We start from the raw sequence: 57,671 nt of genomic DNA, 5'->3' as shown, positions 1-57,671 counted from the left end.
TTTCTTAGGAAATAATTTTATTAATAATATAAAAAATATATCAAAAACAGAACTAAATAATGTTTCTATAAACATACCTAATAAACTCATATATGATGAAAATGGATTTTTAAGTTTTAGTATAATAAGCACTTCAAAAGAAAAAAAATACATTAAGCAAATACAAGGTAGTGTGAAAATAAAGAATCCTTTTTATAATAGAGTTACTAAAAACAAATCAGAGGGTAATACAGAAATTATTAATGAAATTAATGAAGAAGCAAATCTTCAAAATACTAAGGCAAATATAGATTACAAAAAATTAGTTATAGTACAGGATTATAAGGAGATATAAAATATGAAAAGAGAAGGAATGTGACATTAGTTGAAGTAGTTATAGCAATAAGTATAATGATTTTAATAGCTACATTATGTTTTCCTAAAGATAATATAGAAAAATATCAAATAAACTCATTTGCAAAACAACTATGTTCTGATATAAGATATGTTAGAAAAAGTAATATGTTAGGAAGCAGTGATACATATATATACTATAAAAAACAAGGAAATGTAAAAAGTTACATTTTAAGAGAAAACTCAAAAGATACAAAAGAAATTGTTTTACCTCAAAATGTTGAACTATATTATGCAAGAGAAAAAATACAATTTAGGCAAGATGGATCTCCAGAACCAGCAGGGAGTACCATTACAATAATGAATAAAAAAGTTAAAAAAGAAATAACAATAGTTCCTATTAGTGGAAGAGTTTTGCTTAAGGAAGGTAAATATGAAACATAGAAAAGGTTATTTACTGGTAGAAAGCATAATAACATTATCTTTGATAGTTGTATTAGCATCTATTTTGTACTATATGTTATTTTTTAGTATAAATTTAAAAAGTACAATAGAAGACAAAATAGAATTACAGCAACAGAGTATAGAAATAACTAAACAAATAGAAAAAGTTATAGGAGAATCAAAAGGTATAATAAATATTACTTCAACTAACTCAATTCCTGTAACGTCAATAAAGTGTAAATATATGGATAGAGATATAAAAAATAGTAGTATAAAAGATAAAGAGCTTAGCCTAAAAACAGATAAAAGTAAATTGTTTATAAATACATTAAATATATATGGGAATAGTGAAACAGGTGGATATGAAATAGGAGACTATATAGATAGTATGTATATTTCTTTAGATGAGGGCGGAAGATTAGCTAATATAAAGCTGAAACTATCTAAAAATATGCAAAAATATGAAACTAATTTTAGTGTATACATAAGAAACTTTGAGGGAGACAATATATGAGAATGATAATGATAGGTTTTATGGGAGTAGGAAAGACTACTATAGGAAAGAGTATAGCAAAAAAGTTAAATATAAACTTTATAGACATGGATGATGAAATTGAAAAAAAAGAAAAATGTACTATTTCAGAAATTTTTGATAAAAATGGAGAAAAATATTTTAGAACATTGGAAGCTAAATTACTAAGTGAATTAATAAAAAAAGATGATTTAATTATATCAACTGGAGGTGGAATAATAACTACAGAAGAAAATTGTAAAATTTTGAAAAGAGAAGAAAAGGTAGTTTTTTTAGATGCAAAACCAGAAACTATAATTAATCATGTTTCAAATGAAATTAATCAAAGACCTTTACTTAAAAATAGTTTGAACTTAAATAGGACAATAAGTGATCTCTTAGAACAAAGAAGAGATAAGTATGAAGAAGTGAGTGATATAACAATAGATGTAAATAATAAAAATATAGAAGAAGTAATTAGTCAAATACTTGTTTATATTAGATAACATATGATATTATTATATTTGTAGAAGTTTGTAATCTAAGATGAGGGGTGCTTATGAAAATAATAGTAATTAATGGTCCCAACTTAAATATGTTAGGTAAGAGAGAACCGGGTATTTATGGAAAAGAAACTTTAGAGGATTTGATAGACTATATAAAGCAAAAATTTGGTGACGATATTGTAAAATTAGAATTTTTCCAAAGCAACCATGAAGGATATATAATTGACAAAATTCATGAAGCTAATGAAAAATTTGATGGAATAGTTATAAACCCAGGTGCTTTTACTCATTACAGCTATGCTATTTCTGATGCTATAAAATCAGTATCGATTAAAACAGTAGAAGTACACATATCTAATATTCATCAAAGGGAAGAGTTTAGACACAAAAGTGTTACAGCAAATGCTTGTTTAGGTCAAATATCTGGGTTTGGATTTGATAGCTATATTTTAGGAATAAATGCTCTAATAAACTTGACAAGATTACAATAGCATATATAATTTAAATTGGATACGGTGATAAAGAGATACATATAGGTAAATTGCAAAAATACAAGAAGGATTTGCCTAAGATTAAAATTGAAGTTTTGATTATAATAATAATAGAAGTACTTTAATCATGAGTATCAAAAAAATAAATAAATTATTTTTAGATGGAGGGACAAAAATGGTATCAGCAAGTGATTTTAGAAAAGGTGTAACATTCGAAAAAGATGGACACCCATGTTTAATAGTTGATTTCCAACACGTTAAGCCAGGAAAAGGTGCGGCGTTCGTAAGAACTAAATACAGAAATTTAAAGACAGGTGCTATAAGAGAAGAAGCTTTTAACCCAGGAGATAAATTCCCTAAGGCTCATATAGACACTAGACAAATGCAATATTTATACAATGAAGGTGATTTATACTATTTCATGGATGAAGAGACATACGATCAAATACCTTTAAACTATGAGCAAGTTGAAGATGCTATAAAATTCTTAAAAGAAAATGAAGTAGCTACAATAAGATTCTACCAAGGACAAGCTTTCCAAGTTGAGGCTGCAAACTTTGCAGAATTAGAAGTTGTAGAAACTGAGCCAGGAATAAAAGGAGATACTGCAAGTAACGTAACTAAAGCAGCTACAGTTGAAACTGGAGCAGTTGTTCAAGTTCCTTTATTCATAAATCAAGGTGACAAAATAAAAGTAGATACTAGAAATGGTGAATATTTATCAAGAGTTTAATTTTTATGTATAAAAAGCTTGTATATCTTCATAATAAAGATGTACGGGCTTTTAATTTATTATAAAAAGAAAGAGAGGGGTACACATGAAATACTTATATGAAGAAGTAGCGTATCTAAAAGGATTAGCTGAGGGATTAGAAATAAGCAAGGAAACTAAAGAAGGTAAAATAATACATAAAATAGTAGAGGCGTTAGAAAGCTTTGCAGATGCAATAGTAGAGCTAGACGAAGAACAAGAAGAGCTTGTAGAATATGTAGAATCTATAGATGAAGATTTATCAGATGTAGAAGATGATCTTTATGAAGATGACGACATAGAAGATGATGAACTTAGTTTTATAGAAATGGAATGCCCAAACTGTGGTGATTTAGTAGAAATAGATGAAGAATTACTATATGATGATGAAGTAGATGTAGTTTGCCCAAACTGCCAAGCGATTATATTATCAGCAGATGATGAAGATGATTGTATGTGCATAGATTGTTGCGAAGACGAAGAATAAAGAAATATATAGAAAAACCTATGAGATTTTTTAATCTCATAGGTTTTTCTGTATATTGCACATACTAAGAAAAAGTGAATTTTTTATTTTGCAATACTTCTAGAAAAATAGTAAACTATAATCTAGAGAGAATTAACTCGGAGGTAGTAATATGAAATTAAATAAAAAAATACTATATAATATAGATAAATTTGAACAGATTGTAGACTACAAGTTTAATAATAAAGAATACATATTAGAGGCTCTTACTCATAGTTCTTATTCTAATGAAAATAAAAGCTACGACTTCAATGAGAGATTAGAATTTTTAGGAGATTCAGTACTTAGTATCGTAATAAGTGATTATTTGTTCAACAATGAAAGTAATTTACCTGAAGGAGAGCTAACTAAACTTAGAGCTAATATAGTTTGTGAGGAATCTTTAAGTGAAATAGCAACTGAAATAAAACTAGGCGAGCATATGTTGTTAGGTAAAGGAGAAGAAGCAACTGGAGGAAGAGAACGAATATCTATACTTGCAGATGCTTTTGAAGCTGTTATAGCTGCTATTTATTTAGATGGAGGATTAGAAAACGCTAGAAAATTCATACTAAATTATATGAAAGAGATAATATTTAACTCTAGACAAGGAAAAATATTTAGAGACTATAAAACTCATCTACAAGAAGTGCTGCAAAGTAGAGGAGAAAGTAATATATGGTATAAATTGATGAATGAAAAAGGACCGGACCATAATAAGAGATTTATTATGCAAGTAGGAATAAATGAAAGTGTGCTAGGAGTAGGCGAAGGTAAAACTAAGAAAGAAGCAGAGCAACTAGCTGCTAAAAAGGCATTAAAAAATATTATGTAGACATTTGATTAAGATAAAGGATGATGTATTATGAAAAAAAGAATAATCCCTGTATTTGTTCCACATAGAGGATGCCCTCATGATTGTATATTTTGTAATCAGAAAAAAATAACAGGAGTAAGTACAGATATAACTAGTGACGATGTAAGAAATATTATAGAAGAATGTTTACCTACTATAGATAAGGATGCAAGTATAGAAGTTGCATTTTTTGGAGGAAGCTTTACAGCTATAGAAATAGACGTACAAAAAAGTTTACTAGCTGTAGCTAAAGAATATGTAGATAAAGGTTTAATAAAAGACATTAGAATGTCAACAAGACCGGATTGTATAAATGAAGAAATACTTAAAATGTTAAAAGAATACAAAGTTAGCATAATTGAATTAGGTGTACAATCTTTAGATGAAGATGTATTAAAAGAAAGTATTAGAGGGCATAGTGCTGAAGATGTATTTAAAAGTTCTAAATTAATAAAAGAATACAATATAGATTTAGGTCTTCAAATGATGGTTGGATTACCAACAGATAATGAAGATAAATGTATAGCTACAGCTAAGAAGTTTATAGAAATGAAACCTGATTGTGTAAGGATATATCCAACTTTAGTAGTAAAAGAAACTGGACTAGAAAACTTACTTAATAATAAAAAGTATAATGCATTTACATTAGATGAAAGTATTCAAATAGTAAAAAAACTTTTAACTTTATTTTACGTTAATAATATAAATGTTATAAGGGTAGGACTTCAAGCTACAGATGATATACAAATAGGAAAAGCTATTGTTGATGGACCTTACCATCCGGCTTTTAGAGAATTAGTACAAAGTGAAATGATTAAAGATTATTTAAAATATATTGTTGTAGAAAATAAGGTTAAAAGTAACATAACTATAAAATGTAATAAGAAAAATGTATCTAAGATAATTGGTAATAAAAAAAGTAATATCGTTTATATGAAAAATGAGCTAGGAGTGATTTTAAAAACTCAAGAAGATAATTTGAGTGTAAATGAACTAGAAATTATACTAGATGATAATGTAATGGTAGAAACTAATATGAAAGATATATATATAAGCTTATATAAAAATTATAACCTTTAGTTTTCGCATTGAAGGGAGAGAAAGAATTGTATTTAAAAAGATTAGAATTAAAAGGATTTAAGTCCTTTCCTACAAAAACAGATATAATTTTCAAAGAAGGTATAACAGCAATAGTAGGTCCTAACGGTAGTGGTAAAAGTAATATTTCAGATGCTGTTAGATGGGTTCTAGGGGAGCAAAGTGTAAAAAGTCTTAGAGGAGATAAACTAGAAGACGTAATATTTGCAGGAACAGACACTAAAAAACAGATGAATTATTGTGAGGTTGCTCTTACAATAGATAACTGTGATAGTAAACTAGAATTAGACTTTAGTGAAATAACTATAAAAAGAAGAGCATATAGAAATGGGGAAAGTGAATTTTTCCTAAATAATAAAGGTTGTAGACTAAAGGATATAAAAGAAATACTTTTAGATACGGGAATCGGAAAAGACGGATATTCTATAATAGAGCAAGGTAAAGTTGACGAAATACTTAGCAACAATCCGGCTAATAGAAGAAAAGTATTTGATGAAGCTTGTGGAATATCTAAGTTTAGATATAAAAAGCATGAAGCAGAAAGAAGTTTAAGAAACACAAAAGAAAATTTAGATAGAATAAATGATATATATGTAGAAATAGAAAATCAGCTTAAGCCACTTTTTAATCAACAACAAAAAGCCAAGAAGTATTTAGAAGTAAGTGAAAAACTTAAAACTATAGAAGTTAATAGCTATATAAGAGAAGTTGAATCTTTAGAAAAAGAACTAGAAGAGGTAAATAAGCATAATCAATTGCTAGAAAAACAATCAGAGGAAATAGAAAATCAAAAATCTTCTGTAGAAAAAAGTTTTAATGAGATTAATTTAGAATTAGAAGGAATAGACTCAAGTATTAATAAAGCACAAGAGTATATAAATACTATTAAGTCTGTAATATCCCAAAAAGAATCTCAAGTGAATCTTATAAATGAAAGAATAAAAAACTGTAAAAATGATATAGATAGAAAATATAAAGAAATAAGTGAAATAAAAGAAAAGCTGAGTAATGACAAATTAGCTATTCAAGAGTTATGCAATAAAAAAGTAGAATCAGAAGAAAATATTAAGAATATAGAAGACGATGTAAAAGATATAGAGAAAAAAAATAAAGCTAAAAAAGATAATATAGAAGAAACAAATAACAAGGTTGAAGATTTAAAGGATGAGATAATAAAACTTTTAAATCAAAAACAAGAATCTAGTAATAAATTATCTACGTTAACTGCTAACTCAGAAAATATAAACTATAGAACTGAGAGTATAGATTTAGATATAAATGAAATAAACAATCATATAAATGAAAAAAATAATATATTAGACAATACTAAAAATAATTTTGAAGCTAAAAAAGAAGAGTTAGATACTTCAAAACTGAAAGAAGAGCAAACTAATAAAAATCTAAGAAATTTATTAAATGAAAATAATGATTTAGAAAAGAAAATACAAACTAATAGATATAGCTTAAATGATTATAATTCAAAGCTTAATATTTATATGGATATGGAAAATCATTACGAAGGATTTAATAAGGGAGTAAAAGAAGTTTTAAAGAATAAGAATCTTCAAGGTATAGATGGAGCTTTAGGACAAGTTATAAATGTTCCTTTAGAATACGAAAAATCTATAGAAGCTGCCCTAGGTGCTTATATGCAAAATATCATCACTAAGGATGAAATTTGTGCTAAATTTGCTATAAATTATCTTAAGAAGAACAATTTAGGTAGGGTAACCTTCTTGCCTATAAATATAATAAAGTCTAATAAAATAGATATTAGAAATATAAGAACAAATACAAAGTTTATAGGTGTAGCCAGTGATTTAATATCTTATGACGATAAATATAGAAACATAATTGAAAATATATTAGGTAGAACTATTATTATAGACAATATAGATAATGGTATTAAATTTGCAAAAGAAAATGGGCATAAATTTAAAGTTGTAACTTTAGATGGAGAAATATTAAATCCAGGAGGTTCTTTAACAGGAGGAAGCTTAAGAACTAATGGAAGTATTTTATCTAGAAAAAGACTTATAAACGAGTATAAAGAAAAAATAGAAGCGACAAGAAATGAAAATTTAGTATTAATAAATGAAAAGCAAAAAGCAGAAGAAAATATAACTAATATTAAAAATGAAATAAATAGTATACACGAAGCTATTAAAGAATTAGATAAAGCTATAATTATAGAAAGCTCTAATATTAACAGAATTGAATCTGAAAAAAGAACTCTTCAAATGAGTCTTGAAAAACTAAACCATGAAAAACAAGGTTTAGGAGACAACTTGAGTTATACAATGGAAAAAGCTAAAGTGGTAAAAGAAGAAATACTAGTTATAGAAAAGAAACACTATGAAAATAAAAATAAAATAGAACAATTAAACGAAAAGCTAAGAGAAGCTAGTATAATATATGAAAAGGATAAAAATAAATTTGACGAATTAAACTTAGAATTAGTTAAATTTAAGCAAATTTATTCAAACTTAATTAAAGATATACAAAGAATCAATGAAGAAAATAAAGGTTTAGAAGAAAAATATAAAGTTATTGAAGAATCTTTAAATAATCAAGAAAAAGAAATTATTAAATTAGAAGAAGAAATAGCTATAGAAGAAACTGAAAAAATAAATCTAAGCAACCAACTAACTAATAATAATAAAAACTTAGAAAATAAAAAATTAGTTAAAGAAGATTTAAAGAGTAGATTAGAAAACTTCAACAGAGAGTTTAAGAATATTGATAGACAATATATGAACTTAAGAGAAAGTTTATTTAAAGTTAAAGGGAAATTAGAGAGAGTTAAATCTAGCCAAGAAGCTTATATAAATAAACTTTTTGAAAATTACGAAATGACTTTAGTTCAGGCTATTGAAATTAAAGATGATAATCTAGAAATAGACAAAAAATTATTAGAAAATTTAAAAAGGGAAATGAAAAATCTTGGCAATATAAATATAGACTCTATTAAAGAATACGAAGAAGTTAAAGAAAGATATGATTTCTATAGCGAACAAAAATCAGACTTAGAACAATCTATAGAAGCCATAGAAAATCTTATAACAGACTTAGAAGAAAATATGAAAGCAGAGTTTGAAGTTAAATTTGAAGAAATAAATGAAAACTTTAAATATGTCTATAAAAGATTATTTGGCGGAGGTTACGGTGAATTGACTATTATAGATAAAGATAATATATTAGAAAGTGATATAGAAATAACTGCTCAACCACCAGGTAAAAAAATGAGAAACTTGAATTTATTATCAGGTGGAGAAAAGGCTCTTACAGCAATAAGTATATTATTCTCTATACTTATTGCAAAACCTACACCTTTTTGTATACTGGATGAAATAGAAGCACCGTTAGATGATGCTAATATATTTAGATTTGGGGAATTCTTAAAAGAGCTAGCTAAAGATACTCAATTTATATCAGTAACTCATAGAAGAGGAACAATGGAGGCTGCAGACTACATATACGGAGTTACAATGCAAGAAAAAGCAATCTCTAAGGTCTTAAGCTTAGATTTTAAAGAAGCAGAAAAAATGACAGATATTATATAGCTTTGTCTTGAACAATGAATTTAGTAAGTGGCTTAATTTAGTTACTTGCTAAATTTAATGTAACATAATAATATAAAACATAAAATTTAATATCTTATCTAGGAGGTACATAAGTGTTCAAAAAACTATTTAATTTTGGAAAGAAAAAAGAAGAAAATAATGCCAGAGAAGAATTAATAGAGAATGAAATAGAAAAAGTTGAAGAACCTAATAATGAAAAAGTTGAAGTTACTAAAGAAGTTATAGTAGAATCTACTAAAGAGAGTATAGAAGAAAAAACAAGTATAGAGCATTCAGAAGAAGCAATAGAAGAAGTAGAAGAGGTAGAAGAAGTAATTGATGAAAATAAAGGTATAGTTGAAGACGAAAAAATAGAGTATGCGATGGTTGAAGAAACAACTGGAAATGAAGAAGTAGAAGAAATAGTAGCGGTTGAAAGTAAAGAAGAGGACGAAATAGAAAAGAAAGTAAACCTATTTGATAGATTAAAGCAAGGTTTAACTAAAGCTAAGCAAGGTATAACTGATAAAATAGATGATGTATTAAAATCATACACAAAAGTAGATGAAGAATTATTAGAAGAACTAGAAGAAATACTAATAACTGCTGACGTAGGTGTAAACACTACTATGGGTATAATAGAAAAGCTTAGAAATAAGATAAAAGAAAAAGGAATAACTAATCCTATGGATGTTAGGGTAGAACTTAAAAACATAGTAGAAGAAATATTAATAAATGAAAATTCAAAGTTAGATGTAGAAAAATCGCCAACTATAATACTTATGGTAGGAGTAAATGGAGTAGGAAAAACTACTACTATAGGTAAGTTAGCTAATAGATATAGAGCAGAAGGTAAGAAGGTATTATTAGCAGCAGGAGATACATTTAGAGCAGCAGCGATAGAGCAATTAGAGGTATGGGCTCAAAGAAGTAATGTTGATATAATAAAACATCAAGAAGGAGCTGATCCAGGAGCTGTAGTATTTGATGCTATAAAAGCAGCTAAAGCTAGAGATGTAGATATATTAATATGTGATACTGCAGGAAGACTACACAATAAATCAAATCTAATGAATGAGCTTGGGAAGGTATTTAAAATAGTAGATAGAGAATTCCCAGAAGCAAAAAGAGAAGTTTTATTAGTAGTTGATGCTACTACAGGACAAAATGCAGTAGCACAAGCTAAAACTTTCAAAGAAGTTGCTGATATAACAGGAATAGTTTTAACTAAACTTGATGGAACTGCAAAAGGTGGGGTAGTACTTGCGGTTAAGAGTGAAGTTGATGTTCCGGTTAAACTTATAGGAGTTGGAGAAACTGTAGAAGATTTACAAGATTTTGATGCAAAATCATTCTCTGATGCTTTATTTGGGAACTAATTAGCATTTTTAAATAAAATGTTGACAAGATATCTTATATGAGATAAAATACTATGTGTAAAGTAAATGACCTTTACAGTATGTCACTGGGAAGTGTAAGATATGAATATAGAAAAAATGGTTGAGATTGGGTTGTTATTTGAACAATACAAAGAATTATTAACTGATAAGCAAAGAGAAATAGTTTCATTATACTATGAAGAAGATTATTCTCTAGGTGAAATTAGTGAAAATTTAAATGTATCTAGGCAAGGTGTATATGATACATTAAAACGTTCAGAAAAAATACTAAAAGAATATGAAAGTAAATTACATTTAGTATATAAAATTCAAGAACAGGAAAAATTCGTCAAGATCATAAATGATAAAATTGTTGACATTAAGCAAGATTTATTGCAAAATAGAGATTGTGCTAATTTAATCCCTAAGCTAGAAAATATAGAAGATATATGTAGGGAGATGTTAAAATGATATTTGAAGGATTATCTGATAAATTACAAGGCGCACTAAGTAAGTTGAAGTCAAAAGGAAGGCTTACTGAAAGTGATGTTAAAGAAGCTATGAGAGAAGTGAAACTTGCACTTCTTGAGGCAGATGTTAACTTTAAAGTAGTTAAAGACTTTATAAAAAAAGTTCAAGATAGATGTGTTGGACTAGAAGTAATGCAAGGATTGAATCCTGCCCAACATGTAATAAAAATAGTAAATGAAGAGCTGACAAGCTTAATGGGTGATGTAGCTAGTAAAATAACTATATCGTCTAAACCACCAACAGTAATAATGATGGTTGGTCTTCAAGGTGCAGGTAAAACAACTACATCTGGGAAGCTTGGAGGTTATTTTAAAAAGCAAGGCAAAAGACCTTTGCTTGTTGCCTGTGATATTTATAGACCAGCGGCTATAAAGCAGTTACAAGTTGTTGGTGAAAAACTGGATATTCCAGTATTCAACATGGGAGACAAGGAAAGTCCTATAAATATTGCAAAAGCTGGATTAAGTCATGCATTAAAAAATAACAATGACTTAGTTATAATAGATACAGCTGGTAGACTTCATATAGATGAGACTCTAATGGATGAGTTAAAATCAATAAAGTCTGAAGTAAAGCCACATGAAATACTTTTAGTAGTAGACTCAATGACAGGTCAAGATGCAGTAAATGTATCAGAAAGCTTTAATGAAGCGCTTGGAGTTGATGGAGTAGTATTAACTAAGCTAGATGGAGATACTAGAGGTGGGGCTGCACTTTCAATAAGAGCAGTTACACAAAAACCTATAAAGTTTATAGGTATGGGTGAGAAATTAGACGATTTAGAACAATTCCATCCAGATAGAATGGCATCTAGAATATTAGGTATGGGTGATGTATTAACCCTTATTGAAAAAGCTCAAGAAAACTTAGATTTAGAAAAAGCTAAGCAATTAGAACAAAAAATCAAGAAACAAGAACTTGACTTTGAAGATTTCTTAGATCAAATGGAGCAGATACAAAATATGGGACCTCTTGATAAAATCTTAGGTATGATGCCAGGTATGGGCAACATAAAAGATCAACTTGGGGATGTAGATTTAAATGGTAAAGAGATGAAAAGAACTAAAGCCATTGTTCAAGCTATGACCATAGAAGAAAGAAGAAATCCAACTGTATTAAATGCTTCAAGAAAGAAAAGAATAGCAAGAGGTAGTGGAACTACAGTACAGGATGTAAACAGGCTGATTAAACAATTCAATGAGATGAAGAAAATGATGAAGATGTTTACAGGCTCACAAAAAAGTATGAAGAAAAGGGGCGGTTTTCCCGGACTTCCTTTCTTTAAATAAATAAAAGACAAATAAATTTCGGAGGTGACTGTAATGGCAGTTAAAATAAGATTAAAAAGAATGGGATCTAACAAGAAACCTTTCTACAGAATAGTAGTAGCGGATTCAAGATCTCCAAGAGATGGAAAATTCATAGAGGAAATAGGATTCTACAACCCAATTTCTCAACCAAAGCAAGTTAAAATAAACGATGAGAAAGCTGTAAAGTGGTTATCAAATGGTGCTCAACCAACTGATACTGTTAAGACTTTATTAGTTAACAACGGAGTAATGGAAAAATTCGAAGCTTCTAAAAAATAATTTTTTTAATTAGGAGATGAGTATATGAAAGAGCTAGTGTTAGATATAGCTAAAGCTCTAGTTGATAATCCTGAGGCTGTAGAAGTTGAAGAAATAAAGGATAAAGATGAAATAATCTTAAAACTTAAAGTTTCTCAAGATGATATGGGGAAGGTTATCGGAAAGCAGGGCAGAATAGCTAAAGCTATAAGGACTGTCGTAAAATCTGCTGCAAATAGAGAAAATGTTAAAGTTTCTCTTGAGATAATATAAAAGGATTAGGTATATACCTAATCCTTTTTGTTTATAATGACTAGGATAAAAACTATAGGTTGTACATAAACTAAGAATAATACTTAAGGTTAAGGAGAAGCATTGATGAATAAGTTAACACACTTTAAGATAGGTAAAATAGTTAGTACTCAAGGCTTAAAAGGTGAAGTAAGAGTATATTCCTATACTGATGATATATATAGATTTGATGAATTAAAAGATTTCTACTTAGGTAAGGACCTTGAAAACAAATGGGATGTAGAAAAAGTTAGATACAAAGGAAATATGATAATAATGAAAATAAAAGGCATAGAAACTGTTGAAGAAGCGGAAAAACTAAGAGACAAATTTATGTATGTATCTAGAGAAGAAAGTAGAGACCTAAAAGAAGGGGAATACTTTATAGCTGATATGATAGGTATAGATGTATATACTGTAGATGGAGAACATATAGGAGTTTTAGATGATGTACTTCAATATGCAGCGAATGATGTATATTTAGTTAAAAACAGTGAAGGCAAAGAGTTTATGATACCTGCTATAATGAAGTTTGTACCTACTATAGATATGAATGAAAGAAAAATGATAATAGACCCTATTAAGGGAATGTTAGATTAGGAGATACTATGAAATTTCATATAATGACTCTTTTTCCGGACATATTTAACTCTTATATGAATGAAAGTATAATGAAAAGAGCTACTGAAAAAGGAATAATAGAAGTAGAAGTTTATAATATTAGAGATTTTTCTAATAATAAGCATAAGAAAGTAGATGACTATCCTTTTGGAGGAGGAGCAGGCATGGTAATGACTTCTCAACCAATTTATGATACCTATAAGCATATTATAGAAAAACATAATATAAATGATCCTAGAGTTATTTATTTGACTCCTAAAGGAAAAGTACATAATCAAACTATAGCTAAGGAATTCTCAGAAAGTGAAGATATAATACTATTATGTGGTCACTATGAAGGAATAGATCAAAGAATAATAGATTTAATTGTTACTGATGAAATATCTATAGGAGATTATGTGTTAACAGGAGGGGAACTTCCTGCGCTAATATTAGTAGATTCTATATCTAGATTAATACCAGGAGTATTAAGTCAAAATGAATCTTTTGAAGAGGAATCTTTTAAAGATAATTTACTAGAATATCCACATTATACAAGGCCAAGGGAATTTATGGACTTAAAAGTTCCAGATGTTTTATTATCTGGAAACCATAAGAATATAGACAAGTGGAGAAATGACGAATCTATTAGAATTACTAAAGAAAGAAGACCTGATTTGTATAAAAAAGCTTGTAAATAAATATAAAATATAGTATAATTTTAAATGTTGAAAAAAATAAACGGGCATTCCTCTGCTTACATTGGTCGGTAATTAAGAATGTCTATGATACTAGGAGGAATAAAATGAACGAAATATTAAAAGCATTAAACAAAGAACAAGTAAAGAACGAAGTTCCTAACTTTGGACCTGGGGACACTGTAAAAGTACACGTTAGAATAGTTGAAGGTAAAAGAGAAAGAATCCAGATATTCGAAGGTGTTGTTTTAAAGAGACAAGGCGGAGGAATACAAGAAACTTTCACAGTTAGAAAAATATCTTTCAACGTTGGTGTAGAGAGAACTTTCCCAGTTCATTCTCCAAGAATAGAGAAGATAGAAGTAACTAGAAAAGGTAAAGTAAGAAGAGCTAAATTAACTTACTTAAGAGGTAGAGTTGGTAAAGCTGCTAAGATAAAAGAAGCTAGATAATTAAACTTTACTATAAATTAAAGGACTGATTTTTCAGTCCTTTTTTACGCTTTCGAAAATTATATTACCTCAAAAACTGTGTATAAGTTGGCATGTTTAATCAACGTCAACATACTTAGTGAAAGTAAAAAAGATTTTTAGCAACGCGCAGAGCCGTTGGCGATATGAGCGAAGCGAATTTTTTACGCTTTCGAAAATTATATTACCTCAAAAACTGTGAATAGTTAATACGCATAAATAATATTAATTAATTTCAAATTATTAATAGAGGATAGAGTTTAAAATGCTTTTATTATAGAAATAATAGTATTATTGTGAACCCTTAGGTTACAAGATACGAAAATAATATTACGATATAATATAAAAGTTTAAAATAAAAAAGAACGAAAATATTTATACAAGGGAGTGAAGATTATGGCAAGAGGCGATAAGATGAGAGTCAATTATGATGAATATCTAAAAGATGACAATTTACATATAAACTGGTATCCAGGACATATGAAAAAAACTAGAGATTTGGTTAGGGAAAATTTAAAACTAGTAGACGTAGTAGTAGAATTATTAGATGCGAGAATACCATTTAGTAGTAGAAATCCTGATATAGATAATCTTGCAGGAAATAAGCCGAGAGTTGTTATATTAAACAAAAGTGATTTAGCGGATAGAGCTAAATTAGATAAATGGATAAAATACTACAAAGATAGAGGTATAAGAGCTATACCTGTTGACACTATGAAAGGTGTTGGATTAAATAAATTAGTCGATGAATGTAGAAATGCAATTAAAGAAAAAATGGATGCCTTAAAAGAAAAAGGCAGAAAAGAAAGACCTATAAGAATAATGATAGTTGGAGTTCCTAACGTAGGTAAATCTTCTATAATAAATAAGTTAACGGGTAGAAAAAGTACAGTTACAGGAGACAGACCGGGTGTAACTAAAGGTAAGCAATGGGTTAGATTAAAAGGAAACTTAGAATTACTAGATACTCCAGGAATACTTTGGCCTAAATTTGAAGATCAAGAAGTTGCACTTAATCTAGCATTTTGTAGAGCTATAAAAGATGAAATACTAGATGTTGAAACACTAGCTTTAAGATTAATAGCAAAACTTATGAAAATAGAACCTGAAAAACTAAAAGATAGATACAAACTAGAAGAATTAGGTGATAGTGATATTGAAACTATGGATATGATAGGCTATAAAAGAGGATTTGTTACAGGTAGGAAAGAACTAGATTATACTCGTATAGCTACTACTGTTTTAAATGAATTTAGAGATGGAAAAATAGGAAAAATAAACTTAGAAGTTCCAGAAGACATAAAATAATTAATAAATGGTCAAATTAGATAAGTAAATTATCTGGCTTGACCATTTTTTTTACTATAAAAACTGTAAAAATATAATTATACATAATATTCTGAATATACAAAAAATAAATAAACTATAAAATAAAAATATTATATATATTTTGAAAATTATTGACCTTTTGAAAATATGGAAGTATAATTAACTTAAAATTCAAAAAATATTCCATGGAAAATGTTTTCTTGAATAAAACTATTTTAAGGAGCTTGAGTATGAATAAGAAAAATACAGACGTAGTAGTCGTAGGATTTGCATTGTTTGCAATGTTTTTTGGGGCAGGAAATCTAATATTTCCGCCGTATTTAGGGGTAACATCTGGAGCTAGTTGGTTAACTGGATTTACAGGATTTGTATTAGCAGATGTAGGATTAGCTTTATTAGCTATATTAGCAGCTGCAAAATGTGGAGGAGAAGTTAGTAAAGTATTTAATAGAGCAGGCAAAAATCTTTCTATAGTATTAGGTTCTGCAATAATGATATGTCTAGGTCCATTACTTGCTATACCTAGGACAGCAGCAACAACATTTGAAATGGGTGTACAACCTTTAACTAGTGGATTTAGCCCGATTGTATTCTCAATTATATTCTTTACAATAGTACTAATATTAACTATAAGACCTTCAAAGGTTGTAGATATAATAGGTCAGTTTTTAACACCAGCACTTTTAGTTGCATTAGCATTTTTAATAATAAAAGGAATTATATCTCCACTTGGAACTATAAATCCTACTCCTATGGTAGAGAATGTATTTGCCAATGGTGTAGCTCAAGGATATCAAACAATGGATGCTTTAGGAGCAGTAGCATTATCAACTGTTATAATAGTTTCACTATCTAATAAAGGCTATAATGATAATGCTGAAAAAGTAAAATTAACTATGAGAGCAGGTATAGTTGCAGGAGTAGGATTATGTTTAGTCTATGGTGGCTTGACTTATCTTGGAGCAACATTATCTAATAAATATGGGCTAGATGCATCACAAACTGCTTTAACAGTAGAAATGACAGCGATGATATTAGGAAAACCTGGTAAGGTAATTCTTGCAGTAATAGTTACATTAGCGTGTTTAACTACAGCAATTGGTCTTACATCAGCGGCATCTGGATATTTTAATGATATAACTAATGGTAAATTGAAGTACGAAGTACTTGTTATAGTAATTTGTATATTTAGTGCTATAGTTTCAAACTTTGGAGTAAGTACAATAATAAAATTCTCAGCACCAATACTGGATATGATATATCCAGCGACGATTGTGCTAGTAATAATGACGTTATTAGGAAAATACATAAAGAACAATAACGCTTTTAAAGCTGCAGCATATATGGCTTTATTTATAAGTGCACTTACAGTTGCAAATAAGTTAGGAATAAGCATTCCTATAGTTACAAAACTACCATTTGCACCTCTAGGCTTTAACTGGATAGTTCCAGTAATAGTAGCTGCTATTATAGGTAACTTTATACCTTCAAATGATAGAGATGATAAATTTAAAATAAACAAAGTAAGCTAATTAAAAGTCGCTGATAATTTTATCGGCGACTTTTTTAGTAACGAAAATAAAACTTTATATAAATTTACAGTAAAAATTAATATAAGTGTTATAATAATTAAATCAGATTATTAATGGAGGTTTGAAAATGAAAGAAAAAAGTGTAAAAGAAATTAAAGAAATTATAGATGCTTTAGATACTAGCAAATACTTAGAGTACATAGATATATTAAGAAGTGATGAAAGAAAGTCTGTTCAAAATTTAGCTTTAAAAATGGCTAAAAAACTAGATGCTATAAGAAGAGAAGATGAAAGACTAGAAGCTATAAACACATACGAGAATGAAGGATATAATAAAGGATACCTATATATAGGGGGAATAGATGAAGCAGGTCGTGGACCTCTTGCAGGGCCTGTGGTGGCCTCAATAGTTGTATTCAAAGCAAATACTAAAATAGAAGGTGTAAATGATTCTAAAAAACTAAGCGAAGCAAAAAGAGAAGAATTGTTTGATATAATAAAAGATCAAGCTTTAGATTATGGAATCGGAATAGTAAATAATGAAGAAATCGATGAATTTAATATATTAAATGCAACTTATATGGCTATGAAAAAAGCTATAAATTGTTTAGAAAAAACTCCAGATTATTTGCTTATAGATGCAACTACTATTCCAGGAGTTGAGGTGGCTCAAAATCCAATTATAAAGGGAGATTCTAAGTCTATATCAATAGCAGCAGCAAGTATATTAGCGAAAGTTACAAGAGATAATATTATGTACCATTATGAGGATATGTACCCTGGCTATGGATTTAAATCTCATAAAGGATATGGCACAAAAGAACACTATGAGGCTATTGAAAAACAAGGTATCTGCCCTATACATAGAAAAAGCTTTTTAAAGAATGTGCTATAATAAAAATGTAGAAAATTAAACTTAAATCTCTAATAAATGGAGGGAGAAATATGGAGTATAAAGACTTATTAAAAAATGCAAGAGAAAACTTAAATGGAAGTTGCAAGGTTTGTAAAACTTGTAATGGTGTAGTTTGTGCTGGAGAAGTTCCTGGTATGGGTGGAAAAGGTAGTGGATCAGCTTTTACAGAAAATAGTAATAGCTTAGAAAAAGTAAAAATAAATATGAGAGTAATACATAATGTATCGAATCCAGATATGTCTATTGAACTATTTGGCAAGAAAATGAGTGCTCCTATATTTGCTGCGCCTATAACTGGTACAACTTTAAATATGGGTGGAAAAATAAGTGAAAGAGATTATATATCACCTGTAGTTGAAGGCTGTGTAAATAGTGGAATATATGCTATGGTAGGAGATACAGCAGTAGATGAATTTTTAATAGAAAATTTAAAGGTTTTAAAAGAAAATGATGGAAATGGTATTGTATTTATAAAACCATGGGAAAATGAAAATATAATAAAAAAAATAAAATTAGCTGAAGAAGCAGGAGCTTTTGCAGTAGGAGTAGATATAGATGCTTGTGGTTTAGTAACATTATCTTTACATGGAAAAAATGTACAACCGAAGAATATAGATGCTATAAGAGAGTTAACAGAGTCAACGAAGCTACCATTTATACTAAAAGGAATAATGACACCAGAAGATGCATTAATGGCAGTAGAAGCAGGTGTAGATGCTATAGTTGTATCCAATCATGGAGGAAGAGTTCTTGATTGTACTCCAGGAGCGGCTGATGTACTTCCTAAAATTGCTGAGGCTGTCAAAGGAAGGGTTACTATTTTAGTGGATGGTGGAATAAGAACAGGAGTAGACGTATTAAAAATAATAGGTCTTGGAGCGGAGGCAGTTTTAGTTGGGAGACCATTTGTAAGCGCTTCATTTGGTGGTCAAACTGAAGGGGTAGAATTATACGTAAATAAATTAAAAAACGAATTAAGTTCTACAATGATACTTACAGGTTGCCAAACTGTTAAAGATATAGATAGCAAAGTAATATACAAATAATACTGTAACTTAAAAATAGCAATTACTTTAGGGAGTAAAATATCTAAAGTGATTGCTATTTTTTTAGCTAAACGGATTTGGAGAAATTTTAATTATATTAGATTCTTTTACTTGAGAAGCTGTATTGTTATAAGAATTTTTAATTGTATCTAAAGGCAAATTGTTCATTTTAAGTAAGGTATCTTTATCTATTATAGGAACTATTTCGTAAGTATCCTTACCTGAAATTTGATATTTATTTACCCAGGTAGGAATACAATTTACACTGGATACTCTAGCTTGGTTTTCTATAGGCTTTTTAGAAATTTCTATTTCTATCATTAAGCCATCCTCAGTATAAGGAGAACCTAGAATTTCCCTTCTTTGATTAGATAGAAAATTTCCAAGAGAGTAAATAACTAATGTTTGATTTTCTCCATTTGTAGAGGTTATCATTTCTACTGGTTGAACAACATGAGGATGAGAACCTATTATAATGTCTACACCACTATTACAAAGCATTTTAGCAAGAGTATTTTGAAAATAACTAGGAACTCTTTGATACTCATTTCCCCAGTGCAAAACTACTATTTGTAAGTCTGTGCCCTCTATTTCTTTCAAAGTTTGATTAATGGTATTAAAGGCTACACTAGGATTGTACATATCAAATACATTCATTTTATCTTTTGATTTACTAGAAATCTGAATACCATTTACAAACTTGGAATTTCCTTTGAGCTCTCCATAAGAAAAAGAAGTAATTCCTAATTTAATACTATTTATGTCTTTTATTATATAATTATTATCTTGTGAGTTTTGTACTGTTCCAACCGTATTAAAACCCTTTTCCTTGAGTACTTGTAAAGTTCTGTCTACGCCTAAATCTCCTTTATCAAATGAATGGTTATTTATTGTTGATACTACATCAACTCCAGCATATTTAAGTGCATCGGCCAAAGCATCAGGTGAATTAAAAGATGGATAAGAAGTATAAGGTATTTCAGGTCCAGCTAGGGTAGTTTCTAAGTTAGCAATGGATAAATCAGCTTTTTCCATATAGCTTTTTACGTATTTAAAATTATTATCAAATGAATAGGAATTATTTGCAGAATCATACTGAGCCTTTAATTGAGGACTGTGTGCCATAATATCACCAACAACATTTAAATACACTTTACTAGAACGTGGTGGAGAGCTCATAGTTGAAATTGCTTTTTCATTTTCTTTATCATTGTTTGGGGAGAAATCATAAAATGAAGCTATTGATTTTCCTAATATCCATAAAGTAAAAAAGATGCCAAATGTAACTAACAAAATTAAAAATATAAGTAACTTATAAAGTTTTGATTTATTTTTTTTTCGTACAGATTTATTTCTTTTAGACCGAGACATAATTTTTAACCTCCCTACTTATATACAAATTTTAACCATTAAATTAGAAAAATTCAATCACAAAAAAGTTAAAAATTGTATATATACAATTTTCAATGACAATAATTACAAAAAAGTAAATAGGAGAACCAACATGAACAATAAAGAAAAAGGGGATTTAGGCGAATGTATAGCCTGTGAATACTTGTTAGAAAAAGGAGCAGAGGTTTTAGAATCTAAATACAAAATAAAAAGTGGCGAAATTGATATAATTGCAAAAATAGACAATGAACTTGTATTTATAGAGGTAAAATCTAGAAGTAATATAAAATTTGGAACACCATCAGAATCTGTAAACTATAAAAAAATAAGAAAAATAGTAGATACATCTAAATACTATATTTTAAAAAATAACTTATATAATATTCCCATAAGATTTGATGTTATAGAAGTATACTTTAATGAAAATAAAATAAATCATATTATAAATGCTTTTTAGGAGGTAAGATGCTTAGTATTATTAATTCAAGTAATTTAATGGGTATAGAAGCAGTTTTAACAAAAGTAGAAGTAGACATAACAAATGGAATACCATGTCTTAATATTGTAGGATTACCGAGTGCAGAAATAAGAGAATCTAGAGAAAGAGTTAAATCGGCAATAATAAATAGTGGATATAAATTTCCTAATTCTAGAATAATAGTAAATTTGTCGCCTGCAGATATAAAAAAAGAAGGTTCTTTTTTCGACTTATCTATAGCTATTGGGATTATTAGGATAAATATAAAAAAAGATAATCAATATATAAAGGATAGTATGTTTGTTGGAGAACTATCATTAGATGGAAAGCTTAGAAAGGTAAGGGGAATTTTACCTATAATAATATGTGCTAAAAGTATGGGATTAAAGAGAGTATTTATACCTTTAGACAATATAGTAGAAGCATCATTTATAGAAGGCATAGACATAGTACCTTTAATTAGTCTAAAGCAATGCATAGAATTCTTAAATCATGACCTAATCATCAACCAAGAAGAAATTATTAAAGATAGAAAAAATCAAAATTACCACTTAAATGAAAAATATTATGAAGAAGATTTTTGTGAAGTAGCAGGAAATGAATTTGTGAAAAGAAGCGCAGAAATAGCTGCTGCAGGAAATCATAATATATTTATGATAGGCCCACCTGGTGCTGGGAAAACCATGATTGCAAAAAGATTAAGAACTATTTTGCCAGATATACAAAAAGAAGAAATGATAGAAATTAGCAAAATTTATAGCGCAGCAGGTTTAATAGATGAAAATAAAGGAATAATTAATCATAGACCCTTTAGAGCACCACATCACACAACTACAAAACAATCTTTAATTGGTGGAGGACACGATGCTAGACCTGGAGAAGTAGTATTAGCTCATAAAGGAGTGTTATTTTTAGATGAAATAGCTGAATTTGATAGAAAAATACTAGAAACTTTAAGGCAACCAATAGAAGATAAGAATATAAATATATCTAGAGTTAAGTATAATTTTGTATATCCATGTAATGTACTTTTAATAGCAGCTATGAATCCATGTCCTTGTGGATATAGTATGTCAGAAACAGAATGTAGATGTAGACAGTATGAAATAGATAGATACATTAATAGAATATCAGGACCTCTTTTAGACAGATTTGATATATTTGTAGAAGTTAGCTCCTTACCATATAAAGACTTTATCAGAACTAATTCTGAAAAATCAAAAACAATAAAAAATAGAGTAGAAATAGCAAGAAAAATTCAAATAGAAAGATTTAAAGAAGACAATATAAAAACTAATGATGAAATGAAATTACATCATATAAAAAAGTATTGCAAATTAGAAGAAGACGTTTCACCTACTTTAAATTTAATATACGACAAATATAAATTAAGCAATAGGGCTTATGTAAAGCTAATAAAAGTAGCGAGAACTATAGCAGATTTAGAAATAGAAGAAAATATAAAATCTAATCACATTATAGAAGCTTTTTCATTTAGAAAAGCTTATTATAATTATTTTAAATAGAGGTGAAGTATGGAAAAAAAAGATTTATATTTATGGACAAAATTAATAGGTGGAATGAACTATAAAACTATAGACATGATGAGAGAAAATGGAACAAATCTTGAAAATATATTTGAACTTTCCAACAAAGAAATCTATAAATTAGAAAATATAAATTCAAATATTAAAGAAAATATAGTAAAATATAAAAGCATTGCTTATTTAGATGAAATGAAAGAAAAATTACATAACAAATCAATACAATATGTATCAATAGAGGATGACAATTATCCCGAAAATTTAAAACATATATATAATCCACCGAATGTACTATTTTATAAAGGTGATATAAATGTTTTTAATAATATAAGCTTAGCAATGGTTGGATCTAGAAAAGCAACAAATTACGGAATTGATTGTGCAAAAAAATTAAGTAAAAAACTTTCAGATGTAGGTATAAATATTGTTAGTGGACTAGCAATAGGAATAGACTCATACTCTCATATAGGATGTATGAATGGAAATTCAAAAACTATAAGTGTATTAGCGTCATCTGTAGATAATCCTTTACCTAAGCAAAATATAAAACTAGCAAATAAGATATTAGAAGAAGGAGGTCTACTTTTATCTGAATACTACATTGAAGATAGAGTATATCCAAGTAATTTTTCTCAAAGAAATAGAATAATAAGCGGAATCAGTGACGGTGTAATAGTAGTTGAAGCGGGAGAGAAGAGTGGCGCTCTAATTACAGTTGAATACGCTCTAAATCAAGGCAAAAACGTTTTTTCATTACCCGGCAGAATAGATTCTTATAATAGTAAAGGAAGTAACAAAATTATAAAAGAAGGAGCTAAATTAGTAGATAGTATAGAAGATATTTTAGAAGAATATCAAATAAATAGTATAAAAGATAAAGAAAATTATAAAAATTATGATAATATAGGGTTAAGCAAAGAAAGTATCATAATAATAGAACAAGTAAAATACAATGGGGTCTTGCATATAGATGAAATTTGTGCTAATACTAGAATGGAAATAAAATCTGTAAATTTAATTTTAAATGAATTAGTTTTAAATGATTTACTAGTAGAAAAGAAAAACCAAACATATTGCTTAAATATATAAATAAATAAAGATAGTGGGGGTGTGTCGTTTATGGCAAAAACATTAGTCATCGTGGAATCTCCTGCAAAAGCTAAAACCATAGAAAAGTTTTTAGGAAAAAGCCACTATAGTGTAAAAGCTTCTGTGGGACATGTGAGAGATTTACCTAAAAGTAAGTTAGGCGTAGACATAGAAAATAATTTTGAACCACAGTATATAAATATACGAGGTAAAGGCGATGTAATCAAAGAATTAAAAAAAGAAGCAAAAAAATCTAAAAAAATATATCTAGCAACTGACCCTGATAGAGAGGGAGAAGCTATATCTTGGCATCTAGCACACATATTAAATTTAGAAGAAAATGACGAGTGCAGAATCGAATTTAATGAAATAACAAAGGATGCTATAAAGAAAGCAATAAAGAATCCTAGGACGATAGATATGAGTGTAGTAAATGCGCAACAAGCTAGAAGAGTTTTAGATAGGCTTTTAGGTTACCAAATAAGTCCAATACTTTGGCAGAAAATAAGAAAAGGTCTTAGTGCAGGTAGGGTTCAATCAGTAACTACTAAGTTAATATGTGATAGAGAAAAAGAAATAGAAGCATTTATACCTAAAGAGTACTGGACAATTGATATGGAAGTTAAAACCAGTAAACAAAAAAATATAACCTTGAAATTTTATGGAAAAGACAATAAAAAATTAGAAATTGAAAATGAAGAAACTGTAAATCAAATTTTAAAAGACATAGAAAATAAAGAAATTATAGTTAAATCCATAGAATCTAAATCAAGAAAGAAATCAGCACCTAAGCCATTTACAACAAGTATGTTGCAACAAGAAGCTGCTAACAAACTTTCATTTACAACAAAGAAAACAATGAGTATAGCTCAAGAATTATATGAAGGTATAGATATAGATAAAGAGACAGTCGGTTTAATATCTTATATAAGAACTGATTCAAAAAGAATATCTGAAGAAGCTAAGGAAAAATCAAAAAGTTATATACTAGAAGAAATTGGAGAAAATTACTACAAAGATAATACTGAAAAGAAAGAGAAAAAAGAATCCAAAAAGGTTCAAGATGCTCATGAGGCTATTAGACCAACTTATGTAGAACAAACTCCAGATAGCATAAAGAGTTATTTAACAAAAGACCAATTTAAACTTTATAACTTAATATGGAGAAGATTTGTATCTAGTCAAATGGAAGATTCTGTATTTGACATATTAAATGTTGAATGTGAAATAGAAAACTATATATTCAAAGCAACAGGTTCAAAAATGAAGTTTGATGGATATACTAAAATTTACAATTTTACAGATAGAGAAGATAAAATACTACCTAATATAAATGAAGGTGATTTACTTAAATTAGATGAAATTTCACCAATACAACACTTTACTCAGCCACCGGCAAGATATACAGAGGCGAGCCTAGTAAAAACACTAGAAGAATTAGGTATTGGTAGACCAAGCACTTACGCTCCGACAATAAGCACAATATTAAACAGAGAATATGTTGAAAAACAAGGTACTAGTTTATGCCCGACAGAATTAGGAAAAATAGTCACAGATATACTAGGAAATAACTTCAAAAAATTCATAGAGGTTGATTTTACAGCAAATATGGAAAGTCAACTTGATGAAATTGAAGATGGTAATGTTGAGTGGAAAAATGTAGTAGCTAAGTCTTATGAACCATTAAAAGAAGCAATAGAAAAAGCAATAGATAGTATTGAAAAGATAAATATGGATGAAGAAACAGATGAGATATGTGAAACTTGTGGTGATAACATGGTTATAAAACATGGTCGATTTGGTAAGTTTATGGCTTGCAAAAAATATCCAGAATGTAAAACAACGAAACCTATAGTAAATAAGGTTGGTGTTAAATGTCCAAAATGTCATGAAGGAGATATCATTCTTAGAAAGTCTAAAAAAGGTAAAGCCTTTTATGGATGTTCAAACTATCCAGAATGTGATTTTATAGCATGGAATAAACCTACTGGAGAATTATGTGATAAATGTAATTCATATATGGTAGAAAAAGTATCTAAGAGTGAAACAAAAGTAGTTTGTTCGAATAAAGATTGTGGCAAAGAATAAAATACAGAAAATACAGAAAATTTTAAAAATAAATTTAACGGTTTATATTGAAAAAAATATCAAATTATGTTAATATTTCAAGTGCATGAACAACAAAAACAAACTTTTAAACAGCGAGAGAAGCCAATTTTTATTAAACATATATTATATAAGGCATAACTTTCATGAGGAGATGAATACAAATGGCAAGTGAAGTATTACAAAAAACAAGAAAAATTAACAAAACATTACAAACAAGTGGTGGAAGCAATGTCTCTTTTGATTTATTAGCGGGAGCGCTAGGAGACGTATTGAATTCAAACGTATACGTTATAAGTGCTAAAGGAAAAGTACTAGGATTGCACCTTAATGATGCACAAGATAGTTCAGTTATAGAAGATGAAATTACAAAACAAAAGAGATTCCCAGATGAATACACTCAGAACATGCTAAAAATTAATGAAACTATAGAAAATATAACTGGAGATGATATGCTAGAATTGTTCCCTTTTGAACAAGATAGAGTTCAAAAGAAAACTATCATAGTACCTATATTAGGTAGTGGACAAAGACTAGGGACGTTATTAATCTCAAGATATGAGGGCTTATTTACAGATGATGATTTAGTTATAGCGGAGTACAGTGCAACCGTTGTAGGACTTGAAATATTAAGAGCTATAGGTGAACAGTTGGAAGACGAAATGAGAAAAAAAGCTGTTGTTCAAATGGCAATTGGAACATTATCTTATTCTGAACTTGAAGCTGTAGAGCATATATTTGAAGAATTAGACGGAAGAGAAGGGTTATTAGTAGCTAGTAAAATAGCTGATAGAGTTGGTATAACTAGATCAGTTATAGTAAATGCATTAAGAAAATTTGAAAGTGCTGGAGTTATAGAATCAAGATCTTTAGGAATGAAAGGTACACACATAAAGATACTTAATGATAAACTTATGGAAGAACTTCAAAAACTAAGAAAACATTAATAATTAAATTGTTTGTAAAAAAGGTATCTATTTTTAATAAATAGATACCTTTTGTCTTATTTTCTCTTATAATATATATAATTTAAATAAAATGGAGGTAATATATGCCATTAGCAGATAAGATTAGGCCTAAAAGTATAGATGAAGTAGTGGGACAAAATCACATAATAGGCAAAAATAAAGTATTAAATAGAATATTAGAGTCTCCATTCTTGCCTAATATGATATTTTTTGGACCTCCTGGCGTAGGTAAAACAACAGTAGCCGAAATAATTGCAAAACAAAGTAATAAGACTTTTTATAAAATAAACGCGACTAATTCATCATTAGAGGATATAAAAAAAGTAGTAGCAGACTTGGAAATGATAAATAATGTACAGGGAGTATTGTTATATATAGATGAAATACAAAGTTTCAATAAAAAGCAACAGCAGTCTATATTAGAGTTTATGGAAAATGGGAAGATAACTTTAATAGCAAGTACTACTGAAAATCCATATCATTATGTATATAAAGCGTTATTAAGCAGATCCACTGTATTTGAATTTAAGCTTGTAGACAAAAAAGATATAATAAAGGGACTAAAAAGGGCTGTAGAGATATTAAAGAAAGAAAGCTATGTTGAAATGCTATTTACGGAAGATGCTTTAGAAGATATAGCAATAATTTCAGATGGGGATATGAGAAAAGCACTAAATGTATTAGAACTTGTAGCTTATTCAACAAAACCTAATAAAGATAATATAGTCAATATAAATGCAGAAATAATAAAAAAATCTACTTTTACTAAAATACTAAATTTTGATAAAAAAGGAGATAATTATTATGATATTTTAAGTGCTTTCCAAAAATCAATAAGGGGAAGTGACCCTCAGGCTGCAATACATTATTTAGCTAGATTAATAAAAGGGGAGGATTTAATAAGTATTTGTAGAAGACTTTTAGTTATAGCGAGTGAAGATATTGGATTGGCATATCCAAATGCTATAAGTGTAGTAAAGTCATGTACTGATAGTGCTATGCAACTAGGATTTCCAGAAGCTAGAATTCCTTTGGCACAAGCTACCATACTTTTAGCAACATCTCCAAAGTCTAATTCTGCTTATTTAGCCATATCAAATGCATTAGAAGAGTTAGATAATGAGTTTGTAATGGATGTACCTATTCATATAAAAGATGCTCATTACTCGGGAGCAAAAAAAATAGGAAGAGGGCTAGAGTATTTATATCCTCATAATTATAAAAATCATTATGTTAAGCAACAATACTTACCAGAAAGCATAAAGGATAGTATATATTATGTACCTCAAGAAAACAAAACAGAGCAGAATATAAAGAAGTATTTAGAGTATTTAGATGATAATTCTTAAAACTCATTAGAGCTATATTGAATATAAAAAAACTACTAATACAATAAAAGAGAGAGTATATATTTAATAGAATAAGATTTTAGGTTTACACATATCAGGGGGAAAATTATGATTGTAAAGGTGGATAGTACTTATAATAATAAAATTATGGAGTACTTAAAAAGAGAACCAGATTTTAATTTATTTATTATAGGAGACATAGAAAAGTACGGCTATGACAATTATTTTTTAACTGTATGGTCAAATATCAATAAAAAGGGTGAAGTGGAAGGTGTACTATTAAAATATTTTGAATTTCTTATATTTTATGCCCATAATAAGTTTGATGAAAATGAGTTTGCTAATTTAATAAATAATACTAACTATATAGAGTTAAGTGGAAAAACAGATGTATTAAAAAAATTAGTTCCAAAATTAGATTTAGAAAAAGAAAGAGTAGTAAACTTTTGTAGGTTAAATAATTCTCAAAATCTTATAAGTACAGATTCAAGTATAAGAGTTAAAAAAATAAGATTTGGTAACATAAATAAAGTTGCAAAACTATATGAACTAATAGAAGAATTTGATAGTACTAGTGTGGAAAGTATAAAAAGTGGGTTGAAAAGTGGTAGAGGATACTGCATAGAGATGGATAAAAAAGTAGTAGCTATGGTAAAAAGCACTTGTGAAAATAATACACATGCTATGATTGTAGGAGTTGGAACACATCCAGAATATAGAAATAGAGGATTTGCTACTAATTGCATAACAAAAATATGCAAAGAACTGATAAATGAAAATAAAATACCATGTTTATTTTATGATAATATAGAAGCCGGTAAAATATATAGAAAGCTTGGATTTGAAGATATGGGTAAATGGAGTATTTATTCTAGATGAAAATTTACTATCTAAATTAAATTACAAACAAAAATTATAGTGTAGAAATTTAATAAATATTGTATAATTTTATGTAGTTAAGAAATCATTTTCATGTTTGACTACATAAAATTATAGCCTTATTTTGTTTAAAAATATAAAATTGAATCAAAAGGCAAATGGAATTTAGGAGCAACTAAATAGTTGTCAAAAACATACTTAAGTATACTTTAAGATATACAAATATGTTTTTGTTAATAAAAAGCTCCCTACATTCGTAAAGAGTGTAGAGTGGTAGATAAATCTACTCAAAACTCCTTTAATTGCTGGAAGTTCCTAAAGCTAACTAAACCACAGCGTAATCATGAAATATGGATAGGTGTGACGGTTACGAAAGTAGAAAAAATTAGTTAGATGGCATAAGGTTAAATCCTAAGTGCTTATACAATGGATAATCAGCAGCGAAGTCCTAAAGAGGGAAACGTTCAACGACTAGAGAGAAATCTCGTACCTACAAGTGTGGGGAAATGGGGAGCACTTAATTTATTTAGGTGATGATATAGTCTGTGCTTATGTGAAAGCATAAGAAGTTCATAAGAGAACTGATTAGGAGTAACGAACCTAATTGAACACTCTAAAAATATATATAAATAAAAGAATAATTCGATAAGTATTACAAATAATATTAATATCTAATGACCAGTAAGGGTAAACCACTTGTGGAGCTTTTACTGCACTCATAGCGAGGCGTTAGAGATTGCAAGAAAATATTATTTTAAAATACGGTTGTAGGATAAGTTTGAATAATTAAACTAACTGGTACAACCAAGGCTTAAAACTATCAAAAGATAGAAAAAGTGCGAATTATCTAATAAATTTATATTAAATTACTTAATATAAGTACATTTGTATATGTTTTTAGAACCAGGAATATATGTATACAATAGGGATTGACGTTGGTGGGATGAGTATTAAAGCAGGTATTGTTAAAGATGGTAAAATCTCCCATAAAATGGTAAAAGAAACAGATGCAAATGGTGGTTTAGATAAGTTAGTTGAAGATATAACAGATTTAGTAAATGACATTGTGTCTCAAAATAATATGGATATTAATAACATTGGCACTATAGGTATAGGTTTCCCAGGAGTTGTAACTAATAAAGGGACAGTTACATGTGTTAATCTAGCGTTAAATAATGCACCAATAGTAAATAAAATAAAAGAAAAATTTGAAAATACAAGAGTTGAAGTTGGAAATGATGCAAATGTAGCTGCTCTTGCAGAGTATGCATATGGAAGCATGAAGGGTTATGATACTGGGATTATGATAACTTTAGGAACAGGAATCGGTGGTGGAGTTGTAATAAATGGTAAACTTATCACAGGTGCTAATGGAATAGGTGCTGAAATTGGACATACTATGATATCTACTAATTATTATGATTGTAACTGTGGAAATAATGGGTGCTTTGAAACTTTCTGTTCAGCTACAGCAATAATAAGATATACACAAAAATTAGTTGAAGAAGGCAGAGAAACAGCAATTAGAGAAGCTTGTCAAAATAATATAGGAAATATAACTGCTAAAATGGTATTTGATGCTTATAGAGAAAAGGATGAAGTAGCATTAGAAGTTATAACTAGATTTAAAAAATATTTAGCAATGGGACTAGGTAATATAGTAAACTTCCTTGATCCTCAAGTTATATCTATCGGTGGAGGCGTTTCTAATGCGAGTGATATAGTTTTAGAGGGTTTAACAGAACAAGTAAAAGAATATCTTCCATTTAAAGAAACAGAGATAGCAGATATAGTAATAGCTAAGTTTAAAAATGATGCAGGAATACTAGGAGCATCGGCTCTTTAATATAAAAAAAGTAATACAACTGGGTTCGATATACATAAGTCTGTAAAATAGAATAACTATAAACATGAGGTTAGATATAAGTCTAACCTCATGATATTTTAAAACAATATATGTAATTTACTATTATATTTCATTAATAAACTTTTGTAATTTTTCTAGATACTTTCCTACATGCACACCATCTAAAAGCATATGATTTACTTGGATAGAATAGGGTAATAAGATCTTACCATTATCATTAAAGTATTTTCCAAAAGATATTCTCGGAATAGAATCTTCTTTATTCATTACAATTTCATTTGATATACTAGTAAAAGAGACCCAAGGAAGACAAGAAAAATAGATTAATTCATCTTGATTAACATCAGTTTCAGGAAAATAATCTATTTGGTTGATTGATTTTTCTTTTGCCTTGTTTGAAAATTCTATAATGCTATTTTCTAAACTTAAAGTTACAATTTTAAATAAATCCTCAGAAGCTCCTATATCTGTAAAAGATGGTTTTAATTTATCTTGAAGTATAATCTCTCCATTTCTAATTTTATAACGAAAATCTTCCATTTCATTCATTACATATGTAGAAGCATAAATCATGCTATAGTAGAATGAAACTTTATTAGTTTTTACAAATTTCAAGAAATTTGTAATATCAATATTTAAACATATATTAAATTGAGGATTATCTACTTTTTCAAAAAACTTATAGTGATTTCTTCTATTCCAAGTGTCAAAATTAATGTACTTCATACCTACCTCCTAAATTTTAATTTACATGTAATTATAACGCAACTTTAACAATCTATCACCATTTTTTAAAAAGAAGATATATTTAGTTGTTTTTTTATTACTTAAACTACCGAAAAAATTATAAAAATATCTGAAAATATTCTAATATTTAATCGACAGGTAGAGCCTATAAATATAGAATTAAAGTAATGTTTAATTCCTACAAAAACAGTATGAATTAAATGTTGACAATTTTACTAGGGTATAATAGAATAATATTGAAAGTAATTCATACTAAAAAGGTAGGGATTAGATTTCAAAGTAAAGGGTGATGAATATGAAATTGTCAACTAAAGGTAGATACGGATTAAAAGCAATGTTTGAGCTTTCATTAAATCAAAATAGCGATCCAGTCCCTTTGAAATATATAGCTAAAAAACAGAATGTATCGGATCAGTATTTAGAACAAATATTTTCGGCTTTGAAAAAATCTGGCTTAGTAAAAAGTGTAAGAGGTGCTCAAGGTGGGTATTTATTAGCTAAAGAACCTAAAGATATAACTGTGGGTGACATACTGGTAGTATTAGAGGGCCCAGTATCTTTGTCAGACTGTGTACTAGATGAAGATGTATGCGAAAACTCAAATGTTTGTGTTACAAAAGTAGTTTGGGAAAAAATAAAAAAGGGTATAGAAGATGTTATAGAATCTATTACACTTCAAGACATGATAGATGATTACAATAAAAATAAACTAGATAATGATATAACTAATTTTATTATAAAATAAGAGATAGGAGACGAATAGAAATGGAAAAAAGAAGATTATATATGGATTATTCTGCGACAACTCCTGTAAAAAAAGAAGTACTAGATGAAATGATGCCATACCTAACAGATTACTTTGGAAATGCATCTAGTTTTCATACATTTGGAAGAGAAGCAAAAAATGCTTTAGATAAAGCTAGAGAACAAGTAGCAAACCTTATAAATGCAAAACCAAGTGAAATATACTTCACAGCTGGCGGAACAGAAAGTGATAACTGGGCATTAGAAGGTGTAGCTTTTGCACATAAAGAAAAAGGGAATCACATAATAACATCAAAAATAGAGCATCATGCAATACTTCATACATGTGAATACCTAGAAAAAAATCATGGATTCGAAATAACTTATTTAGATGTTGATAGTGAAGGAAGAATAAGTTTAGAAGACTTAGAAAATGCAATAAAAGATACGACTATATTAGTAAGTATAATGTTTGCTAACAATGAAATAGGAACAGTGCAATCAATAAAAGAAATTGGTGAAATAGCTAAAAAGCACGGTGTATTATTCCATACGGATGCAGTACAAGCAGCAGGAAATATATTAATAGATGTAAAAGAATTAAATGTAGACTTGATGAGTATGTCTTCGCACAAAATATATGGACCTAAAGGAATAGGAGCACTATATATTAAAACTGGAACAAAGATTCATACTTTTGTTCACGGTGGAGCTCAAGAAAGAAGAAGAAGAGCAGGTACTGAAAACATACCTTCAATAGTTGGATATGGTAAAGCTACAGAAATAGCTAAAGCTAATATGGAAAATCACATACAAACATTAACGACTTTAAGAAAAAAATTAATAGATGGAATACTAGAAAGAATACCATATACAAGAGTAAATGGTAGCTTAACTGATAGATTGCCAGGTAATGTAAACTTCTCATTTGAATTTATAGAAGGAGAAGGAATACTTCTTATGTTAGATATGTTAGGTATAGCGGCATCAAGTGGATCAGCATGTACTTCAGGATCATTAGATCCATCTCATGTACTTATGGCTATAGGACTACCACATGAGATAGCTCACGGATCACTTAGACTTACAATAGGTGACTTTACTACAGAAGAAGATATTGATTATATATTAGAAAATTTACCAGCTGTAATAGAGAGACTAAGAAGTATGTCACCTCTTTACGATGCAGCTAAAAATGAAAGAAAATAAATCAATTTAATTAAAATAGAGTATAAAAAATATAGAGAGTATATAGGAGGACAAAATTATGCAATATAGTGATAAAGTAATGGAACATTTCATGAATCCTAGAAATGTTGGAGAAATAGATAATGCAAGTGGAATAGGGGAAGTTGGAAACGCTAAATGTGGAGATATAATGAGAATATATCTTGATATAGAAGATGAAATAATAAAAGACGTTAAATTTAAAACATTTGGATGTGGATCAGCTATAGCAAGTTCTTCTATGGCTACAGAAATGGTTAAAGGAAAAACTATACATGAAGCATTAGAAGTAACTAATAAGGCAGTTGCTCAAGCTTTAGATGGTTTGCCACCAGTAAAAATGCACTGTTCAGTATTAGCTGAGCAAGCTATAAAAGCAGCATTAATAGACTATGCAGAAAAAAATAACATTCATATACCAGAATTAGATGGTGTAGTAATAGATGATGATCATGATCATCACCATGATATAGTAGAAGAAGCTTAAAATTATAATATATAATTTTAAATCATGATATCCCTTTTAGGTAAACTTACTTAAAAGGGATATTATTTATGTATCAAGGGATTATAACTTATATAGTTTTTATAATACGTAAGTTGAGTAAAGTGAATTTTAATATTTTAAAAATACGACAAAATAGATATAATATAAACAACGAGGTGATTTTATGAGCAAAAGAGTAATGATAGGTATGAGTGGAGGGGTAGATAGTTCCGTAGCGGCATACCTTCTAAAAAAACAAGGCTATGATGTAATAGGAGTAACTATGAAATTATGGCAAGATGATGATGATGAACTAATAGAAAATGAAGGTGGATGTTGTTCTTTAGCAGCAGTAGAAGACGCGAGAAGAGTTGCTGAAAAAATAGGCATACCTTTTTATGTATTAAACTTTAGTGATGTATTTAAAGCAAAGGTAATAGAGCCATTTATAGATGAATATTTAAATGGAAGAACGCCAAATCCATGTATAGCATGTAATAAACATATAAAGTTTGATGACTTCTTTAACAAAGCTCGTCAAATAGGATGTGATTATGTAGCAACAGGACATTATGCTAAAATAGAAAAAGATGAAGAGAGCGGACGTTATTTATTAAAAAAATCTGTTACAGATAAAAAAGATCAAACTTATGCACTTTATAATATGACACAAGACCAATTAGAGCATACATTATTACCTATAGGTGACTACGAAAAAGACACTATAAGAGAAATAGCTAGAGAAATGGGATTATTAGTAGCAGATAAGCCAGATAGTCAAGAAATATGTTTTGTAAAAGACAATGATTATGCAGGTTATGTAAAAAAACACTCAAAAAAAAGAATTGAAGAAGGTTACTTTGTAGATACTAAAGGCAATGTGTTAGGAAAACACAAAGGAATAGTAAACTACACAATAGGTCAAAGAAAAGGACTAGGAATAGCATTTGGTAAGCCGATGTTTGTTATTGATATCAATGCTAAGAAAAATACAGTAGTATTAGGAGACAACGAAGATTTATTCAACAAAGTTGTAATAGCAAAAGATGTAAATCTTATTCCTTTTGACAATATTACTGAACCTATAAGAATAGAAGCTAAAATAAGATATTCAGCAAAGCCATCACCAGCGACTCTTTACAAAATAGATGAAAACAAAGTAAAAATAATATTTGATGAGCCACAAAGAGCAATAACTAAAGGTCAATCAGTAGTAATGTACAATGGAGAAGTTGTAGTTGGCGGAGGAATAATATGTTAATTATATACTAATATAATTTATAGTATTGATTAATTTTATAAAATTTAGTAATATAACATATATATAATTTAAAAATAACAAGTACAGTGATAAGAAGTAGTAAATTATTTGATGTCTTACAGAGAGAGGGAAATGGTGGAAGCCCTTAGAATAAAATAGTTGAAGCAGTCTTTGAGTAACAATCTTGAAAACCAAAGTAGAGATTGTCGGTAGTTCCGTTATAACTAAGGTTTTCCGAAGATGTCACAAATTAATTTGTGATAATTAGGGTGGTACCGCGAAGATATCCTCGCCCCTATAATTATTTTATAGGCGCGAGGTTTTTTTATATTCATAATACATAAAATAGGAGGAAATAACCATGCAACAAATGGGATTAAATGAAATTAGATCTAGGTTTTTAAAATTCTTTGAATCTAAAGAACATTACTTAAAGGAAAGTGCACCTTTAGTGCCACACAACGATAAAAGTTTATTACTTATAAACTCAGGTATGGCACCACTTAAAAATTATTTTGCAGGTGTAGAAGTACCACCTAGTAAGAGAATGACAACTTGTCAAAAATGTATAAGAACAGGTGATATAGAAAACGTAGGAAAGACTGCAAGACATGGTACTTTCTTTGAAATGTTAGGAAACTTCTCGTTCGGAGATTATTTTAAGAGAGAATCTATAAGATGGGGATGGGAGTTTGTAACAGAACAATTAAACATACCTCAAGATAGAATATGGGTAACTGTATATGAAGAAGATGACGACTCTTATGACTTATGGGCAAAAGAAATGAATTTCCCTGAAGAAAGACTAGTGAGACTAGGAAAAGAAGACAACTTCTGGGAAATAGGTATAGGACCATGTGGACCTTGTTCAGAGATACACTTTGATAGAGGACCAGAATACGGATGTGACAACCCTGACTGTAAGCCAGGATGTGACTGTGACAGATACTTAGAATTCTGGAACCATGTATTTACTCAGTTTGATAGAGATGAAGATGGTAACTATGGACAATTAGAAAATAAAAACATAGATACTGGTATGGGTCTAGAAAGAATGGCTTGTATAATGCAAGAGGTAGACACTATATTTGATGTAGATACTATCAAACATATACTAACTACTGTTGAAAAAATGGCTGGTGTTGAATATGGAAAAATAGACAAGACAGATGTTTCTATAAGGATAATAACTGACCACATAAGAGCAGTAAGTTTCTTAGTTGGAGACGGTGTACTTCCATCAAATGAAGGTAGAGGATACGTACTTAGAAGATTATTAAGAAGAGCAGCAAGACATGGGAAGCTACTTGGAATAAAAGAAAACTTCCTATATAAATTGGTAGATGAAGTTATAAAAGTAAGTGGAGAAGCTTATCCTGAATTAGTTGAAAAAGAAAGTTACATCAAGAAAGTTATAAGAATAGAAGAAGAAAAATTTAATGAAACAATAGAGCAAGGTATTGAAATACTATCTTCTTATATAGTTGATTTAAAGAAAGAAGGAGCTACTGTATTAAGTGGAGAAAATGCATTTAAATTATACGATACTTATGGATTCCCAATAGACTTAACTAAAGAAATATTAGAAGAAGAAAATCTTTCATTAGATGAAGATGCTTTTAACGAAGAAATGAACAAGCAAAGAGAAAGAGCTAGAAGTGCTAGAGGAAACATGGAAGGTGAAGGATGGAAAGAAGATCCATTATCTAAATTAGAATCAGCAGTAGATAGCAAATTTGAAGGATATAAAGAATTACAAGGTGAAGGTATAGTTAAAGCTATAGTTAAAGACAATGAAATAGTTGACTCAGCAGCCGCAGGAGATAAAGTTGTTATAGTTTTAGATGAAACTACGTTCTATCCAGAAGGTGGAGGACAAGCTGGAGACGAAGGTCTTTTAGTAAATAAAAACGAAGATATAGTTATAGAAGTAATAGATACTAGAAAAGGTGCAAATAATACTATAAAGCATATAGGTGTTGTAAAATCAGGAATGGTAAATAACAACGAAAAATTAAGTACTATAGTAGACAAAGAAGTAAGAATGGCATCAGCAAGAAACCACAGTGCAACTCATATACTTCATCAGGCATTAAAAGAAGTATTAGGAGATCACGTTAACCAAGCCGGTTCTCTTGTAACTCCAGAAAGACTTAGATTTGATGTGACTCATTTTGAAGCTATAACAAAAGATGAACTAAAAGTTATAGAAGAAAAAGTAAATAATGCAATTTTAGAAGCATTAGATATAAACTCAGAAAATATGGGTATAAATGAAGCAAAAGAAAAAGGAGCTATGGCTCTGTTTGGGGAAAAGTATGGTAATGAGGTTAGAGTTGTCTCTATGGGAGATTATTCTGTAGAACTTTGTGGAGGTACTCACTTAACTAATACTTCTCAAATAGGAATGTTCAAAATAGTATCTGAAGGCGGAGTAGCAGCAGGAGTCAGAAGAATAGAAGCTATAACTGGAAGAGCAGTGTACAACTACTTAAAAGAAAAAGAAGAAGCATTAGCTACAATTTGTGCTAACTTAAAAACTAAAGAAGATAGTTTATGTAATAGAGTGATATGTCTATTAGAAGAAAATAAAAATTTAGGTAAAGAGTTACATGAAGTTAAGACTAAAATAAGTTTACAATCAATAGACTCTGTACTTGATTCTAAAGTAGATATAGATGGAGTAAATTTAGTTACTACTAAGTTTAGTGAAATGGATATGAATACACTAAAGGACGTAGCAGATAACTTAAGAGATAAGTTAGCTAGTGGTGTGGTAGTACTTGCTAATGTTGTTGATGATAAAGTGAATTTTGTTGCAACAGCTACTCAAGATGTAGTAAGTAAGGGTATACACTGTGGTAATATAGTAAAAGAAGTAGCAACAATTGCTGGAGGAAAAGGCGGAGGAAGACCTAATATGGCTCAAGCTGGTGCTCCAGATGTTTCAAAAGTTGACCAAGCTTTAAGCTTTGCAGTAGAGGTTGTTAAAAAACAAGTAAAATAATAATTTACTAAGGGGGGGTTAACGTGGAAAAAGATTTAGATTATACGATGAAGTTTGAAGGCATACCAGAAGAAAAAGTAAGTGTATCAAAAACCATAGACCTTGTATATGAATCATTACTTGAAAAGGGGTATAACCCAATAAATCAAATTATAGGTTATATATTGTCAGGTGATTCAAGTTATATAACTTCTCATAAAAATGCAAGATCTATGATTAAAAAGTTTGAAAGGGACGAGATACTTGAAGAAGTAATCACCTATTATTTGAACAGAAAGTAGGACAATTTAAATGAAGAAAAAAATCGTATCATTATTAGCTGTAATTATGATACTTTTAACCTCTGTTCCTCAATATAGCTTTGCCGCTGAAAACGGCAAAGTTATATTTATAGATATGAATAGAACAAACTTAAACAATATGTTAAAAATACCAGTTCTTGAAAAAGAATTAGATAGTAGAGGATATATTGGTTTAATGAATGTAAGAGGGGATAAAGGAACTGACGACCGTAGGTCTTACGCTAGCATGGGTGCTGGAGGAAGAGCTAATGTATCTAATGAAGAAAATATAAATTTTCAACAGTTAAATAAAGAAAATGCTAAGAGTTTTGAAGCAACAACAGGAAAAAAAGCAAAGGGAATTAACGATATAAGTATTAATAAATCAATAAATGAAAACCTGGAAAATGGACAATATGGATCTACTTTAGGAGCATTAGGCCAAACTTTATCAGATAACCACAAGAAAGTTGCGTTAATAGGAAATTCAGATATAGTATTAAATGGTCAACTAACTAAAAATAGAAATTTAGGATTAGTTGCTATGGATAATTACGGAAGAATAGATAGTGGAAACATTGACAACATAAACATAGAAGACTATACTATGCCTTATGGAATAAGAGCAGACTACAAAAAATTAATAGATGAAACTAAAAAATCATACAAAGAAAGTGATGTTGTATTTGTAGAACTAGGAGATACTTATAGACTAGATGAATATAAACCTAACTTAAATGAAGAAACTTATTCTAAAATGAAAAAAGCTATTTATAAAAATATAAATGGATATTTAGAAGAAGTACTTTCAATGGCAGGGGAAAATGACACGGTATACATAGTAAGTCCATTCCCTAGCAATTTAGATTATACTAACAAAAAAAGATTATCTCCAATAGTAAAACTAAAAGGTGATGGAAAAGGAATAATTTCATCAGCAACAACGAGAAGAGATGGTATTGTTGCAAACTTAGATGTTGGAGTAGACATATTGAATGAATTTGGCTTGAAAAATGAAGCTATGATTGGTAGAACATATAAGTTAGTAGACAAAGAAGATAATGTAGAGTTTATAGATGGTGAATTTGAAAAAGTTGTATCTATAGCTAACATAAGGTCAACTGTTATTAATGGGTTTGTAGGTGTAATATCAGCGTCTTGGGTTATAGCTATGATTGCTATACTGCTAAGAAACTATTTACCTAATAAAGAAAAAGTGTTTATAGTGCTAAAAGAATTTATAAAGTTAGGTATAATTATGCCATTGTCATTTTTAATAGCACCTATATTCAACTTTAAAAATCCTTTAAGTATAACTATAGGTATTCTTATAACTACATTAGTACTTTATTTAATTGGTAGGAAGTTATTTAAAGATGATGTAAAGCAAATGGGATTCTTTGCATTACTTACAATATCTATTATAGCAATAGACTCATTGTTTGGAACTTACTTAATGCAAAATAATATAATGAGTTATGATGCAATAATAGGAGCTAGATACTATGGAATAGGTAATGAATATGAAGGTGTCACAATAGCAAGTGCGGTATTTTCTATGGCAGTGTTATTAAATTATAAGAGAATTCCTAAGTGGTTAGTTGCTGTACTGTCTATAATAATACTAATAACAAGTGCATACCCATCTATGGGGGCAAATGTAGGTGGAGCTATATCTGAAAGTGTAGCATACTTATTATTTATATTATTAATGTTTGATGTAAAACTTGATTTCAAAAAAGTAATATTATTAGGTTTAACAGCAGTAGGAGTAGTTGTAGTATTTGCAGTTCTAGATGTTATTTCTGGAAGTGAGTCTCATTTATCCGTATTTGTAAATGAAATAATGATAAAAGGGCCAAGTGCTATAATTCAAACATTTGCAAGAAAGATACAGATGAATTTAAAACTAGCGCAAACTAGTGTATGGGTAAATATACTTTTAGCTGGAATAGGTATAATTGGAATCCTTATATTTAGACCATCTAAGCACTTTAGAGAAATAGCTAAAAGATATCCTATAATCTTTAAAGGATTTATAGCATCTATGGTTGGATGTATAGTAACTCTTTTAGTGAATGACTCTGGAATAGTAGCAGCATCAACAGCGGCGATTTATATACTTATTCCCATTATTATAATAAGTATAAATATAATCATTTTTGAAAAAAACAAATAAGTTATAAGGAGAAACAATATGTTAGATGGCAGAATAATGGGTCTAGACGTAGGCGACAAGACTATAGGAGTTGCTGCAAGTGATTTAATGGGTCTTACTGCCCAAGGAGTTAAAACAGTAAGAAGAGTTGGTAAGAAAAAAGATATAGAGGAATTAAAAGCTATAATAAGTGAAAGACAAGTAACGAAAATAGTTTCTGGTTTACCTAAAAATATGAATGGAACTTTAGGACCTCAAGGAGAAAAAGTTATAAAGTTTTGTGAGTTATTAGAACAAGAAACTGGAATGAAAGTGGATTACTGGGATGAAAGACTATCTACAGTAGCAGCAGAAAGAACTTTAATAGAAGGAAATGTTAGAAGAGAAAATAGAAAAAGTGTAATAGATATGGTAGCTGCGGTAATAATATTACAAGGATATTTAGATAGACAAAGAAATTTATAAAACATCTATAAAATTATATATTTATGATATATAATATAGATAATAAATAATAACAGAGGTGAATAAAATGCAAGAGAATATAATAAGTTTAATTGATGAAAATGGCGTTGAAAGTGAATTTGAAATAATATTAACTTTAGAAGCTGAAGGTAAAGAATATGCTATATTAGTTCCTGTTGAAGAAGAAGAAGCGGAAGAGGCTCTAATATTTAGAATAGACCAAGACGAAGAAGGCGAAATATTAGTTCCATTAGAAAGCGATGATGAGTACGAAACAGTTGTAGCTGTATACAACGCTATAATGGAAGAAGAAGGATTAAACTTCGACGATCACGAATAATAATAAAAAGTTTCTTAATTGTAAAATTAAGAAACTTTTTTTATTATTACTAAATAGATTCTTTATTTCTCTTTTCTTTATCTTCTTTTAAAACCTTTATCCATACATTTGCACTTTCTAAAATTATAACTACTAACATTACCATAAGGATTATAGATACTGTAGCAAGTAAAGTTAATCCGTTTGGTATATAGTTAGAGAAAATGTTTTTGTAAGCAGCAGTTAGATTTGTAATAGCAACAAATACTAGAGGTAAAAAAGTTATAAGAGCATATTTCTTAGGTTTACCACTTTTTAATATAAATGTAGTACCTATTGCAAAGGCTATAGCAGCTAACATTTGGTTTGCTGTACCAAATAGTGGCCAAATTGTAGAAACATTTCCTGTGTAAAGCAGATAACCCCAGCTAAATGATACTAGTGCACTAAATACAGCTATATTAAGCCAGTTATCTCTATTACCTAGTGGTTTATATATTTCACCAGCGAAATCTTGTAATAAATATCTTCCTATTCTAGTACCAGAGTCTATAGTTGTAAGAATAAATAAGGCTTCAAACATTATACAAAAATGATACCAATAGCCCATTAATTTTTCTAGACCGGGTATTTGGTAGAATACATATGCCATACCAACAGCTAATGAAACAGAACCACCTGGTCTACCCGCAAGATTTTCACCAACCATTTGAGAAAGCATACCAAGCTCTTGAGGAACCATGTTTAACTTAGCGAATACTTCAGGTAAAGTGTTTATTGCAAAATAATCAGCAGTAGGAAGTACTGTTGCAGCTATTAATGCCATTATAGCAACGAATGCTTCTATAAGCATTGAACCGTATCCTATAGGAAGTATATCTTTTTCATTGCTTATAAGTTTAGGCGTTGTACCTGAACTTACTAGTGAATGGAACCCTGATAAAGCACCACAAGCTATTGTTATAAATAAGAATGGGAACACCTTACCTGGAATTATAGGTCCACCACCATGAACAAAAGGTGTAATAGCAGGCATGTTTATTGTAGGTCTTACTATTATAATACCTATAGCTAATGCCAATATAACACCAATTTTCATATAAGTACTTAAATAATCTCTTGGTAAAAGTAACAACCAAACAGGGAGTGCAGCTGCTAAGAATCCATAACAAGCAAGTATTATAGATAATTGTTTAGCATCAAAAGTTAAAAAAACACCAAGTGGAGTACCTTGAATAAATGGACCAGCTATAACTCCTAATATTATAAGAGTCATACCTATTACAGTAGCTTCACCAATCTTACCAGGTCTTAAATATTTAAGATATAAGCCTATAAATATTGCTATAGGAATAGTAATTCCAACGGTAAATGTACCCCATGGACTGTTATATAGAGAGTTAACAATAGGTAGTCCAAGTCCAGCCATTGCAATTATAAGTATAAATAATACCGCAACAGATGTAATTAAAGAAGCTCTTCTTCCCAATACACTTTTAGCTATTTCAGCAATAGATTTTCCCTCATGTCTAACAGAAGCAAATAATATAATTAAGTCATGAACTCCTCCTCCTACGACTGCTCCTATTAAAATCCATAAAGTGCCAGGTAAATAACCAAACTGTGCTGCAAGAACTGGACCTATAAGAGGACCTGCACCTGCAATTGCAGCGAAGTGATGGCCAAGTAAAACAAGTTTGTTAGTTGGAACGTAGTCCCTCCCATCGTTATAAAGTTCTGATGGAACTTTTCTTGACGGGTCTAATGATAAGACCTTTGAAGCTATAAAATATCCATAAGTTCTGTAGGCTATTGATAAAACTAAAGCTGCAATGATAACTAATACAATAGAATTCAAAATGAATCCCCCTCCTCAATATATTTAAATTTGATTAGATTATAGTACTTAATTTTTCTGAATCTTCAAAAAATATTTATATTTAACACGAAATATGTAAAACTTAACAAATTTATAGTAAATCTTACAATATAAAAAAATAAAAAATTACGTATCTAAAGATATGAAATGTGTAATTTAGGAATTTGAGGGGAAAATATTTAATAAATAATTAAAAAAATTAACTTGAAAATAAGAAAGGAAAAAAGAAATGAAAAATATGAAATTTGGAATAATATTATTTTTATTAGTTATTGTAAGCTTTTTATTCATAAAAAATAGCTATGCCTTAGAACCAAAGGAAGAATATACAAGAGAAGATATGGTAGAAAATATACTTTTAATTGGAAGAGATGGAGCAAATAATAATTTTTCCTCAAGATCGGATACTATGATAATTTTAACGATAGATAGTCTAAATGAATCTTTAAAATTAACTTCTTTGACTAGAGATACATTAGTTAAAATTCCTAACAGAGGTTATGAAAAATTAAATCATGCTTATGCTTACGGCAAGGAAGATTTATTACTTAAAACAATAAATGAAAACTTTGATTTAAATATAAAAGATTATGCTGTTGTAGATTTTAAATCTTTTATAGAAATAATAGATATTATAGGTGGAGTAGATATAGAGGTAAGTGAAAGAGAAATAAATCATTTGAATAAAATAATAGAAGCGTGTTATGGACTTAATTCAAAAAAGGGAGAAATAGAATATATAACAACATCAGGCATACAGAATCTAAATGGATACCAAGCTTTAGCTTATGCGAGAATAAGAAAAATAGACACTATATACAAACGAGATGAAAGACAGAGAATAATATTAACTAATATAGCAGATAAATTATCAAATACTCCTATAACTAAATATCCTTATATAGTAAAGAGTTTATTAAGATATGTAGATGTAAACATAGCATTTAATAAAATAATAAAACTAGCACTTGCATCACATGAATTTGGAAGTTATGAAATAAAGCAATTAGAATTTCCTGTAGAAGCATATAGATATGAAACTAGAATAGGTGAAAAGAGAACTTATGTTATAAAATGGTATGAGGATAAAAATAAAGAAATTTTACACCGATTTATATATGAAAACTAACGAACATAAGGGATAAATATTGACATATACTTTATTATCAATTAAAATAATTAATAAAGATTATCAATTGAAAAATAAGGGTGATATTAATGATTAATACAATGGACATATTAAAAGAAAAATTAAAAGAAACAGGATTTAAAATTACACCGCAAAGAAGAGCAATTGTAGATATATTACTTAAAAACAACACAGAGCATCTAAGCAGTGAAGAAATATATGATTTGGTTAGAGTAGATTGTCCTGAGATTGGATTAGCAACAGTTTACAGAACTATGCAATTATTAGATGAATTAGGGGTAATATCAAAATTAAATTTAGATGATGGTTGCATAAGGTATGAATTAAGCTTAAATAAAGATGAATGTCATAACCACCATCATCTTATCTGCAAAAAATGTGGCAAAATAATGGAAGTAAAAGAAGATTTACTGGATGTAATTGAAAAACAGATACAAGAAATATACAAGTTTGAGATTCTTGACCATGATGTGAAATTTTATGGGACTTGTGAAAATTGTAAAAAATAATATAGCAATTATAAAAGTGTACTCTAAAAAATGGTGAACTTGAAAAGCTCACCATTTTATTTTTGATAAAGTAAGTATTGAATTTTCACAGCTTTATTAGTGAATAAATTATTAATACTATGAATAAAACTATAAATAATATCTCTAGTACATTATTAAAAAAACTACCTACTTTAAAAAAACCTAAAGAGTACTTTTTATCACTTATAGGATAAAAAATAGGAATACCTGATTTTGTAAATAAATCTCCTAAAAATAAATGACTTGCGTAACTAATAGTTCCCAAAAATGACAAATCAGATATATTATATATTATCTCTATTTGTTTCAATAAAAAATATATAACAATAGTAGCCAAAATACTATGGGAAAAACTTCTATGTTTTAGCCACGGAAAAGTAGCCAACATTAAGCAGAAGATTACAAAGTATATTTTAAATTTTATTAAATAAAGGGATATGCTTAGCAATATAAATATTAAAGATAAAAATACCTTTCTAAGCAGAGTATGAGTTAATTTAGATTCAATCACTATAATAGCTGTAAAGGTTATTATAGAACTTATGTAAAAATTATTGTTTATTTTCAAAGAAATAAAAAATATAGCTATGTTAATTGAATATATAATCATTTTTAAAATGAATTTAGATACATTTCTTTTTAAAAAAATATCGGACACTACTGAGTTAGACTCATCTAAATCAGGAAGTATGGAAAAAAAAGCGGATAATATAAGATTAAATATAGAAATAGGGATGTTGAAAAGTATAGAAGCTTGTATAACACTTAATACACCTATTGCACAATGGGTTTTGCCGCGCATAAATCCTCCTAAAATATTTATATTATAATCAGAGAATAGCAGAATAAAATAACTTTGTCAAAATAATACAATAAATGTATTTCAAATATGACTTAAATTATCTAGTGAATTATGGTACAATGATAGTAACTGGTAAAGAGTGCGTGATTTGATATTATTAAAAACTATAGAACGTGTTTATATCGAAAAAATTGAATAGACAGAAGGAGAGGATGCAATTGTTCAAAAAGAACTCTAATAAAATAAAAGTAATGGCATTAGGTGGACTTAACGAAATAGGAAAAAATATGACCGTTATTGAATACAAAGATGAAATAATTGTAATAGATGCGGGATTAAGTTTTCCAGAAGATGAAATGTTAGGAATAGACATAGTTATACCGGATGTAACTTATTTAGTTAAGAATAAGGATAAGATCAAAGGTATATTTATTACACACGGACATGAAGATCATATAGGAGCGCTTCCATATATACTAAAAAAGATAAATGTACCTGTATACGGAGCAAAGTTAAGTATAGGGCTTATACAAGTTAAACTTAAAGAACACAAATTAAACAACGTGAAATTAAATGTAATAAAACCGAGGGAAGTAGTAAAGCTTAGCAATATGGAGGTAGAATTTATAAAAGTAAATCATAGTATACCTGATGCATGTTCAATAGCAGTTCATACAGATCAAGGGATTATATATCATACAGGAGATTTTAAGGTTGACTTAACTCCAATTGATGGGGACGTTATGGATATTCATAGAATCTGTGAATTAAGTAAAAAGGGTGTTCTATTAATGTTAGCTGATAGTACTAATGCAGAAAGACCTGGCTCAACTATGTCAGAAAGAACTGTGGGAAATGGATTAGATGATTTATTTAGAAAAGCAATCAATAATAGAATTTTAGTTGCTACATTTGCATCTAATATACACAGACTTCAACAAATAATAAATACTGCAGAAAAATTTAATAGAAAAGTAGCTGTATCAGGAAGATCAATGGTAAATGTAGTTGGCGTTGCCAGTGATTTAGGGTATTTAAATATACCAGAAAATATGATGATTGATTTAAATGATATATATAAATACGAGGAAAATGAAATTGTATTAATAACTACTGGTTCACAAGGTGAACCTATGTCAGCACTAGCAAGAATGGCAAGTGCTGAGCATAAAAAAGTAGAAATAAAAAATGGTGATTTAATAATAATATCAGCTAATGCAATACCAGGTAATGAAAAATCAATATCAAAGGTAGTAAATTCTTTACTTGAAAAGGGAGCAGAAGTTGTTTACGAAGATGAAGATATACATGTATCTGGTCATGCAAAACAAGAAGAGTTAAAACTTATTCATAGATTAGTTAGACCAAAGTTCTTTATGCCAGCGCACGGTGAATATAGAATGTTAAAGAAACATGCTGAATTAGCAGAAGAATTAGGAATGCCAAGCCAAAATATATTCGTAAACAAGACTGGAGAAGTTTTAGAATTAGATAGAAATTCAGCGAAAGTATCAGGAACTGTACCAACAGGAAATGTATTAGTAGATGGATTAGGTGTTGGAGATGTAGGTAACATAGTATTGAGGGATAGAAAACATTTATCAGAAGATGGGCTTATGATAGTAGTTGTAACTATATCAAAAGAAGATGGTAGAGTTTTAGCTGGTCCAGATATAATATCTAGAGGATTTGTATACGTAAGAGAATCAGAAGATTTAATGGATGGAGCAAAAAATATAATAAAAAATGTATTAATAGAATGTGAACAAAAAAACATTAAAGAGTGGGCTTATTTAAAAAATAACATAAAAGAAAACTTAAAAGAATATCTATACCAAAAAACAAAGAGAAATCCAATGATACTTCCTATAATAATGGAGGTATAAATAAGAAAGATTGAATATAATTTATTATATTCAATCTTTTTTTTTGAGGAGGAAATTATGGGTGTTTATGATACAGCTACAAAACTAGCAAGTGAAATAAAGAATAGCAGAGAGTATAAAGAGTTTAAAAAAAATATGACTGAGGTAAAAAAAGATAAGAAATTAGAGGAATTATTAAAAGAATATAAAGTTACTCAAATAGAAATTCAAAGTTGTTTAATGCAAAATAAAAGTTTAGATAAAAAAAGTAAAATCAAAATAAACATTATACAAGATGAGATTGGCAAAAATAAAAAGCTACAACAATATTTAATTTGTGAAAGTAAATTTACATGTATGATGGATAATATAAATAAAATATTAGCTCAAACTATTGAAAAAGACTATAGATAGACATATTATGTCGTAAATTTAAAGGAGCCACTCTTATGATTAAAATTAGTCATGAGAGTGGCTCCTTATATTATAAGGAAATTATTAAGCAAAATATAAAAATTGAAAAAAATAACAATTATAATTCCCTAATATTAGTAAAACATAACTATATACAAATTATAAATTAGGAGGATTAATTATGTCTAATGTACAATCAAATCACAATGCAAAAATGGCTTTAAAGCAAATGAGAATGGAAGTAGCCGCAGATTATGGAATGAGCTCTGAAGATATATTTGATATTCTGGAACATGCTCACAATAATGGAATTTTGCGAGAAAAAACAAATCATTCGCCGATTAGGAAAAAAAGTGTGAGTCGAAAACCTAGCCATTTAGAATAAAAAAAACAGATAGTAATAAAATAAGTTTAAATAATATTAAGAGGTGACGTGAATGAAAAAAATGGCTAGTATAGTAGTTGCTATATTGCTTTCTATCATGCCCATTAATATAGCTTTTGCAAATAACAACTCAACAATAAATATATCTTCAAAGTCAGCTATATTAATGGATGTAGGAAGTGGACAAATTTTATATGAAAAAAATATACATGAGAAATTGCCACCAGCGAGTGTAACTAAAGTAATGACTATGCTTCTAGTAGTGGAAGCATTAGATTCAGGCAAAATAAAATTAAATGATAATGTTCAAATTACAGGAAATGCATCAGGCATGGGAGGAAGTCAAATATTCTTAGAACCTGGCGAGGCACAAACAGTAGACACCTTATTAAAAGGAATTGCAGTAGCATCAGCAAATGATGCATGTGTTGCAATGGCAGAATATATAGCAGGTAGTGTAGAAGATTTTGTAGGAATGATGAATACTAAAGCTAAGGAACTTGGAATGAAAGACACTAATTTTGTAAATACAAATGGTCTTCCAGTAGAGAATCATTATACATCAGCATATGATATAGCAATAATGTCTAAAGAACTACTAAAACATGATACAATAAATAAATACCTTACTACTTGGATGGACAAAGTTGTGGTAGGAAAGAAACAAGTTACAGTAGGACTTGCTAACACAAATAAGATGGTAAAACACTACCAAGGAACAACTGGTGTTAAAACTGGATTTACACAACAAGCTAAATATTGTCTATCAGCATCAGCTAAAAGAGGAGATACTCATTTAGTAGCAGTAACATTAGGTGCACAAACATCACCAGAAAGATTTAAAGATGCTTCTAGCCTATTAAATTTTGGATTTGCTAATTATGAAAGTATAAAATTATGCTCTAAAGATGATAATGTAGCAACTCTTACTCTAGATAAAGCTGAAGAAAATAAAATTAATTTAGTTGCAAAGGATGATTTGACAGTTCTTATTAAAAAGGGTAGTAGTAAAGATTTTGTAAAGAAAATAAAAGTATATGATAATCCGAATCTTCCTTTAAAGGGAGGAACAAAATTAGGCCAAGTTGAAGTATATAAAGATAAAAAACTTATAGGCAAAGTAGACTTAGTTAATACAAAAGATATTAATAAAGCAAGTTATATACAAATGCTTCAAAGAGTTATAGATAGTATGCTATAAAAAAGAAAGCTATTATAGCTTTCTTTTTTAATTCAAATTTAAATAAGTAATAGAACGTATTTTGTATCTGTGTTTTCATTCTTTGATAGATTAACATTAATTAGAAACTTATCATATATAATTATTATCCAAACATTAAGGAGAGTGATATATGATAAAATCAAAATATCCTCAAATGAAAACAGTTGATACAGGAAGGTTTATTTTAAGGCCTGCAAAATTAAGTGATGCTAATGATATGTTTGAATATTATAGTCAAGAAAAAGTGGTCAGATATCTACCTACAAATCCTCATAAAAATATTCTCCAAACAAGAGTATTTATACGAACATTTTTTTTAGATAACTATAAAAAAGGTAAAGTAGGACATTTAGCTATAGTAGAGAAAGAAAGCAATAAAGTAATAGGTAACATAGGTCTAAATAATGTGTATATAAATGCAAAAGAAGCAGAAATAGGAATTTGTATAAATCCTTCATATTGGGGGAACGACATTGCTACAGAACTTACAATACAATCTTTAAAGTATGGATTTGAATACTTGAATGTTGAAAAACTAATTGCATTAACCTACGAAGATAATAAAAGAACTAGGAAATCTTTAGAAAATTTAGGTTTTAAATACGTAGAGACTTATAATAAAAAAATATCTAAAGGAATAGAAAGCAAAGTTGTAAGATGTGATAGATTTGAACTTTTAAGAGAAGATTATTTTAAGAGTAAATAATATTAAATTAAATTAAGTAAGCCTAGATACCGTATTATCTAGGCTAGTTTATTTGTATAATATATAAAAGTTTTGATTATAATTTTATATATTGGTATAATAGTATTAAAATTGTAAATTAGGAGAATTAATATGAGTTTATTTAATATGAGTTTAAGCGATATATTAGCCAGTGTAGTAGCAATAGCTGTTGCTATATCTGTTCATGAATTAGGTCATGCGTATGTAGCACATTTACTAGGAGATGATACAGCTAAAATGCAAGGCAGGATGACTTTAGACCCAGCAAAACATATAGACCCAATAGGGTTATTAATGATGATCATTGTTGGTATTGGATGGGCAAAACCTGTACCTGTAAATCCAAATAATTTTAAAAATTATAAGATTGGTAATATGCTAGTATCTCTTGCGGGAGCTTTTGCAAATATTTTAACAGCTATAGTTTGTATTATTGTAATAAAATATGCAAGAATGGACGCTATTATTGAAATAGCAAATTATACTATGTCGTATAATATTGCATTTGCAGCATTTAACTTACTTCCAATTCCTCCGTTAGATGGATGGGGAGTAATATCGTCATTTATACCATATAAATATAATGAGATTGTATACAAATATGAGAGCTATAGCTATCCAATATTGTTAATTGCTATAGTAACAGGAGCGTATGGTATAATAGTTTCTCCATTACGAAATATAATATGGAATATAGTTAAAATATTTTACTAGTTAAGAGGTAATTAAATGAAATATAATATACAATTACAAGTCTATGAAGGTCCGCTAGATTTATTGTATGATTTAATAGCTAAACATAAAATAGATATAAAGGATATATCTATAATAGAAATAACAAAACAGTATATAAGTTACTTAGAAATGTTAGAGAAAATGGACTTGGAAATAACAAGTGAATTTATAATCATGGCATCAAAACTTTTAGAGATTAAATCTAGATACTTATTATACAAACAAAAAAATGATGAAGAAGAAGAAGATCCAAGACTAGAATTAATGGAAAAGTTACAAGAGTATAAGAAATTTAAAATGGCTGCAGAAAATATAAAATCTAATGTAAGTTATATAAACGAGTTATTTTACAGAAAAAGAGAAGAAATAGTAATAGATGAGAAGGTAAATCTAGAGGATATATCTATAGAAGCTATAAAAAATATACTTCCTTTTATACTAAAAGTAAAAAGTGTAGAAAATGAAAATAAAGATATAAATGATGAAAAATTAAACAAGATAGTAAGAGGAAAAATAATATCGGTTGAGGAAAAGATGCACTATATAAGAAATGTTATAAGTAAAGAAAATAAAGTACGCTTTTCTAAAATAATAGAAACATGTAATAAAGACGAAGTTATAGCTACATTTTTATCTATATTAGAATTAATAAAGGCAAAAGAAATCTTCGTTGAACAAGATTTATTTTTCGATGATATTATAATCAACAAAAATTCGGAGTGTAAAAATGAAACGTGAAGAAATTAAAAACATTATAGAAGCTGTTATGTTTGCATACGGAGACCCTATAAGCATAAAAGAATTAAATTATATAATTAATGAAGAATTATCGAGTAAAGAAATTGAGTATATGCTTAATTCTCTTATAGATGAATATAAGGAAAATAATAGAGGGATACAAATTATAAAACTAGAAGATAAATATCAAATGTGCACCAATAAGGATTACGCAAGTTTTATAAAAAAGATTCTAGAGCCTAAAAAAAAGAAAAGTTTAAGTCAAGCCACTTTAGAAACCTTGACAATAATAGCATATAAACAGCCAATTACTAAAGTAGAGATAGAAGAACTAAGAGGAGTTAAGTGTGATAAGGTTATACAGACTCTTTTAGAAAATGATCTTATATTTGAAGCTGGGAGGCTTAATAAAATTGGTAAACCTATAATATATAAAACTACAAATGAATTTTTAAAATTGTTAAGCCTAGAAAAACTAGAAGAGTTACCCCCGTTAGAAATATACAATAATATTGATGTAGAATAAAAATTTAATTAAAAAGGTACAAATTAATTATTAATTTGTGCCTTTTTTAGTATACATAAATATTTTTAGAAAATAATAATAACATGAGATTTAATGAAATATTTGGAATGAGTTCAGTTGCAATAATAGTGTTATTAATGATAACAATAATTATTTTTAAATCAAAATTAAACATAATACTTTTATCACAAATAAACAATACTGATATAAATATAAAACTAAATATTACATATCTATTTAAATTAATTAATATAGATATGCAACTGTACCCTAGAAAAAAGAAAAAAAAGAAAGCAAACAAGGAAAAATCTCCAAAAAATAAATCAAAAGGAGGGCATAATAAGGTTTCTCTAAAAGATATAGATAGTATTTTTCAGCTTATAAAAAATATAGAAATAGAAGAGTTTTACTCAAATATAGAATTTGGAAATGAAAATATAGGGTTTACCACTTTTATATACTTACTTATAAATACTATATATGGCCATTTAATCAACATGATTAATCCAAATAAAATATATTTAAAAGTATTACCTAATTTTACAGAGGATTACATAAAAGGAAATATTAAAGTTCATATAAAATTAAGCTTCAAAATCATATATAAAATTATTATAACTACATACAAAATTTATAAGAAAACTAAACATAAGGAGGATGGAAAAAATGAGAGCACCTGGTTCAATAAAAAGTCTTATGGAGACAACGCTTGAAACTATAAAGGGATCAATAGATGCAAATACAATAGTAGGAGACCCTATACAAACTGATACTACAGTAGTAATACCTATATCTAAAGTCACTATTGGATTTGGGATAGGTGGAGGAGAATACTCTAAAGGTTATAGCGATAATAAAGAAAAAGAAGTAGAATCATCAAGCGAAAAATGTGATGCAAACTTTGCAGGAGGAAGTGCAGGAGCTGTATCAATTCAGCCCGTAGCATTTGTAGTAGTCGAAAATGGAGAAACAAGGCTAATGAGCTTAGATAACAGTATAAATATGGTTGACAATATACTTACAGTAACACCTAAAGTTATAGAAAAAATCCAAAAACTAGCACAAAACAACAATAAAAAATCATAAAAAAATACTATCTATAAATATAGATAGTATTTTTTTAGCAAAATAGATAGTATTTTAGTATAATAAATTTTCATGTAATAAAAATTCATTATTAGTGTTAAAAATTTTACATTAAAATAATTTAAATAGAATATAATGTCTACTTATAGTATAATAATAGAAAAGAAGGAAAAATTTAAAATTTATTATAATAGATTTATTATGTAGATAGAAAGGTAAAGTTAATGGAAAATAATTTGGTTTCAATGCTATTATTAGAAAATATGAATAAATTTCATAATTTAATAAAGATAGTAAATAATGAAAGATTTACAAAGGAAAATAACCTTACAGAAAGACAGTTCTTTGCATTATCTAGTATAAAGCAACATAAAAAAATAGAATTGAAAAATCTAAGTAGGGATTTACATGTATCAACATCAAGTTTATGTATATTATTAAATAAATTAGTTGAAAAAGGATATGTATATAGAGAAGAAGATACTAGGGATAGAAGAAATACCTTCTATGGTATAACAGAAGAAGGAGATAGAGTTTTAATTCAAGAAGTACAAGTTTTTATAGGAATTATAAATAAAAAAGTAGAAAAATTAAGCGAGGAAGATAAGCGAACGTTATTTGAATCGATGACCGAAGTAAAGTCTATTATAAATAAATTATTTGAAAAAATATAGTCATACAATAAAAAATAAAAATTTTCTAAATTAACAAAATTATGTTATAATTAGAATCGCCTAAGATTTTTATTTTCTTCTTACATAACACAATCTGAAAATAAAAATCATTTGCTCGCTATAAATAGCGAGCTTTTTTTATTTATTTTTATTTTTTAGTTTAAATTCACCTTTGTCTTTATCAAAGATAAAAATGGGAATATATATAATTGTTGTTAGTAATATAAATATAGCGATACTAAATATATTTTGATTGGAAAAACTATAGTTATAATAAGAAGATGTGATAAAATTTAAAGCTACAATAAATGTAAAATAGGCCAAGCACATAAGAAGATTATCTTTTATAGCAGATTTACTAACTTTAAATTTTCTAACTTCAACCATATAGACAGTAGCGTATACTAATAAGCATTTTGATATTATAGCAAAGAAATAGAGCACATTTGGAAATCTATATGGCATATATTTAAAGAAAATTATTTCACCTATTGAACATACTAAACTCCAAGAAAAAAATACATTAAATAAATGATACTGCTTAAAGAATAAAATGGCTATACATAAATATGCTGTAAATCTGCCAATCTCAATGGGTAAGCAAGTAAACACATTATAATTTCCCATAGAAGCAATTGAAACTTGTTCAAAAACAATTTCTAAAATTAGTAAACCGCAAATTATTTTTTCAACAATGTAGCTATAAGGTAATAAATTTTTGGTTAACTTAGGACAAAAATATATAAATATAGCAAACATTAAGATTATTATTAAGTGTTCTTTGGAAAAAAGAAAGGTGTTAGTCATATTATTCTCTCCTATAATAATATTTATAAAATTTCTAAAAATTATAATGATATAAATTAATTTAATTATACTATATTATAGTATATTTTAATTAGAAAAAAATAGGACTATTAAAAAATACTTTTGTAACAAAATAGTATTTAAATAATAAATTAGTAGTATAGGAATAGAGACAATTGAAAATGTCATTATAAGGAAGTGGATAATGTGAAAAAAACTATAGTTCAATCATGTGCTGATGCAGGTAGCAAATATTGTCCTTGCCATCTTGCATATTCAGGTGATTGCATAAGATGTAATATGGTAAATGGAAACAATAAATGTAATTGTTTATGGCAAGGAACATGTATTTATAATGAAGTACAACATAATAAAAACTCACCTGTAAATTTAAGACAAGAATATTTATGCAAAATAGAAAATGTTAAAGAAATTCAAACTAACACATTCTTAGTTAAAATAAAAATACCAAGTAGCATATCAAAAGAACTTTGTAATCCAGGAACTTATATTTTAATTAAAAGCAAAGATAGAAGTAGTGATGTTTTTAATACGCCTATATCAGTAATGGATATAGACACAGAGAATAACATACTGGAAGTAGTAATCAAAGCGAGAGGTATTAAAACTAAGACTATAATTAATTTTGATGAAGTGTATGTTAAAGGGCCGTATTACAATGGCATATTCGGGATAAAAGAAATAAAATCTACGTCAAATTCTAACTGTTTAATAATATTAAATGGTTTATCACAAGTCAATTCAATTAATATAATAAAAAGGCTAAGAGAAAACAAGAATAAGGTAGATATATTTATCAATAGAAATGGAATTGTTATAGAGGATGTAGTAAAAAAAATAATTGATTTAGGTGGGAATATTTACAACGTAGATATAGTTGAAGATAGAAGTTTTATAAGTGACTATATAAAGAGAAATAATATTGAACTTGTATATAGTGGTGGAGGAAATGATTTCAATAAAGAAATTATGAATATAGTAAATATGATAGATGAAGAGTTAAAGCTTTCAGTATCTAATAACAATTTAATTTGTTGTGGAGAAGGAATCTGTGGAGCTTGTGCTATAAATATAAATGGACAAAAATTAAAAACATGTAAATCACAAATTGATAGTAGAGATTTCTTAAATACTTTATAATATAGTTTTTTAGGGGGAAAGTTTATGGCTAAAGTTGTTGTTATAGGAGGAGGATGGTCTGGTTGTGCAGCAGCAATATCTGCAAAAAAAGCAGGCTCTGATGTTGTAATCCTAGAAAAAACAGATTTATTATTAGGGCTTGGAAATGTTGGTGGCATAATGAGAAACAATGGTAGATATACAGCTACAGAAGAAGCTATGGTCTTAGGTGCAAAAGAATTATTTGAAATAACAGATAAGTATTCTACTCATAGAAATATAGATTTTCCAGGACACAATCATGCATCAATATATAATGTAACAAAAATAGAAAGACCAGTGAGAAGCTTAATAAAAAGTATGGATATAGATGTTAAATTTTTTAGTAGAGTGGTAGATGTTGAACTGGAAGAAAATAAAATAATAGCTGTTATTTTAGAAACTGGAGAAAGAATAACAGGAGATGCATTTGTAGAAACTACTGGTTCATCAGGACCTATGGGAAACTGCTCTAAGTATGGAAATGGATGTGCTATGTGTATACTGAGATGCCCTTCTTTTGGTGGAAGAGTAAGTATAACTAGTAGATGTGGGATTGAAGATATGGTAGGTAGAAGAAATAATGGTGATTTTGGTGCGTTTAGTGGTTCTATAAAGTTATTAAAGGAATCTTTAAGTGAAGAAATACAAAATGAATTAAAGGAGAAAGGTCGTGCAGTAATACCTTTGCCAGAAGAATTTATAAATGAAGAAAAGTTAGATATTAAAGTATGCCAACAGTATGCTCTACAGGAGTTTTCTGACAATATAGTTTTGATAGATACAGGCCATGCTAAACTTATGTCTCCTTTTTACAATCTAGAAAAACTTAGATTGATACCTGGCTTTGAAGATGCATTAATAGTTGATCCTTATTCAGGTGGGAAAGGTAATTCGATTAGATATATGTCTGTAGCACCAAGAGATAATTATATGAGGGTTAAAGGGATAAGTAATTTATTTGTAGCTGGAGAAAAAAGTGGGTATTATGTTGGTCATACAGAAGCTATATCCACTGGTAGTTTGGCTGGACACAATGCAGCTAGAAGCTGTGTAGGAATGTACTTGTTACAATTACCTACTAATTTACTGATAGGGGATTTTATAGCTTATTCTAACAATGAAATGCATAAACTTGAAGGAGATAAGTTGAGATTTACTTTTGC

At 28.5% G+C, this 57,671-nt stretch carries 59 protein-coding genes and 1 other annotated feature (1 of these 60 running past the window's edge); of the genes, 54 read left to right on the top strand and 5 right to left on the bottom strand.

Annotation, left to right across the window (positions count from 1 at the left end; all coding sequences use genetic code 11):
* The 22 genes from ACRC03_RS15180 to ACRC03_RS15075 all read left to right on the top strand — a co-directional run.
* Window positions 1-334, top strand: partial view of a hypothetical protein gene (locus ACRC03_RS15180; RefSeq protein ID WP_438653432.1) — the 3' portion only. It extends 251 nt beyond the left edge of the window; 334 of the gene's 585 nt are visible here — the last part of the coding sequence; its start codon lies beyond the left edge, outside the window; it ends in the stop codon at window positions 332-334.
* 20 nt (window positions 335-354) lie between these two features.
* Window positions 355-777, top strand: coding sequence for a pilus assembly FimT family protein (locus ACRC03_RS15175; protein WP_438653431.1), 423 nt, complete (start codon window positions 355-357; stop codon window positions 775-777).
* On the top strand, window positions 767-1,291 hold the full coding sequence (locus ACRC03_RS15170) for a hypothetical protein (RefSeq protein ID WP_438653430.1): 525 nt from the start codon (window positions 767-769) through the stop codon (window positions 1,289-1,291). The genes ACRC03_RS15175 and ACRC03_RS15170 overlap by 11 nt, the downstream gene beginning before the upstream one ends.
* A complete protein-coding gene (locus tag ACRC03_RS15165; protein WP_438653429.1) occupies window positions 1,288-1,794 on the top strand; it encodes a shikimate kinase in 507 nt (168 codons plus the stop codon). The genes ACRC03_RS15170 and ACRC03_RS15165 overlap by 4 nt, the downstream gene beginning before the upstream one ends.
* Window positions 1,795-1,847: 53 nt before the next feature.
* Entirely contained in the window at window positions 1,848-2,285 is a 438-nt protein-coding gene (gene aroQ, locus ACRC03_RS15160) for a type II 3-dehydroquinate dehydratase (RefSeq protein WP_438653428.1), read from the top strand.
* Window positions 2,286-2,460: 175 nt separating this feature from the next.
* Window positions 2,461-3,018: an elongation factor P gene (gene efp, locus ACRC03_RS15155; RefSeq protein WP_438653437.1), complete on the top strand. Its 558-nt coding sequence runs from the start codon at window positions 2,461-2,463 to the stop codon at window positions 3,016-3,018.
* Between the two features lie 85 nt (window positions 3,019-3,103).
* Window positions 3,104-3,523, top strand: a complete 420-nt coding sequence (locus ACRC03_RS15150) for a CD1247 N-terminal domain-containing protein (RefSeq protein ID WP_438653427.1) — start codon at window positions 3,104-3,106, stop codon at window positions 3,521-3,523.
* A 151-nt stretch (window positions 3,524-3,674) separates the two neighbouring features.
* Window positions 3,675-4,376, top strand: a complete 702-nt coding sequence (gene rnc / locus ACRC03_RS15145; protein WP_438653426.1) for a ribonuclease III — start codon at window positions 3,675-3,677, stop codon at window positions 4,374-4,376.
* Between the two features lie 30 nt (window positions 4,377-4,406).
* Window positions 4,407-5,477 carry an elongator complex protein 3 gene (locus ACRC03_RS15140; protein ID WP_438653425.1) on the top strand — a complete coding sequence of 357 codons (1,071 nt, stop codon included), beginning with the start codon at window positions 4,407-4,409 and terminating at the stop codon, window positions 5,475-5,477.
* A 26-nt stretch (window positions 5,478-5,503) separates the two neighbouring features.
* The gene (gene smc, locus ACRC03_RS15135) at window positions 5,504-9,058 is read left to right on the top strand and encodes a chromosome segregation protein SMC (RefSeq protein WP_438653424.1); all 3,555 of its coding nucleotides are present in this window, start codon (window positions 5,504-5,506) and stop codon (window positions 9,056-9,058) included.
* 113 nt (window positions 9,059-9,171) lie between these two features.
* The gene (gene ftsY, locus ACRC03_RS15130) at window positions 9,172-10,437 is read left to right on the top strand and encodes a signal recognition particle-docking protein FtsY (RefSeq protein WP_438653423.1); all 1,266 of its coding nucleotides are present in this window, start codon (window positions 9,172-9,174) and stop codon (window positions 10,435-10,437) included.
* A gap of 102 nt (window positions 10,438-10,539) precedes the next feature.
* Window positions 10,540-10,908 carry a YlxM family DNA-binding protein gene (gene ylxM, locus ACRC03_RS15125; protein WP_438653422.1) on the top strand — a complete coding sequence of 123 codons (369 nt, stop codon included), beginning with the start codon at window positions 10,540-10,542 and terminating at the stop codon, window positions 10,906-10,908.
* Window positions 10,905-12,257, top strand: a complete 1,353-nt coding sequence (gene ffh / locus ACRC03_RS15120) for a signal recognition particle protein (protein ID WP_438653421.1) — start codon at window positions 10,905-10,907, stop codon at window positions 12,255-12,257. Before ylxM ends, ffh begins: the two co-directional genes overlap by 4 nt.
* Window positions 12,258-12,290: 33 nt before the next feature.
* Window positions 12,291-12,557 carry a 30S ribosomal protein S16 gene (gene rpsP, locus ACRC03_RS15115; RefSeq protein WP_208332149.1) on the top strand — a complete coding sequence of 89 codons (267 nt, stop codon included), beginning with the start codon at window positions 12,291-12,293 and terminating at the stop codon, window positions 12,555-12,557.
* A gap of 24 nt (window positions 12,558-12,581) precedes the next feature.
* Complete coding sequence (locus ACRC03_RS15110; protein WP_438653420.1) at window positions 12,582-12,809, top strand: KH domain-containing protein; 228 nt, start codon at window positions 12,582-12,584, stop codon at window positions 12,807-12,809.
* Window positions 12,810-12,911: 102 nt separating this feature from the next.
* Window positions 12,912-13,427 carry a ribosome maturation factor RimM gene (gene rimM / locus ACRC03_RS15105; RefSeq protein ID WP_438653419.1) on the top strand — a complete coding sequence of 172 codons (516 nt, stop codon included), beginning with the start codon at window positions 12,912-12,914 and terminating at the stop codon, window positions 13,425-13,427.
* 8 nt (window positions 13,428-13,435) lie between these two features.
* Window positions 13,436-14,128 (top strand): tRNA (guanosine(37)-N1)-methyltransferase TrmD, encoded by a 693-nt coding sequence (trmD, locus tag ACRC03_RS15100; protein WP_438653418.1) that lies wholly within the window; start codon window positions 13,436-13,438, stop codon window positions 14,126-14,128.
* A gap of 104 nt (window positions 14,129-14,232) precedes the next feature.
* Window positions 14,233-14,577 carry a 50S ribosomal protein L19 gene (gene rplS, locus ACRC03_RS15095; protein ID WP_438653417.1) on the top strand — a complete coding sequence of 115 codons (345 nt, stop codon included), beginning with the start codon at window positions 14,233-14,235 and terminating at the stop codon, window positions 14,575-14,577.
* A gap of 432 nt (window positions 14,578-15,009) precedes the next feature.
* Window positions 15,010-15,903: a ribosome biogenesis GTPase YlqF gene (ylqF, locus tag ACRC03_RS15090; protein WP_438653436.1), complete on the top strand. Its 894-nt coding sequence runs from the start codon at window positions 15,010-15,012 to the stop codon at window positions 15,901-15,903.
* 251 nt (window positions 15,904-16,154) lie between these two features.
* Window positions 16,155-17,456, top strand: coding sequence for a branched-chain amino acid transport system II carrier protein (gene brnQ / locus ACRC03_RS15085; RefSeq protein ID WP_438653416.1), 1,302 nt, complete (start codon window positions 16,155-16,157; stop codon window positions 17,454-17,456).
* A gap of 127 nt (window positions 17,457-17,583) precedes the next feature.
* Entirely contained in the window at window positions 17,584-18,351 is a 768-nt protein-coding gene (locus tag ACRC03_RS15080; protein ID WP_438653415.1) for a ribonuclease HII, read from the top strand.
* A 50-nt stretch (window positions 18,352-18,401) separates the two neighbouring features.
* Window positions 18,402-19,418: an alpha-hydroxy-acid oxidizing protein gene (locus ACRC03_RS15075; RefSeq protein ID WP_438653414.1), complete on the top strand. Its 1,017-nt coding sequence runs from the start codon at window positions 18,402-18,404 to the stop codon at window positions 19,416-19,418.
* 63 nt (window positions 19,419-19,481) lie between these two features.
* Here ACRC03_RS15075 and ACRC03_RS15070 read toward each other — a convergent pair whose 3' ends face one another.
* Window positions 19,482-20,789, bottom strand: a complete 1,308-nt coding sequence (locus ACRC03_RS15070; protein ID WP_438653413.1) for a CapA family protein — start codon at window positions 20,787-20,789, stop codon at window positions 19,482-19,484.
* Window positions 20,790-20,922: 133 nt separating this feature from the next.
* Between ACRC03_RS15070 and ACRC03_RS15065 the strand changes: the two genes are divergently transcribed.
* From ACRC03_RS15065 to ACRC03_RS15030, 8 genes are all read left to right on the top strand, one after another.
* A complete protein-coding gene (locus ACRC03_RS15065) occupies window positions 20,923-21,267 on the top strand; it encodes a YraN family protein (protein ID WP_438653412.1) in 345 nt (114 codons plus the stop codon).
* 8 nt (window positions 21,268-21,275) lie between these two features.
* A complete protein-coding gene (locus ACRC03_RS15060) occupies window positions 21,276-22,814 on the top strand; it encodes a YifB family Mg chelatase-like AAA ATPase (RefSeq protein ID WP_438653411.1) in 1,539 nt (512 codons plus the stop codon).
* 9 nt (window positions 22,815-22,823) lie between these two features.
* A complete protein-coding gene (gene dprA / locus ACRC03_RS15055) occupies window positions 22,824-23,921 on the top strand; it encodes a DNA-processing protein DprA (RefSeq protein WP_438653410.1) in 1,098 nt (365 codons plus the stop codon).
* A gap of 30 nt (window positions 23,922-23,951) precedes the next feature.
* A complete protein-coding gene (gene topA / locus ACRC03_RS15050; protein ID WP_438653409.1) occupies window positions 23,952-26,009 on the top strand; it encodes a type I DNA topoisomerase in 2,058 nt (685 codons plus the stop codon).
* Between the two features lie 182 nt (window positions 26,010-26,191).
* Complete coding sequence (gene codY / locus ACRC03_RS15045; RefSeq protein WP_438653408.1) at window positions 26,192-26,974, top strand: GTP-sensing pleiotropic transcriptional regulator CodY; 783 nt, start codon at window positions 26,192-26,194, stop codon at window positions 26,972-26,974.
* A 104-nt stretch (window positions 26,975-27,078) separates the two neighbouring features.
* Window positions 27,079-28,344, top strand: a complete 1,266-nt coding sequence (locus ACRC03_RS15040) for a replication-associated recombination protein A (RefSeq protein ID WP_438653407.1) — start codon at window positions 27,079-27,081, stop codon at window positions 28,342-28,344.
* 108 nt (window positions 28,345-28,452) lie between these two features.
* Window positions 28,453-29,223: a GNAT family N-acetyltransferase gene (locus tag ACRC03_RS15035; RefSeq protein WP_438653406.1), complete on the top strand. Its 771-nt coding sequence runs from the start codon at window positions 28,453-28,455 to the stop codon at window positions 29,221-29,223.
* A 913-nt stretch (window positions 29,224-30,136) separates the two neighbouring features.
* Window positions 30,137-31,069 carry an ROK family protein gene (locus ACRC03_RS15030; protein WP_438653405.1) on the top strand — a complete coding sequence of 311 codons (933 nt, stop codon included), beginning with the start codon at window positions 30,137-30,139 and terminating at the stop codon, window positions 31,067-31,069.
* Between the two features lie 123 nt (window positions 31,070-31,192).
* Here ACRC03_RS15030 and ACRC03_RS15025 read toward each other — a convergent pair whose 3' ends face one another.
* Window positions 31,193-31,816 carry a chloramphenicol acetyltransferase gene (locus ACRC03_RS15025; RefSeq protein ID WP_438653404.1) on the bottom strand — a complete coding sequence of 208 codons (624 nt, stop codon included), beginning with the start codon at window positions 31,814-31,816 and terminating at the stop codon, window positions 31,193-31,195.
* Between the two features lie 316 nt (window positions 31,817-32,132).
* Here ACRC03_RS15025 and ACRC03_RS15020 point away from each other — a divergent pair, with 316 nt between their 5' ends.
* The 9 genes from ACRC03_RS15020 to ACRC03_RS14980 all read left to right on the top strand — a co-directional run bounded on the left by ACRC03_RS15020 (window position 32,133) and on the right by ACRC03_RS14980 (window position 41,807).
* The gene (locus ACRC03_RS15020; protein WP_438653403.1) at window positions 32,133-32,582 is read left to right on the top strand and encodes an RrF2 family transcriptional regulator; all 450 of its coding nucleotides are present in this window, start codon (window positions 32,133-32,135) and stop codon (window positions 32,580-32,582) included.
* Window positions 32,583-32,602: 20 nt separating this feature from the next.
* On the top strand, window positions 32,603-33,790 hold the full coding sequence (gene nifS, locus ACRC03_RS15015) for a cysteine desulfurase NifS (RefSeq protein WP_438653402.1): 1,188 nt from the start codon (window positions 32,603-32,605) through the stop codon (window positions 33,788-33,790).
* A gap of 58 nt (window positions 33,791-33,848) precedes the next feature.
* Window positions 33,849-34,295, top strand: coding sequence for a Fe-S cluster assembly scaffold protein NifU (gene nifU, locus ACRC03_RS15010; RefSeq protein ID WP_438653401.1), 447 nt, complete (start codon window positions 33,849-33,851; stop codon window positions 34,293-34,295).
* Window positions 34,296-34,479: 184 nt separating this feature from the next.
* Window positions 34,480-35,556 (top strand): tRNA 2-thiouridine(34) synthase MnmA, encoded by a 1,077-nt coding sequence (gene mnmA / locus ACRC03_RS15005; RefSeq protein WP_438653400.1) that lies wholly within the window; start codon window positions 34,480-34,482, stop codon window positions 35,554-35,556.
* Between the two features lie 77 nt (window positions 35,557-35,633).
* Window positions 35,634-35,856: a binding site (T-box leader), on the top strand.
* Window positions 35,857-35,917: 61 nt separating this feature from the next.
* Window positions 35,918-38,563: an alanine--tRNA ligase gene (gene alaS / locus ACRC03_RS15000; protein ID WP_438653399.1), complete on the top strand. Its 2,646-nt coding sequence runs from the start codon at window positions 35,918-35,920 to the stop codon at window positions 38,561-38,563.
* 23 nt (window positions 38,564-38,586) lie between these two features.
* On the top strand, window positions 38,587-38,844 hold the full coding sequence (locus tag ACRC03_RS14995) for an IreB family regulatory phosphoprotein (RefSeq protein WP_438653398.1): 258 nt from the start codon (window positions 38,587-38,589) through the stop codon (window positions 38,842-38,844).
* A gap of 10 nt (window positions 38,845-38,854) precedes the next feature.
* Window positions 38,855-41,023 (top strand): hypothetical protein, encoded by a 2,169-nt coding sequence (locus ACRC03_RS14990; protein WP_438653397.1) that lies wholly within the window; start codon window positions 38,855-38,857, stop codon window positions 41,021-41,023.
* Window positions 41,024-41,041: 18 nt separating this feature from the next.
* A complete protein-coding gene (gene ruvX / locus ACRC03_RS14985; RefSeq protein WP_438653396.1) occupies window positions 41,042-41,467 on the top strand; it encodes a Holliday junction resolvase RuvX in 426 nt (141 codons plus the stop codon).
* A 67-nt stretch (window positions 41,468-41,534) separates the two neighbouring features.
* Entirely contained in the window at window positions 41,535-41,807 is a 273-nt protein-coding gene (locus tag ACRC03_RS14980) for a DUF1292 domain-containing protein (protein ID WP_438653395.1), read from the top strand.
* Between the two features lie 49 nt (window positions 41,808-41,856).
* Here the strand turns inward: ACRC03_RS14980 and ACRC03_RS14975 are convergent, their stop codons facing one another.
* Window positions 41,857-43,644, bottom strand: a complete 1,788-nt coding sequence (locus tag ACRC03_RS14975; RefSeq protein ID WP_438653394.1) for a carbon starvation CstA family protein — start codon at window positions 43,642-43,644, stop codon at window positions 41,857-41,859.
* A gap of 250 nt (window positions 43,645-43,894) precedes the next feature.
* Here ACRC03_RS14975 and ACRC03_RS14970 point away from each other — a divergent pair, with 250 nt between their 5' ends.
* Both ACRC03_RS14970 and ACRC03_RS14965 read left to right on the top strand, forming a co-directional pair.
* Complete coding sequence (locus ACRC03_RS14970) at window positions 43,895-44,794, top strand: LCP family protein (protein WP_438653393.1); 900 nt, start codon at window positions 43,895-43,897, stop codon at window positions 44,792-44,794.
* A gap of 89 nt (window positions 44,795-44,883) precedes the next feature.
* Window positions 44,884-45,324, top strand: coding sequence for a Fur family transcriptional regulator (locus ACRC03_RS14965; protein ID WP_438653392.1), 441 nt, complete (start codon window positions 44,884-44,886; stop codon window positions 45,322-45,324).
* Window positions 45,325-45,409: 85 nt separating this feature from the next.
* On the opposite strand, the gene ACRC03_RS14960 is transcribed toward ACRC03_RS14965, so the two are convergent.
* On the bottom strand, window positions 45,410-46,147 hold the full coding sequence (locus ACRC03_RS14960) for a metal-dependent hydrolase (RefSeq protein ID WP_438653391.1): 738 nt from the start codon (window positions 46,145-46,147) through the stop codon (window positions 45,410-45,412).
* 212 nt (window positions 46,148-46,359) lie between these two features.
* Between ACRC03_RS14960 and ACRC03_RS14955 the strand changes: the two genes are divergently transcribed.
* From ACRC03_RS14955 to ACRC03_RS14905, 11 genes are all read left to right on the top strand, one after another.
* The gene (locus ACRC03_RS14955; RefSeq protein WP_438653390.1) at window positions 46,360-48,033 is read left to right on the top strand and encodes a ribonuclease J; all 1,674 of its coding nucleotides are present in this window, start codon (window positions 46,360-46,362) and stop codon (window positions 48,031-48,033) included.
* A 57-nt stretch (window positions 48,034-48,090) separates the two neighbouring features.
* On the top strand, window positions 48,091-48,426 hold the full coding sequence (locus tag ACRC03_RS14950; RefSeq protein ID WP_438653389.1) for a YlbF family regulator: 336 nt from the start codon (window positions 48,091-48,093) through the stop codon (window positions 48,424-48,426).
* Between the two features lie 181 nt (window positions 48,427-48,607).
* Complete coding sequence (locus ACRC03_RS14945; RefSeq protein ID WP_438653388.1) at window positions 48,608-48,811, top strand: CD1290 family small acid-soluble spore protein; 204 nt, start codon at window positions 48,608-48,610, stop codon at window positions 48,809-48,811.
* 52 nt (window positions 48,812-48,863) lie between these two features.
* Window positions 48,864-50,012 carry a D-alanyl-D-alanine carboxypeptidase family protein gene (locus tag ACRC03_RS14940; protein ID WP_438653387.1) on the top strand — a complete coding sequence of 383 codons (1,149 nt, stop codon included), beginning with the start codon at window positions 48,864-48,866 and terminating at the stop codon, window positions 50,010-50,012.
* Window positions 50,013-50,163: 151 nt separating this feature from the next.
* Complete coding sequence (locus ACRC03_RS14935) at window positions 50,164-50,739, top strand: GNAT family N-acetyltransferase (RefSeq protein ID WP_438653386.1); 576 nt, start codon at window positions 50,164-50,166, stop codon at window positions 50,737-50,739.
* A gap of 132 nt (window positions 50,740-50,871) precedes the next feature.
* Window positions 50,872-51,474, top strand: coding sequence for a site-2 protease family protein (locus ACRC03_RS14930; protein WP_438653385.1), 603 nt, complete (start codon window positions 50,872-50,874; stop codon window positions 51,472-51,474).
* A 15-nt stretch (window positions 51,475-51,489) separates the two neighbouring features.
* Window positions 51,490-52,233: a segregation and condensation protein A gene (locus ACRC03_RS14925; RefSeq protein WP_438653384.1), complete on the top strand. Its 744-nt coding sequence runs from the start codon at window positions 51,490-51,492 to the stop codon at window positions 52,231-52,233.
* Window positions 52,223-52,759 (top strand): SMC-Scp complex subunit ScpB, encoded by a 537-nt coding sequence (scpB, locus tag ACRC03_RS14920; protein WP_438653383.1) that lies wholly within the window; start codon window positions 52,223-52,225, stop codon window positions 52,757-52,759. The genes ACRC03_RS14925 and scpB overlap by 11 nt, the downstream gene beginning before the upstream one ends.
* Window positions 52,760-52,842: 83 nt before the next feature.
* Window positions 52,843-53,472 carry a DUF2953 domain-containing protein gene (locus tag ACRC03_RS14915; RefSeq protein WP_438653382.1) on the top strand — a complete coding sequence of 210 codons (630 nt, stop codon included), beginning with the start codon at window positions 52,843-52,845 and terminating at the stop codon, window positions 53,470-53,472.
* Window positions 53,426-53,845, top strand: a complete 420-nt coding sequence (gene ytfJ / locus ACRC03_RS14910) for a GerW family sporulation protein (RefSeq protein ID WP_438653381.1) — start codon at window positions 53,426-53,428, stop codon at window positions 53,843-53,845. The genes ACRC03_RS14915 and ytfJ overlap by 47 nt, the downstream gene beginning before the upstream one ends.
* A 224-nt stretch (window positions 53,846-54,069) precedes the next feature.
* Window positions 54,070-54,519 (top strand): MarR family winged helix-turn-helix transcriptional regulator, encoded by a 450-nt coding sequence (locus tag ACRC03_RS14905; RefSeq protein ID WP_438653380.1) that lies wholly within the window; start codon window positions 54,070-54,072, stop codon window positions 54,517-54,519.
* A 138-nt stretch (window positions 54,520-54,657) separates the two neighbouring features.
* Here ACRC03_RS14905 and ACRC03_RS14900 read toward each other — a convergent pair whose 3' ends face one another.
* Window positions 54,658-55,326 carry a TMEM164 family acyltransferase gene (locus ACRC03_RS14900; protein ID WP_438653379.1) on the bottom strand — a complete coding sequence of 223 codons (669 nt, stop codon included), beginning with the start codon at window positions 55,324-55,326 and terminating at the stop codon, window positions 54,658-54,660.
* A 207-nt stretch (window positions 55,327-55,533) separates the two neighbouring features.
* Here ACRC03_RS14900 and ACRC03_RS14895 point away from each other — a divergent pair, with 207 nt between their 5' ends.
* Window positions 55,534-56,487, top strand: coding sequence for a 2Fe-2S iron-sulfur cluster-binding protein (locus tag ACRC03_RS14895; protein WP_438653378.1), 954 nt, complete (start codon window positions 55,534-55,536; stop codon window positions 56,485-56,487).
* Window positions 56,488-56,511: 24 nt separating this feature from the next.
* A partial coding sequence (locus tag ACRC03_RS14890; protein WP_438653377.1) for an FAD-dependent oxidoreductase occupies window positions 56,512-57,671 on the top strand: 1,160 nt, incomplete at its 3' end.

Origin of the sequence: Romboutsia sp. (genome assembly GCF_051659545.1) — a bacterium.
Taxonomy (GTDB): domain Bacteria; phylum Bacillota; class Clostridia; order Peptostreptococcales; family Peptostreptococcaceae; genus JBOFOR01.
The sequence above is the reverse complement of the archived record's forward strand: the minus strand, read 5'-3'. Positions and strand labels throughout refer to the sequence as shown.

Excerpts from the sequence above, each read along its gene's own strand:
- ACRC03_RS15170 (WP_438653430.1), top strand. The coding sequence starts at position 767 with ATGAAACATAGAAAAGGTTATTTACTGGTAGAAAGCATAATAACATTA.
- ACRC03_RS15165 (WP_438653429.1), top strand. The coding sequence starts at position 1,288 with ATGAGAATGATAATGATAGGTTTTATGGGAGTAGGAAAGACTACTATA.
- aroQ (WP_438653428.1), top strand. The coding sequence starts at position 1,848 with ATGAAAATAATAGTAATTAATGGTCCCAACTTAAATATGTTAGGTAAG.
- efp (WP_438653437.1), top strand. The coding sequence starts at position 2,461 with ATGGTATCAGCAAGTGATTTTAGAAAAGGTGTAACATTCGAAAAAGAT.
- ACRC03_RS15150 (WP_438653427.1), top strand. The coding sequence starts at position 3,104 with ATGAAATACTTATATGAAGAAGTAGCGTATCTAAAAGGATTAGCTGAG.
- rnc (WP_438653426.1), top strand. The coding sequence starts at position 3,675 with ATGAAATTAAATAAAAAAATACTATATAATATAGATAAATTTGAACAG.
- ACRC03_RS15140 (WP_438653425.1), top strand. The coding sequence starts at position 4,407 with ATGAAAAAAAGAATAATCCCTGTATTTGTTCCACATAGAGGATGCCCT.
- ylxM (WP_438653422.1), top strand. The coding sequence starts at position 10,540 with ATGAATATAGAAAAAATGGTTGAGATTGGGTTGTTATTTGAACAATAC.
- ffh (WP_438653421.1), top strand. The coding sequence starts at position 10,905 with ATGATATTTGAAGGATTATCTGATAAATTACAAGGCGCACTAAGTAAG.
- rpsP (WP_208332149.1), top strand. The coding sequence starts at position 12,291 with ATGGCAGTTAAAATAAGATTAAAAAGAATGGGATCTAACAAGAAACCT.
- ACRC03_RS15110 (WP_438653420.1), top strand. The coding sequence starts at position 12,582 with ATGAAAGAGCTAGTGTTAGATATAGCTAAAGCTCTAGTTGATAATCCT.
- trmD (WP_438653418.1), top strand. The coding sequence starts at position 13,436 with ATGAAATTTCATATAATGACTCTTTTTCCGGACATATTTAACTCTTAT.
- rplS (WP_438653417.1), top strand. The coding sequence starts at position 14,233 with ATGAACGAAATATTAAAAGCATTAAACAAAGAACAAGTAAAGAACGAA.
- ylqF (WP_438653436.1), top strand. The coding sequence starts at position 15,010 with ATGAGAGTCAATTATGATGAATATCTAAAAGATGACAATTTACATATA.
- brnQ (WP_438653416.1), top strand. The coding sequence starts at position 16,155 with ATGAATAAGAAAAATACAGACGTAGTAGTCGTAGGATTTGCATTGTTT.
- ACRC03_RS15080 (WP_438653415.1), top strand. The coding sequence starts at position 17,584 with ATGAAAGAAAAAAGTGTAAAAGAAATTAAAGAAATTATAGATGCTTTA.
- ACRC03_RS15075 (WP_438653414.1), top strand. The coding sequence starts at position 18,402 with ATGGAGTATAAAGACTTATTAAAAAATGCAAGAGAAAACTTAAATGGA.
- ACRC03_RS15070 (WP_438653413.1), bottom strand. The coding sequence starts at position 20,789 with ATGTCTCGGTCTAAAAGAAATAAATCTGTACGAAAAAAAAATAAATCA.
- ACRC03_RS15065 (WP_438653412.1), top strand. The coding sequence starts at position 20,923 with ATGAACAATAAAGAAAAAGGGGATTTAGGCGAATGTATAGCCTGTGAA.
- ACRC03_RS15060 (WP_438653411.1), top strand. The coding sequence starts at position 21,276 with ATGCTTAGTATTATTAATTCAAGTAATTTAATGGGTATAGAAGCAGTT.
- dprA (WP_438653410.1), top strand. The coding sequence starts at position 22,824 with ATGGAAAAAAAAGATTTATATTTATGGACAAAATTAATAGGTGGAATG.
- topA (WP_438653409.1), top strand. The coding sequence starts at position 23,952 with ATGGCAAAAACATTAGTCATCGTGGAATCTCCTGCAAAAGCTAAAACC.
- codY (WP_438653408.1), top strand. The coding sequence starts at position 26,192 with ATGGCAAGTGAAGTATTACAAAAAACAAGAAAAATTAACAAAACATTA.
- ACRC03_RS15040 (WP_438653407.1), top strand. The coding sequence starts at position 27,079 with ATGCCATTAGCAGATAAGATTAGGCCTAAAAGTATAGATGAAGTAGTG.
- ACRC03_RS15035 (WP_438653406.1), top strand. The coding sequence starts at position 28,453 with ATGATTGTAAAGGTGGATAGTACTTATAATAATAAAATTATGGAGTAC.
- ACRC03_RS15030 (WP_438653405.1), top strand. The coding sequence starts at position 30,137 with ATGTATACAATAGGGATTGACGTTGGTGGGATGAGTATTAAAGCAGGT.
- ACRC03_RS15025 (WP_438653404.1), bottom strand. The coding sequence starts at position 31,816 with ATGAAGTACATTAATTTTGACACTTGGAATAGAAGAAATCACTATAAG.
- ACRC03_RS15020 (WP_438653403.1), top strand. The coding sequence starts at position 32,133 with ATGAAATTGTCAACTAAAGGTAGATACGGATTAAAAGCAATGTTTGAG.
- nifS (WP_438653402.1), top strand. The coding sequence starts at position 32,603 with ATGGAAAAAAGAAGATTATATATGGATTATTCTGCGACAACTCCTGTA.
- nifU (WP_438653401.1), top strand. The coding sequence starts at position 33,849 with ATGCAATATAGTGATAAAGTAATGGAACATTTCATGAATCCTAGAAAT.
- mnmA (WP_438653400.1), top strand. The coding sequence starts at position 34,480 with ATGAGCAAAAGAGTAATGATAGGTATGAGTGGAGGGGTAGATAGTTCC.
- alaS (WP_438653399.1), top strand. The coding sequence starts at position 35,918 with ATGCAACAAATGGGATTAAATGAAATTAGATCTAGGTTTTTAAAATTC.
- ACRC03_RS14990 (WP_438653397.1), top strand. The coding sequence starts at position 38,855 with ATGAAGAAAAAAATCGTATCATTATTAGCTGTAATTATGATACTTTTA.
- ruvX (WP_438653396.1), top strand. The coding sequence starts at position 41,042 with ATGTTAGATGGCAGAATAATGGGTCTAGACGTAGGCGACAAGACTATA.
- ACRC03_RS14980 (WP_438653395.1), top strand. The coding sequence starts at position 41,535 with ATGCAAGAGAATATAATAAGTTTAATTGATGAAAATGGCGTTGAAAGT.
- ACRC03_RS14970 (WP_438653393.1), top strand. The coding sequence starts at position 43,895 with ATGAAAAATATGAAATTTGGAATAATATTATTTTTATTAGTTATTGTA.
- ACRC03_RS14965 (WP_438653392.1), top strand. The coding sequence starts at position 44,884 with ATGATTAATACAATGGACATATTAAAAGAAAAATTAAAAGAAACAGGA.
- ACRC03_RS14960 (WP_438653391.1), bottom strand. The coding sequence starts at position 46,147 with ATGCGCGGCAAAACCCATTGTGCAATAGGTGTATTAAGTGTTATACAA.
- ACRC03_RS14955 (WP_438653390.1), top strand. The coding sequence starts at position 46,360 with ATGCAATTGTTCAAAAAGAACTCTAATAAAATAAAAGTAATGGCATTA.
- ACRC03_RS14950 (WP_438653389.1), top strand. The coding sequence starts at position 48,091 with ATGGGTGTTTATGATACAGCTACAAAACTAGCAAGTGAAATAAAGAAT.
- ACRC03_RS14945 (WP_438653388.1), top strand. The coding sequence starts at position 48,608 with ATGTCTAATGTACAATCAAATCACAATGCAAAAATGGCTTTAAAGCAA.
- ACRC03_RS14940 (WP_438653387.1), top strand. The coding sequence starts at position 48,864 with ATGAAAAAAATGGCTAGTATAGTAGTTGCTATATTGCTTTCTATCATG.
- ACRC03_RS14935 (WP_438653386.1), top strand. The coding sequence starts at position 50,164 with ATGATAAAATCAAAATATCCTCAAATGAAAACAGTTGATACAGGAAGG.
- ACRC03_RS14930 (WP_438653385.1), top strand. The coding sequence starts at position 50,872 with ATGAGTTTATTTAATATGAGTTTAAGCGATATATTAGCCAGTGTAGTA.
- ACRC03_RS14925 (WP_438653384.1), top strand. The coding sequence starts at position 51,490 with ATGAAATATAATATACAATTACAAGTCTATGAAGGTCCGCTAGATTTA.
- scpB (WP_438653383.1), top strand. The coding sequence starts at position 52,223 with ATGAAACGTGAAGAAATTAAAAACATTATAGAAGCTGTTATGTTTGCA.
- ACRC03_RS14915 (WP_438653382.1), top strand. The coding sequence starts at position 52,843 with ATGAGATTTAATGAAATATTTGGAATGAGTTCAGTTGCAATAATAGTG.
- ytfJ (WP_438653381.1), top strand. The coding sequence starts at position 53,426 with ATGAGAGCACCTGGTTCAATAAAAAGTCTTATGGAGACAACGCTTGAA.
- ACRC03_RS14905 (WP_438653380.1), top strand. The coding sequence starts at position 54,070 with ATGGAAAATAATTTGGTTTCAATGCTATTATTAGAAAATATGAATAAA.
- ACRC03_RS14900 (WP_438653379.1), bottom strand. The coding sequence starts at position 55,326 with ATGACTAACACCTTTCTTTTTTCCAAAGAACACTTAATAATAATCTTA.